Genomic DNA, 55,036 nt, shown 5'->3' with positions numbered 1-55,036 from the left:
TCCAAGGTCTCGCCGCCCAGGTAATGCAGAATGAAGGCCCGGCTGGGCTTTTCCCCGAGGCCGTGCAAGGCGTCGCCGATGCGCTGCAAGGCCTGCAGCGCCACCAGCGCCCGCTCCGGCGAGGGATAGCCCTCCTGTTGCGCCGCGGCCAGCTGCAGCGTGTCCAGGTAGGCCTGCTCCATCTTGCGGCGCCGGGCCTGGTCCACCAGGATGTGCGAAGCCACCGTGGTCAGGTAGGCGCGCGGCTGGCGCGGGGCGATCCGGTTGCTCGAGGCGATGATGCGCGTAAAGGTATCCTGCGCCACGTCCGCCGCGGAATGGGGGCAGCCCAGTTTCTTGCGCAGCCAGGCCAGCAGCCAGCCGTGATGGTCGCTATAGAAGTCGGAGAATTCCTGGGAAGGGTAGCCGGTTCCCGGCATGACGGCGCCTCGGCGATGGTCTACGCCGCATGGGCGAGCCGCGGCCCGCCCATGCGTAACGCTAATAACAACGATTCCCATTCATTCTAACGCGCCGCGCGATCCTTGCCAGCCATTCCTGCATTCCGCCGGGCATGCGTCTTGGGCAGCCGCTCAGTCCGTACCGCCGGCCATGCGCCGGTAGTACACCGGCAGCTGCGTCAGCGCATACCGCACGCATTGCTCCCGCAAGGCGCGCCGGTCACCGTCGAAACGCACGGTTTCGCTGAATATCGCAGGCTGGTCGCCTGCCTGCCTGAACGCCCAGGCCAGGCACTGGGTGCCCGCGGGGATCTCGTCGTCGGTCGAATCGACCACGCCGGTGTTGGCCACCGTCACGTCGGCCCGGGACGCCGCCAGCGCACCCAGGGCCATTTCCCTCGCCACCGCCTCGCTGGTGAGATTGCAGCGCTCGATGGTGTCGCGGCACACGCCCAGCATCTCGATCTTCGCCTCGACGCTGTAAGTGACGAACGCCCGGTCCAGACACGCTCCCGCCCCCGAAACGTCGGCCAGCGCCGACGCGATCAGGCCGGACGTGCACGACTCCGCCGTGGACAGCACCAGGCCCTTGTCCTTCAAGAATGCCAAGACATCTTCTGCCGTCGCTTGCATGTCAGCTTCCCCTTCGGCGCCTTGCCGGAACGGGCAGGATCGTCAGCCAGGCTCGGCATCGTGATCGGTCTTCCAGACGCCGCGAATATTCAAAAGCGCCAAACCTACCTGTAGAGCCACCAGCGCCCATGCCTGGTCGTGGACGCCCCATGCCACCCACAGGACATTGCTCGACAGGAACACCCAGAAACCGGTATTGCGCCGTCCTTTGTGGCGGGAAGCGACAAGCCAGGCCGCCGCCAGCGACGCCGCCATCGCCGGCCATTCCAGCAAATCGATATAGTCCATCGTCAGAGCAGTTCAGCGGATGCCAATGCGGAACTGATGAGCAAGCAATGTACCCGGCCTGGGCGCGCGGGCGGAATCGCGTCGCCGCAGTGGAACCTATCCACCTTGGGGCGCCCGCATCGCGTGGTCCAGGTATCGCCGCACGTCCGGGCGGGCGCCGCTTCCCGGCTGGCGCCGCCAGATCCCCGAATCATGCAGCAGGACCTTCGTCACCGCGGCAATGCCGTTCATCACCCCTTTTTCGATGATGCCGAAATTGCGATGCGCGGCGATGGCGAACTGGACCGGATACACGAACGCCCCGTCCGCCAGCGGCCGGCTTTCCAGGCGCCCGTCGCAGAGTTCGTCGATGATCGCGCCAATCGGCGTGACGGTCGCCAGGCCTTTGTGCAATAGCAGGCGCCTGATCAGCGAAAGCGATTGCACCTGGTGACGCACGTCCAGCTCGACCCCCCGCTTGCGGGCGGTGTCGATCAACAGGCGGCCGACGCCCTCCTCGTACGACAGCGTGGCCAGGAACAGGGGCAGGCGGGCGATCTCTTCGATGCCGACGGTCTCGCCGCCGGCCAATTGCTCGAAGAGCGCGGGCTTGCCCACCAGGCAGAAGGGCTCATAGCCCAGTTGCCACGTACGCGTGGCTGGGCTGTCCGTATCCAGGCCATACGAGACGGCGCAGTCGATGCGCTCTTCCAGCAGGAATTCCTGCAGCCGCGTCATGAATGCCTCGACGATGATGACGTCCAGCCCCGGCGCAGTCTCATGCATGTGGCGCAGCAGATGTTCGCCGACGAGATTGCTGATGCCGGGCGTCAGGCCCACTACCACTTTGCCCGACTTTCCCGTCTGGAACTGGCGCAGTTTCTCGCGGCTCTCGGACACGCTGGAGATGATCTGCGCCGCTTCATTCACGAACACCAGGCCGGCGGCGGTCGGCGTGCATTTTCTGGAATTGCGGTCGAACAGGCGCACGCCCAGGTCTTCTTCCAGCGCGGCCACGGATTGGCTGATTGCCGGCTGCGCCACGCCGAGCGCCCGTGCCGCGGCGGAGAAAGAGCCATAGCGCACGACCGCGCTGAAGTGCTGCAGCTGCACCAGCGTGAATGCCATAAGGTCTCCGTATCACATCCATAAGCCCAACTTCTGGATGGATGACTAGCATACCCCCATCGACCAAGGGGAAACAGCAGCCATGCCCTACCCCGGTCGCACCGGCCATCCATGACCAATTCTGAGAGCTGGACCGGCCTGAACATTTGAGAGGACTGATGAAGACACCGGCTCGATCCTTCCTGTTCGTACCAGGCGACAGCGCGCGCAAACTCGCCAAGGCGGGCTCGGTGCCGGCCGACGCGCTCATCCTCGATCTGGAAGATTCGGTCAGCGCATCCAATGCGCAGGCCGCCCGCGCCAATGCGCGGGCCTACCTGGACGAGCACAGGCCCGGCGGCCGCGCGCAGGAAATATGGATACGCTGCAAGCCTGTCCAGGATCCGGCCTCCCTGGCGGATCTCGCCGCCGTCGTGGCGGGCGCCCCGGACGGCATCCTCGTACCGAAAGTGCGTTCCGGCGGCGACTTGCTGGCGCTCGATCACTACTTGAGCGCCCTGGAGGTCCAGGCAGGTCTGGAAGCAGGCAGGATCCAGGTCTTGCCCACCCTCACGGAAACCCCGCAGTCGATACTGCAGGCCCACACATTCGTCGATGCCGCGCCCAGGCTGGTCGGCTTTTCCTGGGGGCCGATCGACCTGATGGCGGCCCTGGGCGCCAGCACCAACCGCGGCCCCGACGGCGCGTTCGAAACCCTGTATGCCCATGCCCGCGGCGTCTGCCTGCTCGCGGCCGGCTCCTGCGGCGTCAGCCCGATCGACACGATCTGCGGCGAATATCGGGATGCCGCCGTATTGCGCGAGGAATGCGTGCTGGCCCGGCAGGCCGGCTTCACGGGAAAGCTTGCCATCCACCCGGACCAGATCGCCCTCATCAATGAGCTGTTCTCGCCCACTCCCGAAGAAATCGCCGACGCCCGGCGCGTCGTGGACAGCTTCGCGGACGGCGCGCGAGGCGTGGTGGGCCTGGACGGAAAGATGCTGGACATGCCTCATCTTCGGCAGGCCCGCACCCTGCTCGATCGAGCCAATCTTTACGCGCACAAGGGGTGACCATGTCCGTCGACGTCGAAACCACGGATGGAATCTGCACCATCACCATCAACCGCCCGGAAAAGCACAACGCGATGGACGGCGAGCACTACGCGGCGCTATCGCGAGCCTGGGCGCACGTGCGGGACGACCCGCGGATACGCGTGGCGATCATTACCGGCGCCGGCGAGAAAACCTTCTCCGCCGGCGCGGACCTGAAGAACATGGAATCCGTGTTCGACGGAATGGGCGACATGTTCCTGACCCAGAAAGACCAGCTCCTGAATCGTGGGCTGGAAGTCTGGAAACCCGTCATCGCCGCCGTCAACGGCAACTGCTTCGCCGGCGGCATCACGCTGCTGTTCGCGACCGACATCCGCGTCGCGGTCGATACCGCCACCTTCGGCATCACCGAGGTCAAACGCGGGCTGCTGGCGGCCAATGGGGGCACCCAGCGTCCGCTGCGCCAGCTGCCTTACGCGATCGCCATGGAAATGCTGCTGACCGGCGATCCGATCTCGGCCCGGGACGCGCATAAATGGGGTCTGGTCAATGCGGTCGTGCCCAGGGAACAGTTGATGGACAAGGCGCGGGAATACGCGCATCGCATCATTCGCAACGGGCCGCTGGCGGTACAGGCCACCAAGGAACTCGCCGTCAGGAGCCAGGACGTCGACATGGCGACCGGACTGCGCATGGAGCAAGTCATGATCCGGCACCTGCTGGCGACCGATGACGCCAGAGAAGGCCGCGCGGCCTTCGCCGAGAAGCGCGATGCGGTCTTCAAGGGAGCATGAACGCATGGCGGATTGGCTGCGAGGCCTGCGTGTAATCGAGCTGGGACAATTTCTCTCGGCACCCTACGGCGGCATGATCCTGTCCGACCTGGGCGCGGAAGTCATCAAAATCGAAGAGCCCCGTCACGGCGATGCGGCGCGGCGCATGGGCCAGCCCTACGACGGCGGCGATGCGCTGCTGTTCCGGGACCTGAACCGGGGCAAACGCTCCGTGGCCCTGGATTTCAAGTCCGAGGCGGGACGCGAACGACTGCTCGCGCTGGTGGGCACCGCCGATATCGTCATCAGCAATCTGCGTCCGGGCATCGTGGCGCAGCATGGCATAGACGGCCCCGCCCTCACCGCGCGCTATCCGCGGCTGGTCTATTGCGACCTGTCTGCGTTCGGCCGGAGCGGCCCATTGGCGGCCCTGCCCGGCTTCGAACCCCTGGCACAGGCCTACAGCGGCCTGGCCAGCGTCAACGGCACGCCCGACGGCCCGCCGCTGAGGACCGGCCCTTCCATCGTGGACATGGGATCGGGCATGTGGATCGTCATCTCCGCCCTGGCCGCGATACGCAAGCGCGAACAGACCGGCCGCGGCGCGATCGTCGATCTGTCGCTGCTGGATACCGCGCTGGCCTGGATCTCGATGGACGTCAGCGGCTATCTGAACGAAGGCCGCATTCCCGAGCGGCGCGCCAACGGCCATCCCCTGCTCGTTCCCTACGACGCCTTCGCCGCCCAGGACGGGCTGCTGGTCATTGCCGCGGGAAACGACGCCCAATTCGCCCGCCTGGCCGACGTGCTGGGCCACGCCGAATGGGCAAGCGACCCCGCATACGCGAGCAATGCCTCGCGCATGCGCCACAAGCAGGAATTGGCGCTGCGCATATCGGACATCCTGCGCGGGCAGCCGCGCGCCTACTGGATGCGCAGGCTCCAGGCGGCGGGCGTACCCTGCTCCAGCTACAACACCATTCCGGAAGCCATCGCATCGGAGCAGGTCAAGACCAATGCCGTCATCGGCACATCCGCCAAGACCGGCCGCCACCGCGTCGGACTGCCGTTCACCATAGACGGCCTGCGGCCGGGAAGCTTCGACGAAGCACCCGGACTGGGACAAGACAACAGCCTGATCGGTCCTTGACCAGGTACGCCACAACAACAGCCCCACGAGGCATAGGAGACGACTCATGAAACACTTGCTCTGCGCATTGCAAACACTGGCCGTGCTGGCCGTGGCGCCAGCCTCGGCCCAGACCGCCTGGAAGCCCGACCACCCCATCCGCACCATCGTCCCGTTCGCGCCCGGCGCGGCGGCCGACACGACCATCCGCATCGTCAGCGAAGAACTGGCCACGGCGCTCGGCCAGCCCGTCGTGGTGGAAAACCGCGGCGGCGCGGCCGGCGTCATCGGCACGCGCGCCGGCGCGACCGCGGCGCCGGACGGCTACACGCTGATCGGCGGCTCCGATCCCCCGTTCACCATCCTGCCCCACCTGCAGACCGTGCCCTACGATCCGGCCACGGCCTTCGCCCACGTCGCGCTGGTCGCCGACGTGCCGCTCTTCCTGGTCGTCAGGAAAGACCTGGGCGTGTCCAACGTGCGCGAACTGATCGCGCACGCGCAGAAACAACCCGGCTCGCTAACGATCGCATCGTCCGGCAACGGCTCCTCCGGACACCTGGCGGCCGAGCTGTTCAAGATCATGGCCGCGGCGCCCATGCTGCACGTGCCCTACAAAGGCCAGGTAGCCGCCGTGTCGGATGTCGTGGCCGGACGGGTCGACGCGACCTTCAGCTCGCTCGCGCCGGTGCGGCAGCACGTCGAGGCGGGCACCTTGAAGATGCTGGCGGTCTCTACCGCCAAGCGCTTCGCGGCGCTGCCCGACGTGCCCACGGTAAACGAAGCCGGCGTTCCGGGATTCGACATCGCCGTATGGATAGGCTTCTCCGCTCCCGCCGGCACGCCGCCCCAGGCGGTGGCGCGCATCAATCAGGAAATCAACAAGATCCTGCGCACGCCCAAGATCGGCGAAAAGCTCACCGGCATGGGCTACGTGCCGCTGCCAGGCTCTCCGGCGGACATGACCGACCGGCTCGACAACGACTACAAACGCTTCGGCAAACTGGTCAAGGATGCCAGGATAACGGTGGAATAAGAACAAGCCGGGGACTTTCGCGCCGGGCTGGCGCCGGCCGTTCATCGCGGGCAAGTACACTTGGACGGATGAGAAGCCCGACGATACGCCTTGCATGGGTCCCCGCCCACCGCGTCCGGATCGCTCTTGCCGTGCTGATTCTGGGCCTGCCCGTCCTGGCGGCCTCCCCGGCCCACGCCGCATGTGAGCGGCGTACCCCGGCCCAATTGAAGAGCCTGAACAACGCCGAACTGCGCTCGGCCTACTGCGGAGCGCGCGCCCTGCTCAGCAAAGAAGTCGCGGCCACCAAGGAAGCCCTGGCCGCCAACCAGCCCGCGGCCAAGGCCAACATCGCCGCCTGCTACGACACGGTCACCCACATCCTCGCCACGCTGTCCGCGCGCAAGATCGACGTCGATGCCGCTCGCACGCAATGCGATGCCGGCGCGTCGGCGGCCGCGCCCTCCCAGGCTGGCCCGCAAGCCTCGGCCGACAAACCTGCGCCCGCAAAGAAAGCCGGGAAGAAAAAAGCGCCTCCGCGCAAGAAGGCCCCCAGCAAGAAGGCCCCCAAGTAAGCCGCCGGCAGGCTGGCTGGCTTGCGTCCGCCATGGACGCAAGCATCGTCTCGCGCGCATTCGCCGCGATTACCCCTGTCAATAGTGCCATTATTAGAACGTTTCGAGCGTTCCAAGCCTAGAATGACCCGCAGCTCATCCCTTCGAACGGACTTCCGCTCGTGTCGATGCGGCCTTCCTTGTTCTCCAGGGGGACAGGCTCATGCTCGAACTCGCCGAGACGCTTCATTGGAGCGCCGTATTCCAGATCATCCTGATCGACATCCTGCTGGGCGGCGATAACGCCGTCGTCATCGCCCTGGCCTGTCGCAACTTGCCGCACCGGCAGCGACTCACGGGCATCCTGTGGGGCACGGCCGGAGCCATCCTGCTTCGTGTCCTGCTGATCGCCTTCGCGCTGGCGCTGCTGAACGTCCCCTTCCTGAAAATAGCGGGCTGCATGCTGCTGGTGTGGATAGGCATCAAGCTGCTGGCGCAGGGCAAGGACGAACACGGCAACGTCCACGGCGGCACGTCGATCCTGTCCGCCATCCGGACCATCGTCATCGCCGATCTCGCCATGAGCCTGGACAACGTCATCGCCATCGCCGGCGCGGCCGAGAACGCCCACCTGGGACACCAGCTGTACTACGTGATCTTCGGCCTGTGCGTCAGCGTTCCCATCATCGTGTGGGGCAGCACGCTGGTGCTGAAACTGATCGACCGCTTTCCGGTCATCGTCACGCTGGGGGCCGCCATGCTGGGATGGATAGCCGGCGGCATGCTGATGGGGGACGCCTTCGTCCTCGAGCACCTGGGCGAACCGAGCGCGATGCTCGAACTGACCGTGGAAATCGCCGCCGCGCTGTTCGTCGTCGTAGTGGGCAAATGGCTGGTGTTGCACCGGCGGCAACAATTGGCGATCGAGGAGAAATCAGCGCCGATGTAGGTGCGGCGCCGGCGCAGGATATCGCTACAATCGCTGGCGTTCGCATCGGTGATTCCGACAGCAGCGATCGACAGCCCGGCACCGCGGGCAGGGTCGCCTGCGTCAGAAGGATTTAAAAAGCATGACAAGACTCACCGCGGGACTGCTCCTTGCCGGGCTGCTGTCCCTTCTGCCGGCGTCCAATGCTTCTGCACTGGAAAGAAAAGATCTGGTCTTTACCCAGTGGCCGAAGGTCGTCTACCCGCACGCAGCCAAGAGAATGGGCCAGGAGGGCACGGTCATCGTCCATGTCGTGATCTCCTCCAGCGGTGTTCCCGCTTCGGTATCGGTCTGGCAATCGTCGGGATTTCCGCTGCTCGACAAAGCAGCCGTGGACGCAGTCGGCGCGGCCCGGTACCGGCCCTTCCCCGACGACGTCGACCAGCTCGTCGCGACGCACCTGCCGATCCGATTCTCGCTCAACCCACGGGCAGACGAAAGCGATTCGAAGGCCGGGCTCTTCGTTCAGGCATGCCGCGAATTCAACGACGAAATCGACGCCCATCGGACGACGAATCCCGGCGCGTCCATGGAACACACGGTCCGTTTTCAACGGACTCTGAACGAAATGCAGGCGCTCCTCCAAGGCGAGCCCCATCTTTCGGCCACGGCCGGGCTTCAATCCAGGGAAGAGCGCCGCAGAAACTACGCCGCTGCGTTTCCGGGCATCTTCGCCAACGCCGTCGAACGCTGCCGCCAGGATCCCGTCATGACCTATGGCAATGCCATCGTCGCTGCGACGCAGGAAGCGGGATTCCTGGAGACGGACGAGGGCGCCGACGCTGCCCTCAAGGAGCTTTCGGGGCATCGGCAGGCTTCCCCGGCGCTCTAGGCGGAATCCTCTATTTCCGATATCGGAGAAAAGCCGCTGCGTTCAGAAACGCAAAAGGCCGTTGACGATGTTGATCGTCAACGGCCTTCGAATACTGGTGGGCTGTGAGTGGCTCGAACACTCGACCTACGGATTAAGAGTCCGCTGCTCTACCAACTGAGCTAACAGCCCTGCAAAGAAGAAAAATTATAGCGTAATTTTTTGAACCTGTGCAAGTGGCCGCAGCCGCGCCCCGGCGAATGCGCCCATCCGATACATCCGGCCATACGTCCGGGCCGGCACGCTGGGTAGAATCGCCTCGATCCGACTCGCGTTCATGCCTCCCATGCCGACACCTCGCCTATCCACCCGCCTCGCCCTCCTGCTGCTGTGCGCCGCGTCCTGGCTGGGCCTCGCCCGCGCCGCCGAGCCGGCCCCGCAACCGGCCGTCACGCCTGCCCAGGCAGGCCAGGTGCTGGAGATCCTGCGCGACGATGCCCGCCGCAAGGAATTGGAGCAGACGCTCAGCGTAATCGCGCAAGCCAGCGGCGAAAGCGTGCCGGCCGTACCGGAACCCGAGCCTGTGCCCGCACCGGCCAAGCCGGTCGCGCTGGAGAAGGACGGCGTGGTGGCGCTGGCGTTCGGGCAGATGGGCCGCTGGCTCGATTCGATCCAGAGCGAGCTGCGGCTGACGGCCGCCACGTTGCTGCAAGTGCGTTTCGCGGGCGCCTGGTGGCAGCGCTACCTGGGCACGCCGGAGGCGCGCGCCGAAACGCTGTGGGCAATCGGGACGATCGCGCTGATCCTGGCGCTCGCGCTGGCGGCCGAAGCCCTGGTCGCGCGCCTGCTCAAGCGGCCGCGCGTGCTGCTGATCGAGCAGGCCGACCGCCGCCATGCCGAGCGGGGGGTCCAGGCCGCGCCTCCCGAGGCCGGCGCGCCGCAGGCGGCGCCGGGGCGCGACTATCATCTGCGCATCGCCCGCCGCGTACCCTACGCGCTGGCCTATGCCGTGGTGACGCTGGTGCCGCTGCTCGGTTTCCTGGCCACGACGACGGTGCTGGGCGCCCTGTTCGGCGGGCCGGGCGCGGGGTTTTTCCCATTCCTGCTGCCGTTCATCGGCGCCTACGTGGGCACGCGGCTGACGCTGGCCGCGCTGCGGCTGCTGACGACGCCCGCCAGCCCGGGCCTGCGGCTCAGCCGGCTGAGCGAAGAGTCGGCCCGCTATCTGGACGTCTGGCTGCGGCGCATCGTGGTGGTGGCCGCCTTCGGCGTGGCCGCCACCGAGATCGCTTTCCTGCTGGGCGCCGACGCCGACGCGCGCAATGCGCTGTCCAAACTGGTGGGACTGGCCGCGCACGCCATGCTGATCGTCATGGTGATCCAGCGCCGCCATGCCGTGTCGCATTGGATGCGGGGCAGCGAGGACAGCGGGCTGCGGCAGATCCTGGCCGATATATGGGCGCCGGTCGCGATCGCCGTCATCGCTGCGCTATGGGTGGTCTGGGCGCTCGGCGCGGCCAGCGGCTTTGCCTCGCTGCTGCGCTACGTCTGGGCCACCGCGCTGGTGATGCTGGTCGCCTCGGTCGCCTCGCTCGTCCTGCTGGGTGCGCTGGACCGCGCGTTTTCCCACGAGGCCCCCGGGCCGGAGGCCGCGCGCTCCGGGCGCAGCAGCTACCACACGCTGGCCCAGCGCGCCGTGCTGGCGCTGGTCATGGTCGCCACGATCATCGCGCTGCTGCAGGTCTGGGGCCTGCACGCGCTGGAGTGGTTCGCCGCCGGCACCGTGGGGCGCAGGCTGGCCTCGGCCATCGCCACCATCGCGATCGCCTGCATGCTGGCGCTGGGCGCCTGGGAGGCCGCCAACCTGTCCATCAACCGGCGCATGGAGCGCTGGAGCAAAGGGGGCGAAATCGCCCGCGCGACGCGCCTGCGCACGCTGGTGCCCATCCTGCGCACGACGATGTTCATCGTCATCGCGCTGGTGGTGCTGTTCACCGCGCTCAACGAACTGGGCATCAACATCGCCCCGCTGCTGGCCGGGGCCAGCATCATCGGCGTGGCCCTGGGCTTCGGCTCGCAAAAGCTGGTGCAGGATTTCATTACGGGCATCTTCCTGCTGATGGAAGACGCCATGCAAGTGGGCGATTCGGTCACCTTGGCCGGAGTGTCCGGCACGGTGGAATACCTGTCCATCCGCACGGTCCGGCTGCGCGCCGGCGACGGATCCCTGCACGTGGTGCCGTTCAGTTCGGTCAGCACGGTTTCGAACAGCAATCGCGGCATCGGCAACGCTGCCGTGCGCGTCAGCGTGCGCGCGGATTCCGACCTGGACCAGGTGATCGCCACCATCCGCGAAATCGGCGCCGAGATGCGCAAGGATCCCCAGCTCGGCCCGCTGATCCTGGCCGACCTGGACTTGTGGGGCGTGGATCAGGTGGACGGCGCGACGATTACCCTGGCCGGCCAGATCCGCACGCTGGACCGCGGCCGCTGGGCCGTGCAGCGCAGCTTCAACCAGCGCCTCTATCGCCGCTTCCGCGAACGCGGCATACGGATGGCCAATCCGCAGGCCAGTTTCGTCACACGCGTGGATGCGCCCACGGCGGAACGCGAACTGCCCCCCGCCGCTCCGCCCCCGGCTGGCGCCGAGCGGGCATGACGCTTGCCAATACATGGTGCTCAACTTGCGGGAGTATGCGATGACGACAGGATCCAAGAAGCATTCCGACCAGGCTGGGGCGGACAAGAAGGATGAGAACCTGCCCACCTACCAGGAGCAGCTGGACGAAGCCCTGGAAGACAGCTTTCCGGCGAGCGACCCGATTGCGCCCGGCACCGGCGCGCAAACCGGCAAACCCGTCAAGACCGGGAAGGACGACAAGGACTGGGAAGTCAAGCCGGAGCGGCCGAAGAAGTAGTGCGCCGCCCGCTTGCCGCCGCGGGCGCATTGCGCGCCCCGGCCAGGCTTTTGCCCGCAAGCGACAGTAAAAAGGCGGTTAGTCAGCCGGCCGGGATGTCCCGGCTTCGGCTTCGGCTTCGCCCGGCGCCTCAGGCAATAGAGGCAGATGGACGGAAAACCGCACGCCGCCCACCTCGTCCTGGCAGACGCCGACGCGTCCGCCATGTAATTCCGCCAGCAGCCGCACCATCGCCAGCCTCAGGCCCAGGCCCTCGACGCGCGGCGAACGCATGCCCGCAGGCGATCGGAAAGGATCGAACAGATAAGGCAGGACGTCGCCACTGATGCCCTGCCCACTGTCGGCCACTGTCATGCGGGCCTCGCGGCCATCCTGGGCAAGGCTGAGGATCACGGCGGCACCCGGCTCGCTGCACCGGATCGCATTGTCGACCAGATAATCCAGCATTTGCCGCACCCGTTCCGGCGCGGCGCTCACCCACAACTCGCTCGACGGAAGCTCCACCTCCAGCACGACGCTGCGCGCCTGCGCCTGCGTCGCCGCGCGCGCGGCCGCGTCGCGCGCCTGGGCGCCCAGCCCGACCGTTTCCATGGCCAGGCGCATCCGGCCCGTCATGGCATGGCTCGCATCCATCAGCTCATCGAGCAATTGCACTTGTTGCTGGATGCCGGTGCGTATCCCGCCCAGGGCGCGAACCAGCCCCGGGGTCTGCCCGTCGACGCGGCTCTCGAGCACGTGCGCCCAGCTTTGTATGCCGTTGAGCGGCGAGCGCAACTCGTGCGAAAGTCGAGACAGAAAAGCCTCTTGTTGTCTCTCGTCTTCGTTCCTGAGCGGCAGCAAGGTGCCGCTGAACCCTGTCAGTTGCAGATTCGGCTCGACCCCGGGCCGGCCTTGCATCAGCATCGGACAAGCGGTGCCGTCGGCCGCCAGCACCACCGTGCGCAGGTTGAACGGCTCGGCTGCCGCCAGCGCGTTGCCCAGTTCCTCGGCCAATTGCGCACGCCGCGCCTCGGGCACGCAGGCCAGCCACCCCGTTCCCAGCGCCGACTCCACCGGTTGTCCGGTCAGGCGGGTCCAGGCGGAGTTGACGTAATCCCAGTCGCCATCCGGCGTCGCCGACCAGAGTACGCAGGGCGTATCCCGCAGCAGGCGATCCGGCACGGCGCAGGCAAGTTCGGTTGCGCTGATGGCAGCATTCATGGGCAAGCTTTATACAGCATGATGGTCGTTATCCTCGCGCTCGACGGCCGGCTCAACGCGACCATTCGCGGGCCCACTCCCGGGACCACTCCTGGTCTGCAGTTTCCTCTTCCGCTTCCTCGGGCACCTTCAGGAAGAAAGTAGCCAGGAAAGCGCCAAGCGATACGACGAACAGAATGGTCGCGATGTCCGCCGCGCTGCCTGCCAGATCGCTCCAACCCATCACGGCGGTCAGCAGGGGAATGATGAAAAAGATAGTAGCCCAACGCAACATGGCTTTCTCCTGAGGGAAGCCCACCCCTGCTCGCTTCGCGCGCCCCCGGAGGAGGCGGAGCCGGCGGCCTGGCAGAGCCAGATCCGCGTTTTCCCTGGCTTCGGTCCGACGCGCTTCGTGGAAGCGGTCGGGTCGTGCCAGGATCGCTTGGCGTGTGGGTGCGGGTCCTGTGGTTGATGTTCGCGTTGGTACTAAGCAGATTGTGTGCCACGCATGGCGCACACGTTGAAGCGGCCGTGGCGCCAGGTGAAATCGAAGATGGCACCGCCGCGCGTTATAAGAATTGCCATTTGCAGGATGCGGGCATAAGTAAAAACTACATGTAAATATTGCAACGCCTGCTTTCCGTGGACAAGAACTACACTGGGGGCAGTATTTGCGGAGATCGCCATGGATATGTCCGACCTGGCTGCGCTCGTCGCGCGGCGCTATGACGAGGAACTCATTCCCCTGCTGGCCGACTACGTGCGCGTGCCGGCCAAGTCCCCCATGTTCGATGCCAGCTGGGCCGAGCACGGCCATCTGGCCGAGGTGGTGGCGGCGGCGGCGCAGTGGGCCCGGACGCAGGCGGTAAGCGGGCTGAAGGTGGAGATCGTGTCGATAGACGGCCGCACGCCGTGCCTGTATTTCGAGGCGCCCGCCACCCAGGGCCTGGGGGACGACCGCACCATCCTGTTCTACGGCCACCTCGACAAGCAGCCCGAGATGACGGGCTGGCGCGAGGATCTCGGCCCGTGGACGCCCAAGATCGAGGACGGCAAGCTCTATGGCCGCGGCAGCGCCGACGACGGCTATGCCCTGTATGCCGCGCTGACCGTCCTGGCCGCGCTCGATGGCCAGAACGTCCCGCGGCCCCGCTGCGTGGGCCTGATCGAGACCTGCGAGGAAAGCGGCAGCTACGACCTGCCGGCCTACCTGGACCTGCTGGCGCCGCGCATCGGCACGCCTTCGCTGGTGATCGGGCTCGATTCGGGCTGCGGCAACTACGATCAGCTGTGGGTCACGACCTCGCTGCGCGGCCTGACGGGCGGCGTGCTGACGGTCGAGGTGCTGACCGAGGGCGTACATTCGGGCATGGCAAGCGGATTGGTGCCCTCGTCGTTCCGCATCGCCCGGCAACTGCTCAACCGCCTGGACGATCCCGGCAGCGGACGCGTATTGCTGCCCGAGCTGCATGCCGACATCCCGGCCGAGCGCCTGGCCCAGGCCGGAGTGGCCGGCGCCATCCTCGGCGACCAGGTCTGGAAGCAGTTTCCCTGGGTCGGCTGCTCGCACGGCCCGGACGGCCACGCCCATGCCCAGCCCACCACCACCGATCCGGTCGAGGGCCTGCTCAACCGCACCTGGCGGCCCGCGCTCTCGGTAACAGGCGGGGCCGGCCTGCCGGCCATCGACGCCGCCGGCAACGTGCTGCGCCCCAAGACTTCCCTCAAGCTCAGCATGCGCCTGCCGCCCACGGTGGATGCCGAACGCGCCACCCGCGCCATGAAGGCGGCGCTGGAGAGCGATCCGCCCTACCAGGCCAAGGTCAGCTTCCATTCAGAGGGAGGCGCCAGCGGCTGGAACGCGCCGCCCACCGCGCCGTGGCTGGAGCGGGCGCTCGACTCGGCCTCCCGTACGGTTTTCGGACAGGGCGCGGCCTGGATAGGCGAAGGCGGCACCATCCCGTTCATGGGCATGCTGGGCGAGAAATTCCCCGAGGCGCAATTCCTGATAACCGGCGTGCTGGGGCCCAAGTCCAATGCCCACGGCCCCAATGAATTCCTGCACATTCCTTACGTGAAGAAACTCACCGCGGCGGTCGCCCAGGTGATTGCCCAGGTACGTTGAAGGCAGCGGCAGCGTTTCTACCGGGAACGGAACCGGCCGCCGGAGCGCTCACCACGCCTCCTCCAGCGCCTGCACGATATGCTCGAGCACCAGCAGGCGCGCCGCGCGCTTGTCGTCGGTGGCGACCACCACCCACGGCGCGTGGGCCGTGTCGGTACGGGCCAGCATGTCTTGCGCGGCCTGGGCGTAGTCGTCCCATTTGCGGCGGTTGCGCCAGTCGTCCGGCGTCAGCTTGAACTGCTTGAACGGCGAGTCGCGCCGCTCATGGAAGCGCCGCAGCTGTTCGTCGCGCGAAATCGCCAGCCAGAACTTGATCACCACGGCGCCGCCGCGGCGCAATTGCTCCTCGAAATCGTTGATCTCGACATAGGCGCGCTTCCAGGTGGCCGGCGGAATCAACCCGTCGACCCGCTCGACCAGCACCCGGCCGTACCAGGACCGGTCGAAAATGCAGACCCGGCCGTGCAAGGGCAGATGCCGCCAGAAGCGCCACAGATAAGGATGCGCGCGCTCGTCGTCGCTGGGTGCGGAAATCGGCACGATTTCCAGGTCGCGCACGTCCAGCGCGTGGGCCACCCGGCGGATGGCCCCGCCCTTGCCCGCCGCGTCCACACCTTCGAACACCAGAACCAGCGAACGCTTGCGAAACCGTTTGCGGCGCACCTGCGCGGACAGGCGCGCCTGCCAGGCCGCCAGTTGCCGCTCATACACGCCGTCGTCGAGCTTGCGGGCATCCGGGACCGGCTCCAGCGCCGGCGCCTCGCCATGCCCGCTTTGCGCGCCCGGTATGGCAGGCGGCTTGCGCGGCGCCGCGGGCAGCTTGCGCCGCAGGGCTTCCAGCACGGCGCCAGCCGTCTCTATCGTACGCAGCCGCTCGTTGGCGCTGGGCACGACGCGCCAGGGCGCATGCGGCGTATGGGTCGACTCCAGCACGATCTGGCCGGCGGCGCGCAGGCGCTTGAATTTGCGGGGAACCTCCAGATCGGCTTCGGACACGCGCCAGGCCGTGGCGGGATTGGCCAGCTGCGACTGGATGCGGGCGGCCTGGGCCTCGCGCGACAGGTGATACCAGAGCTTGAGAACCTGCACCCGCTCGCCGGCGAGCATGGCCTCGAAGCGGGCGATCTCGGCGGCCATGGCCTCGATGCGGTTCATGTCGGGTTTCTTGCGCGCGGCCTCCAGGAACAGCGGCGCGTACCAGGAGCCGAACACGATCCCGGTCTGCCCCAGCGCCGGTAAAGCATTCCAGTAGCGCCACATGGGCGGCCGCTGCGCCTCGTCGGCCGAGGGGTCGCCGAACGCCAGAGTGCGGATGTGGCGCGGGTCCATCCACTCGTTGAGCTGGTTGATGGCCGAACCCTTGCCCGCGCCGTCCACGCCCGCCACCACGACCAGCAGCGCGCGGTCGCGCTTGCGGAGGAGATCGTATTGACTTTGCAGCAGCGCGATGCGCAAGGCGGGCTCGCGCCGCTTGTATTCGGCGTCGGCCAGGACAGGGTCGAGTTCGGCTTGCTGGAACAAGGCGGCGCTCCGGAAGATGGCACGCGCAAGCTTTACCACAGTCGCCCGAAGGGGCACAAGCCGCGTGTCGGCAGCATCTGCTAACCTGATCGGATGGAACATCCGCCCTGCTGCATCCCGCCGTCCTGTAAACGCTGAACAGGAGATAGCCCACATGAATACCCGCGTCGAAAAAGACACCTTCGGCCCGATCGAAGTCCCCGCCGAGCATCTATGGGGCGCGCAAACCCAGCGCTCGCTGCAATTTTTCTCGATCTCCACCGAGAAGATGCCCGCCCCGCTGGTCGAGGCGCTGGCCCGCGTCAAGCGCGCCGCGGCGCGCGTCAACGCCGGGCTCGGCCTGCTCGACGCCAGGCTGGCGCAGGCCATCGTGTCGGCCGCCGACGAAGTCATCGCGGGCAACTGGCCCGACGAGTTCCCGCTGAGCGTCTGGCAGACCGGCTCGGGCACGCAATCCAACATGAACGTCAACGAGGTGCTGGCCAACCGCGCCTCGGAATTGCTGGGCGGCGAGCGCGGCGAATCGCGGCTCGTCCATCCCAACGACCACGTCAACCGCGGCCAGTCGTCCAACGACATGTTCCCCACCGCCATGCACGTGGCCGCCGCGCTGCAGATCCACAACCGCCTGCTGCCCGCGCTGGCGCAGCTGCGCAGGACGCTGGCGGAGAAGGCCGACGCCTATGCCGACATCGTCAAGATCGGCCGCACCCACCTGCAGGACGCCACCCCGCTGACGCTGGGCCAGGAACTGTCCGGCCATGAAGCGCAGCTGGCGCTGGCCGAGGAACAGATCCGCTACGCCCAGCGCGGCCTGCTGCAGCTGGCCGTGGGCGGCACCGCCGTCGGCACCGGGCTGAACACGCATCCGGAGTTCGGCGCGCGCGTGGCCGCCGAGCTTGCCAAGGAAACCGGGCTGCCGTTCGAATCGGCGGCCAACAAGTTCCAGGCACTGGCCTCGCACGAAGGCATGCTGTTCTCGCACGGCGCGCTCAAGACCCTGGCGGCGGGGCTGATCAAGCTCGCCAACGACGTGCGCTGGCTCGCCAGCGGCCCGCGCTCGGGGCTGGGCGAAATCCGCATTCCCGAAAACGAGCCGGGCAGCTCCATCATGCCGGGCAAGGTCAACCCGACCCAGTCCGAGGCGCTGACCATGCTGGGCGCGCAGGTGCTGGGCAACGACGTGGCCATCAACATCGGCGGCGCCAGCGGCAATTTCGAACTGAACGTCTTCAAGCCGCTGCTGATCCACAACTTCCTGCAATCGGTGCGGCTGCTGGCCGACGGCATGGCGAGCTTCGAGAAGAACTGCGTGGCCGGGCTGGAGCCCAACCACGAGCGCATCGCCGAACTGGTGGACCGCTCGCTGATGCTGGTCACCGCGCTGAACCCGCACATCGGCTACGACAAGGCCGCCCAGATCGCCAAGAAGGCGCACAAGGAAAACCTGTCGCTGAAGGAATCGGCGCTGGCGCTCGGCCACCTGACCGCCGAGCAGTTCGACCAGTGGGTGGTGCCGCGCGACATGACCCACCCCGGCTGAACACCGGCCGCATCGCGCGGCCGGCCTGCCGGTAGCCGGCCGGGCGTCAGCGCTTGCCGCTGACCTCGGCGCCGGCGTTGGGCGCCAGCTTGCGGAAGGCCGTGACCGACAGCATCATGGATATCCCGATCACCAGGTAGCCGTACGTGACGTCCATGTCCTCGAGCGTGCCCGAGCCGCGCAGCGCCATGCTGCACTTGAGCACGAAGGCCGCCAGCGCCACGCCCAGGCTGATCGTCAGTTGCTGGACCGCGCTGGCCAGGCCGGTGGCGCGCGCCATCTGGTCGGAGCGGATGTCCGCGTAAGACAGCGAATTCACCGCGGTCAACTGCAGCGAGCGCGACAGTCCTCCCAGCATCAGCACCACGATGATGACCAGGTGCGGCGTGACAGGCGTGAACAGGATGCACCCCAGGATGCTCAGGCCGCACAGGAAGGCGTTGCCCAGCAGCGTGCGGCGGAATCCGAAGCGCCGGATGATGGGACTGGCGATCATCTTCATCATCAACGCGCCGAGCGCGCCGGCGAAGGTCAGCAGGCCGGCCGCGAACGGCCCCATACCGAATGCGATCTGCAACTGCATGGCGAGCAGGAAGGGCACCGCGCCCACCGCCAGCCGGCACAGGTTGCCGCCCAGCAGCGCGACCGAGAAGGTCGGGATCTTGAGCAGCCGAAAATCGAGGATGGGGTTCGGCGAGCGTTCCGCATGCCTGAGGTATAGATAGCCGCACAGGCAGCCCAGCGCCAGCAGGCCGGCCACCATGCCCGACGACAGCACGCCGTGGCCCACGGCCTCGAAACAAAACACCAGCGTTCCCATGCACACGGCGGTCAGCAGGAAGCCCACCACGTCCAGCGGCTGCGGCACGCGCTCGGAGGCCTCCTCCTTGATGTAGCGCAGCGTCAGGACCACGCCCAGGACGCCTATGGGCAGGTTCATGAAGAAAATCCAGCGCCAGGACGCGTACTCGACCAGGAAACCGCCCACCGCCGGCCCGAAAATAGGCCCCAGCAGCGCCGGCATGCTCAGAAAGGACATGGCCCGGACCAGTTCCGACTTGGGCACCGAGCGCAACAGCACGATGCGCCCGACCGGCACCATCATCGCGCCGGCAAAGCCCTGCAGGATGCGGCCGGCGACGATCTGCCCCAGGGTGTGCGAGACGCCGCACAGCGTCGAACTGAGCGTGAACAGCACGATCGCCGAGGTGAATACCCGGCGCGCGCCGAAGCGGTCAGCCGCCCATCCGCAGATGGGCACGAACACGGCCGCGCTCAGCAGGTAGGCCGTGATGGCGACGTTGAGCTTGACCGGGTCCTCGCCCAGCGAATGCCCCATGGCCGGCAACGCGGTGGTGATCACGGTGGAATCCAGCATCTGCATGAACAGCGCGCAGCCGATGATGAGCGGCACCATCATCGACGAGATGCGCTGCCGGGCGCGTCCGAACAGGGAAAGCTGGCTATCGGTAGTCTGATTGCTGGCGGACATGGGGGTGCCTTTCTTACTCTCCGAGGCGCGACAGGGCGTCCATCGCCTGCTTCAGCGCATCGCGGGAAGACGGGGGGAGCATGCCGATGCGGCTGGCGAGCCAGTCGGTGCGCCGCTTGCGCACATCGGCGATCAGCGTGCGCGCCAGAGGGGTGACGGCCAGGCCGACCCGGCGCTTGTCGGTATGCAGGGTCTGGTCGCGCTGGATGTAGCCGGCCGCTTCCAGTTGCTTGATGTGATGGCTCATGGAAGCCGCGCGCATGTTCTCGCGCGCGGCCAGGTCGCTGACGCCTATGCCCGGCTCCTTGTCGATGGCCGACAGCAGCATGACCATCAGCGGGGAAACGCCGAAACCCTGGGTCTCGCGCCGCAGCATGCGGTTCAGGCGAAGAATGGCCGGCCGCAGCCGCGCGGCCAGTTCTATGGATTCAGGGCTGGAGGAGTCTGGCATGAACGCGGCGAGCCGGCGCCGGGCGGCAGCGGTTCGCGCAAGAAGTTAGTTAGAAGAACTAACTATATAGGAGGGAACGCCATGTTGGCAATCCCCTCGCCCGGACTACATGACGCCCGACGCCCCGCCATCGAGGTTGACGCTGGAGCCGGTGACGTAGCTGGCCGCCTGCGAGGCCAGGAACACGATCACGTTGGCGGCCTCTTCGGCCTCGCCCACCCGGCCCAGCGGAATGCCGCGCGCGAACTCGCGGTACAGGTCGTCGGGATCCTGGCCTTTCCTGGCCGCGGAGCGCTCGTGCTGGCCCGCCTTGATCTTGCCTATGCAGACCGCGTTGACCAGGATGTTGTCGGCCGCGAACTCGCGCGACAAAGCCTTGGTCAGCGCCAGGCCGGCCGCGCGCGACACCGAGGTCGGCATCGACGTGGCGGCCGGCTGCTTGCCGCCTATGGTCGACAGGTTGACGATGCGGCCGCCGCCCTGCTTCTTCATATGGCCGACCGCGATCCGCGAACAACGGATCGCGCCGAACAGCTTGAGCTGCATGTCGGCCTCCCAGTCCGCGTCGCTGACGTTCAGGAAAGGCCCGCGCATGGACGTGCCAGCGTTATTGACCAGGATGTCCAATCGGCCGAAATGCGCCACCAGCGCAGTCATGAAACTTTCGATCTGCGCCGGATCGGACACGTCGGTGGCCTGGGCGAACACGTCGCCGCCCTTGGCGCGCAGGAACTCGGCCGTGCGCTCCAGCTTCTCCGCATTGCGCGCGCAGATCGCCACCCGCGCGCCTTCCTCGATGAACTTGAGCGCGGTGGCCAGGCCGATGCCCGCCGTCGCGCCCGTAATCACCGCCACCTTGCCCTGCAGTCCCAGCTCCATACCGTGCACCTCTCCTGTTGCGTGATGACGTAATGCTTTATGACGTAATCGACCCCACTACATTCCGCCCCCTAGAGGGAACGCGCAAAGCGCGCAGGGGGTGGGCCAATCCTCTCGCCTGCTTTGGCGACGGCATGGAACGACGCCAGCCTGGCCGCGTGGTCGTAGACCGGGGCCGTAATCATCAATTCGTCCGCGCCCGTGCGCTCCGCGAACGCGCGCATGCCCGCTTCCACCTGCGCGGGGTCGCCCACCACCGTGCAGGCCAGCGCCCGCTCGACATGCGCACGCTCCGCGCCCGACCAGATCGCGTCCATGTCGTCCACCGGCGGCGGCAGCTTGCCGGGCGTACCCCGGATCAGGCTGACGAACTGTTGTTGCAGCGAGGTGAACAGGCGGGCAGCTTCTTGCCGCGTCGGCGCGGCGAACACGTTCAAGCCCAGCATGACGTAAGGCTGCTGCAAGGCGGCCGAGGGCTGGAAGCGGGTGCGGTAAAGATCGAGCGCCGCGCTCATGTAGCCCGGCGCAAAGTGCGAGGCGAACGCGAAAGGCAACCCCATCTGCGCCGCCAGCTGGGCGCTGAACAGGCTGGAGCCGAGCAGCCAGAGCGGCACGTCCAGTCCCGCGCCGGGCACGGCCTGGACGGCCTGGCCTGGCCGGGCCGGCTGGAAATAAGCCTGCAGCTCGGCGACGTCCTGCGGGAAACGATCGGCGCTGTCCTGGTCGTGGCGGCGCAGCGCCCGCGCCGTCGCCTGGTCGGAACCCGGCGCCCGCCCGAGGCCGAGGTCGATGCGGCCCGGGTAGAGCGACGCCAGCGTGCCGAACTGCTCGGCGATCACGAGCGGCGAGTGGTTGGGCAGCATGATGCCGCCGGCGCCCACGCGCATGGTGCGCGTGGCGGCGGCGACGTGGGAAATGACCAGCGACGTGGCCGCGCTGGCGATGCCCGGCATGTTGTGGTGCTCGGCCAGCCAGTAGCGGCGATAGCCCCAATCCTCGGCGTGCCGGGCCAGGTCGCGGGTATTGCGCAAGGCGTCGGCGGCGGTGCCGTCCGCGCAGATGGGGGAAAGGTCGAGAATGGACAATGCGGTCATCTTGGCTTCCATTCGGGAACGAAATCCGGAGAGGGCGCATGGTAACCCGGGGCTTTGCGCCATCAGGGGAATACCTTACTCCGTCCAGGCAAATATAGTTGAATACGGCAACTTGTTGGTGTATTGTTTGAACCCGCTCATAGTTGATACTAACAACAATAACGGCGACGGCAACGCCACCTTCATCCCCCAGATATATTCGAGAGAGGAGACTCCATGCTCAAACGCCACGCCCTGCGCGCCAGTGCCCTTGCCCTGGCGCTGGCCGCCATCGCCCCGGCCGTCCATGCCCAATCGGCGGCCGACTATCCCTCCCGGCCGATACGCATCATCGTTCCCTATACGCCGGGCGCCATCAACGACGTGCTGGCGCGCCGCATCGCGCAAAAGCTGTCGGAATCGCTCAAGCAGACCGTCGTGGTCGAGAACAAGCCGGGCGGCGGCACCGTCATCGGCACCGAATACGTCGCGCGCGCCGAGCCCGATGGCTACACGCTGCTGCAGACCGCAGCCTCCCATTCGATCAACCCCAGTCTGGTGGCCAAGCTGCCCTACGATTCCATCAAGAGCTTCAGCTTCATTTCGCTGGTGGGCACCTCCCCCTACGTCATGATCGCCACGCCCAACCTGCCGGCCAACACCATCCCGGAACTGGTCGCGCTGGCCAAGGCCAAGCCCGGCACGATCTCGTACGCATCCACCGGCAACGGCGGCAGCGCCCATCTGATGGGGGAAATGCTCAAGGACATGGCCAAGATCGACCTGATGCACGTGCCGTACAAAGGTCTGGCCCAGGGCCTCAACGATTTGAGCAGCGGCCAGGTGCAGTTGTCGTTCAGCACCTACACGGGCGCCATGGCCTTCCTGAAACCGGGCCGCGTCAAGGCCCTCGCCGTCACCGGCCAGAAGCGCATGGACGTCTTGCCCGACGTGCCGGCCATCGCCGAAACCTACCCCGGCTACGATGCCTCCGGGTGGTGGGGCTACGTCGCGCCGGCCGGCACGCCGCAGCCCATCGTCGACAAGCTGAACCGCGAACTGAACAAGGTCGTCCAGGCGCCCGAATTCCGCGAGCAGTTCAAGTCGGAAGGCGTGCAGATGCTGGGCACCACGCCCGACGAGTTCCGCGCCCACGTCGAACGGGAAATGGACACCTGGGGCAAGCTCGTCAAGAAAGTCGGCATCCGGATGGACTGACGGCTCCATGAAGATCGCCCGCTGGTCGCTGGAGTTCTACCGCCTGCCCTATCTGCGCCAGGTCGTCTGGGCCAACGCCGTCGAAGATTCGGGCCTGTATGCGCTGCTGCGCATCGCATCCGAAGACGGCCACGCCGGCCTGGCGGAGGGCACGGTCAAGGCGACCTGGTCGGGCGTTTCGCCGGCCTCGCTGTGCGCCAGCCTGCAGGATCTCGTCATGCCCGCGGTCGCGGCCATCGACGTGGGCGATCCGCAGGCGGTGCGCGCGGCGCTGGCGCCCATTCCCGAAAACCGCATGGCCAAGGGCATGCTGGAAAGCGCGTGCGCCATGCTGCGCGCCGCGGCGGCGGGCCGGCCGCTGTGGCAGTGCTGGAACGGCAGCCGCGAAGTCGAGGTGTCCTGGACGGTCACCCGCCAACCGCCCGAGGTCATGGCGCGCGAAGCCGCGGAGGTGGCCGAGCGCCACGGCATACGCGCCTTCAAGGTGAAGGGCGGCCAGGGCATGGACACCGACCGGCGCGCGCTGCGCGCCATACGCCGCGTACTGGGCGACGGCGCGCGGCTGAGCGTCGATGCCAACAGCGCTTATGGCCGCGACGAAGCCGCCGCCTACCTGCGCCTGCTGGAAGAAGAAGGCGTGCAAGCCGCCGAGGATCCCTGCGCGCTGCGTCCCGACCGCCATTTCGAAGCCTTGCAGCAAGGCACCCGCCTGCCCATCATCGTCGACAGCGCCTGCACCACTACGGCCGAGGCCGCCCTTTTCCTGGAACGCGGCGCCCGCGCGCTCAGTGCCAAGCCCGGCCGCATCGGCATGGGAGAAGCGCAGGCCATGCAGGCGCTGGCCGTGGCACACGGCGCCCGCATCGCTACCGGCATCTACGCCGAAAGCGCGCTGGGCACGCTGGTCAACCTGCAGCAGGCGGCGGCCGTTCCGGAGGCGGACAGCGCCTTTCCCGCCGAGCAGACGTTCTTCCTGACGCTGGCCGAACAGGTCGTGGCCGGCACGCCCGTCATCAGGCAGGGCCGCGTCGCGCTGCCGGCGTCCGCCGGCTCCGACGACTGGCTGGACCCGGAGCGGCTGGCGCGCTACCGGCTCGCTTGGCCCCGCGTCTGAACAGCTCGCTCTGGTCCTGCAGCCAAGCCCTGAACTCCGTCAGCAAAGCGTCCCCCGCCTTTTCTTCGGGATAGGCGAAATAATAGGCGCCCTCGCTGCGCACGGGCAGATCGGCCAGCACCTTGAGCTTGCCCGAACGCAGTTGATCGCCGATCAGGAAGCGCGGCAGCAGCGCCACGCCCTGCCCCGCGCATGCCGCGCTGATCAGCATGGACTGGACCTCGAAGCGCGGACCGCGCATCACGTTCACGTCGCCCAGCCCGGCCACGCCGCACCAGAGCCGCCAGGCTTCGGGCCGCGTCATCAAGTGCAGCAGGCGGCAGCGCACGATGGCATCCGCATCCAGCGACGCGGCGCCGTCGAGCAGCAGCGGACTGCCCACCGGCAGCAGGACTTCGTCGAACAGGTAGTCGGTGCGTGCGCCGGGCCAATCCGAGGCGCCGAAATACAGCGCGCCGTCGAGCGCGCTTTCGCTGAAGAAAAAACGCGTGCTGCGCGCGCTTACATGGACGGTCGCGCTCGGCCGCTGCGCATAGAAGGTGGACAGGCGCGGCACCAGCCATTGCGCGCCCACCGTCGGCAGGGCCGCCACTTCGAGCACCGCGCCGTCGCCCTCGTGCCCCATGACCTCGAGCGTATCGCGCTCGATGCGCTCGATGGTCTGCACCACGCGCGCGCTGTACATGTGCCCTGCGCGCGTCAGCGAAATGCGCTTCTTGATGCGGTGGAACAGCCGCACGCCCAGTTGTTCTTCCAGCAGCGAGATCTGCCTCGACACGGCGCTCTCGGTCAGCGCCAGCTCGTTGGCCGCGCGGGTGATGCTGAGATGCCGGGCCGCGGCATCGAACGCCGTCAGCGCGGTGATGCTGGGCAGCCTGCGTCGCATGGGGTCGTTCCAAAAACTCAAGATGTGTCCAGAATAAATCGTTTGCTGGCGCAGGGGCAAGACTCCTAGGATGTGCCGACCCGTCCACGACTCAGCACGCCATGACCGCACATCCACCACGCATCCTGATCGCCGGCGCCGGCCCGGTCGGCCTCGTCGCCGCGAACGTCCTCGCCGATGCCGGGATTCCCGTCACGGTATTCGAGGCCGAGCCGGCGCTGCCCCAGACCTTGCGCGCCTCGACGTTCCAGCCGGCCACGCTCGATCTGCTGGCGCGTTTCGATGTTTCGAAATTACTCATCAACATCGGATTGGTCGCGCCGCGCATGCAGTACCGCGACCGCAAAGGCTGGGTCGCCGAATTCGACTTCGGCGCGATCAGCGGCGAGACCGCGCACCCGTTCCGGCTGCAATGCGAACAGTTCAAGCTCAACGCCATCCTGGTCGAGCGCCTGGCGCGCTTTGATCATGCCGAGGTGCGCTTCGGCGCCACGGTCGTCGGGATGGAACAGCAGGCCGACGGCGTCACGCTGGCGGTGCAGCATGCCGACGGCAGCATCTCCGCCGAACACGGCGCCTGGCTGATCGGGGCCGACGGCGGACGCAGCATCGTGCGCGACCTGCTGGGCGTGGTGCTGGACGGCTTCACCTGGGGCGAGCGCTTCCTGGTGGCCAGCACGCCTTTCGATTTCGGCCAGGTCATCCCCGGCCTGGCCGAGGTGAGCTACTTCGCCGACCCGGAAGAATGGTTTTTCCTGCTGCGGGTGCCCGGACTGTGGCGCGTCATGCTGCCGGTCGGCGCCGACGAGCAAGAGGCGGACATCCTGTCCGACGCCAGCATCCAGCGCCGGCTGCAGCGCGTCTACGCCCGGCCCGGCGACTATCTCATCGAGCACCGCACCATCTACTCGGTGCACCAGCGCGTCGCGCCGCGCTACCGCGTGGGCCGCGCTTTCCTGGCGGGCGATGCCGCGCACCTGAACAATCCGCTGGGCGGCATGGGCATGAACGGCGGCATCCACGACGCGTTCAACATCGCCGACAAACTCGCCCGGGTCTGCCTCGGGCAGGCGGACGACGCGCTGCTCGACCGCTACGAGGCCGAGCGGCGTCCGGTGGCGCTCGACTACGTGAACACGATCACCATCGCCAATAAGACCAATCTCGAAACGCGCGACGCAACCAGGCAGAAAGCCTGGCGCGAGGAGATGACACGCACCGCCGCCGACCGGCAGCTGGCCAGGGAATACCTGATGAAGGTCTCCATGATCAGCAGCCTGCGCCAGGCGGAGAGCCAGGCAGCACGGCAGGCCTGACCGGCACCGCTCCGGCTCCTTTCCCCCATGCGGCCCGTGCTGCCTCTTGCCAGGCAGCGCGGGCCGCCGCCCCGAGTCCTCCACCATGCAATTGAATCTGATCACCCGCGCAGAAACCATCACGCGCGACGCCGCCATCGGCCATGCCGTCATCGCCGGCTGGACCGGCCGCGACCGCGCCGCGATGGAAAAACACATCGCCGAACTGGAGGAGCTGGGCGTGCCCCGTCCGGCTTCGACCCCCATGTACTACCGCGTGGCGGCCGCGCGCCTGACCACCGCGCCGGCCATCGAAGTCAGCGGCGAAGACTCCAGCGGCGAAGCCGAATTCGCGGTGCTGCGGCTGGACGGCCGCCTCTGGATAGGCATAGGTTCGGACCATACGGACCGCAAGGTCGAAACCATGGGCGTGGCCATTTCCAAACAGCTCTGCGACAAGCCCATCGGCCGGGACTGGTGGCTGTTCGACGACGTCGCCGCCCATTGGGATGCACTGCGCCTGCGCGCGCACATCGCCGAGAACGGCAGGCGCGTGCTATATCAGGAAGGCCCCGTCACGACCATGCAGGATCCGCGCGAGCTGATCGCCGGCTATGCCGACAACCGGGGCGAACTGCCCGAGGGCGGACTCATGTTCTGCGGCACCCTGGCGGCCCTGGGCGGCATCCGCCCCGCCGCCGAATTCGACGTCGAATTGCACGATCCGGTGCTGGAGCGCACGCTACGCCACGCCTACCGCATCGACACGCTGCCGGTTGCCGGCTGACCCGACAGGAACAGGAGAAAGCACCCCATGCCCGTCACCAAAAAGCACGACGAGTTCCACACCCTAGACATGGACGGCGGCTGGCAATTGCCGGCCGGCTACGACCCCGCATCGGGCGCCATGGAGAAAATCCTGTCCGGCTCGCTGGACGAGCTGAACAAGCAGGGCAGCCGCACCCGCCTGCTGCGCTTCCCGCCCGGCTTCCATACCGGCCAGCCCATCGTCCACGACTACTGGGAAGAAGTCTTCCTGGTTTCCGGCGACCTGACCGTGGGCAACGACGCCGACGGCAACGGCGGCACGCCCTTCTCCGGCTATACCTATGCCGTGCGCCCGCCCGGCGCCTGGCATGGTCCGTTCAAATCCGAAGGCGGATGCCTGCTGCTCGAAATACACTATTACGATCCCGCCTGACCGAGAACCGACGATGCCGCTTCTGCCCCCCCTCGACGCACTGAGCCAGGCCCTGCAAGCCGGCCAGGTCACCAGCCGCGCACTGGTGCAGGACTGCCTGGCGCGCGCCGGGGACCCATCCGGCGAAGGCGCGCGCGTCTATATCTCGCTCGACGCCGAGGCGGCGCTGCGCACCGCCGACGACATCGACCGCGCCCGCGCGCGCGGCGACCGGTCCCGGCCCTACGCCGGCATCCCAATCTCGATCAAAGATCTGTTCGACATCGCCGGCCAGGCGACCACGGCCGGTTCGCGCGTGCTGGCCGGCAATCCGCCCGCCGCACGCGATGCCGCGGCCGTTGCGCGCCTGCGCGCGGCCGGCTTCGTCATCATCGGCCGCTCCAACATGACCGAGTTCGCCTATTCCGGGCTCGGCCTGAATCCGCACTACGGCACGCCGCTCAACCCCTACGACAGGCAGACCGGACGCATCCCCGGCGGCTCGTCCTCGGGCGCGGCGATTTCCGTCACCGACGGCATGGCCGCCATCGGCCTGGGCACGGACACCGGCGGATCGTGCCGCATTCCCGCCGCCCTGACCGGCCTGGCCGGTTTCAAGCCCACCGCCGCGCGCGTGCCCGCCGACGGCGCCTTCCCGCTGTCCACGACGCTCGACAGCATAGGCGGCATCGGCCGGACCGTGGACTGCTGCGCGATCTTCGACGCCGTGCTGGCGGGCGAACCGGTCGATCTCGGCGAACGTCCCGCGCTGGCCGGACTGCGCCTGGCCGTGCCGCAGACCGTCGTGCTCGACGACATGGACACGGCCGTGGCAACCGCCTTCCAGGACGCGCTGCGGCGGCTTTCGCAGGCGGGCGCCGCCCTCGTCGACCTGCCGTTCGCGGAGTTCGGCGAACTGGCGCAAATCAATGCCAAGGGCGGCTACACCGCCGCGCAAGCCTATCCGCTGCACCGGGACATGATGGCGCGGCACGGCGCGCAATACGATCCGCGCGTCAGGACCAGGATAGAAAAGGGTGCACAACTGACGCCCGCCGACCTTGCCGAGCTGAACGAGCGCCGCGCCGGCTGGATCGCGCGCGCCGCGGGCCATTTCGCCGGCGTGGACGCGATCGTCTGCCCGACGGTGCCGGCCATCGCGCCCGCACTGGCCGACCTGACGGACGACGCGGCCTATGCCCGCGCCAATATGCTGATGCTGCGCAATCCCTCGATCATCAATTTCCTGGACGGCTGCGCGATTTCCCTGCCCTGCCATGAACCCGGCAGCGCGCCGGTGGGCCTGATGCTGGCGGCCCCCCGCGGGCAGGACCGCCGGCTGCTCGCCATCGCGCGTGCGGTGGAAGCAGGGCTGGCCGCGCGCTGAGCAACGACGGGCCGCGCCGCCACCCCTACTTGCGGCGCGCGAACTCGAGGTAGTCGGTGTCGAACACCATGCCCCAGCCGGGCGCCGTGGGCAGCGTGTAGTAGCCATCCACGAACGGCCGCTCGGGCTGGTTGGCGACCAGCTTGTAGAAGAACGGATCGCGCCAGGGCAGCATGACTTCGGCATAGCGCCCGTTGCTCACGCCGGCGGACATCATCAGGCCGATCTGCGGCTCCAGGTGCTGCATGGCCGTGACGTTGAACGCCGAGGCCATCATGGCCACGCGGCGCCACTCGGTGGGACCGCCGCCCCAGCTCGCGTCGAAATTGCAGATGTCGATCGCGCCCGCGGTCAGCAGGTCGCGGCAGCCGAAGCGCGACAGCTCGCTCTGGCCGGCCGCGGTCGGCACGCCGCCCACCGCGCGCACCACCGCCATGTCGGCGCGGTCGTTGTCCCACCGGCAGGGTTCCTCGAACCACGCCAGGTTCAAGTCGCGCGTGCGGCGCACGAACTCCAGCGCCTGTTCGCGCGTCCAGCCCTGGTTGGCATCGCAGGCCAGCGTGAACGCATCGCCGCCGGCCTTGCGCACGGCCTCCGCCCGCAGGGCGTCCTCGGCCGGCGTCTTGCCGCCTATCTTCAGTTTCAGCCCATGAATGCCGAAGGCCTTCAGTTCCGCGACTTCGTCGGCCAGCGCTTCCAGGTCTCCGCTCTGGCGGTAATAGCCGCCCAGCGCGACCACCGGCACGCGCTCGCGCGCGCCGCCCCATAGCAGGTGCAGCGGCGCGCCGGCGAGCTTGCCGACGGCATCGTGCATCGCGCTGTCCACGCAGGCCTGGGCGCGCAGCGCCACGCGCCGGTCGCGCAGGAAGGGCTCGGTGGACCGGCGCGCCGCCGCCCACGCGTCGTCGATGGCGGCCACCCGCTGTCCCCGAAGCAGCGGCTCGAGCTCATCGTGGATCAGCCGGATGATGTCCGCCTGCAGTTCGTCGTCGTTGGCGTTGAAGCATTCGCCGACCACGCCGGCATCGGTGTGCACGCGCGTGACGATGGTGCAGCGATGCGTCAGCTTGAGCGTCGAACCGGTCGCCGCGCGTTCGAGCGGCACCTTCAGGGGAATGGTCTCGATACGGGTGATGCGGGCATCGGCCAATGGAGACGCGGTGCCAGTAGCGGAAGAAGTCATGACTGTCCTTTGCCGGGTTCGAGGGTATGGATGCGCTCGCACATGACCCGGAGCGAATTCTGGAAACAGGGGCGAACGCGGCCGGACCACTCGGTGGCGCGCACGGCAAGCCAGGCCGGATGCGTTTTGACGTCGGGCGTGGTCAGTTCATAGCACGCCACCGACCGCGGCAGTCCGCCGGCCGAATGCGCCACCAGCCGGCGCGCGCGCACGTTGCCCTCGACCGCGGCCAGGCCCGGCAGGTGTTCCTGCCGGTACCAGTTGTCCAGTTCGGTCGCGGCATCCGGCCGCAGGTCGGTCTCCACCACGTAGTGATAAGGCGCGGCCTGGCCGCTGGAAGCGCCCGGCAGATCCTGCACGGACGCCAGTTCCAGCACGGCCGGATCCGTGCCCGGCAGGCGCAGGCGCGCCAATTCGGCCAATGCCGCCACGACCGGCGTGCGGTCCTCGGTGCCTTCGGCGAACCAGAAGTACAGGTAAAGCGCCGAACCGTCCAGCGCACGGTTGGCGTCCACGCACGCCAATTGGCCGGGATGCCGCGCCACCGCTTCCGCGGCCAGAAGCTCGATGGCCGCAGTGTCCTGCGGCGCCGGGGTGTACCGCAGCAACAGCGCGGCAATACTCATATCCATTTCCTAGATCTAGGTAAAGTAGGTTTCGGACACAGCGGATGTTCTGACCCAGGGCACAGCGGATCCGGCTTCGCCGGTCCGTTCGTTACGCCCCCTGGGGCCCGGCGCCGGGCCGCCCCGAGGCGGGCCCAGGCCCCCTCGGGGGGCTGCCGCGTAGCGGCTGGGGGCCCACCACTCCGGGCGCGCGTAAGCGCGTAGGGGGGACCAATCAATCGGCTTGAATGCCCAGCCGCTTGATCAACTCCGCCCACTTGGTGGTCTCGCCCGCCATGAACTTGCCGAAGGCTTCCGGTTCCAGGTAGGCGACCGACGCGCTCTCCGCCTCGAGGCGCTTGCGCATGTCGGGTTCGGCCAGGATCTCGCCTATCGTCTTGTTCAGTTTGCCCACGATGGCGGGCGGCGTGCCGGCCGGCGCGAGGATGCCCCACCAGTTATCGCCATCGTAGCCGCTCAGGCCGGCTTCCTCGACCGTCGGCACGTCGGGCACGACCGGCTGCCGCTTGGTCCCGGTCACAGCCAGGGGCCGCAGGCGATTGGCCTTGACGTGCGGCAGTGCCTGCAGCACGGTGCCCACCGAAACCTGGGCATGCCCCGCGGCCACGTCGGCCAGCGCCGCGCCCGCCCCCTTGTAGGGGACGTGCGTCATCGAAATGCCGGCGCGGCTTTCGAACAGTTCGCTGACCAGGTGCTGCGAACTGCCCACGCCCGACGAGACATAGTTGAGCTTGCCCGGATTGGCCTTGGCGTAGGCGATCAGCTCAGGCAGCGTCTTGACCGGCAGGCCTGGATAGACCGAGATCAGCAGCGGCGCCGTCGCCAGCCTGGCGACCGGCGCGAAATCCTTGGCGGGGTCGTAAGGCAGCTTCTTGTACAGCGTCGAGTTGGCCGTGTGCGGCGTGGAGATCAGCAGCAGCGTATAGCCGTCGGGGCGCGACTTGGCCACCAGGTCGGTGCCGATGGTGCCGCCCGCGCCGCCGCGGTTGTCGACGATGAAGGGCTGGCCCAGGCGCTTGGCCAGTTCCTCGCCGATCAGCCGGCCGACGATGTCGTTGCTGCCGCCGGGCGCGAAGGGAATCACCAGGCGAACCGGATGATCGGGATAGGCTTGCGCCTGCGCGGTGCCGCTCGCGGCGCCGGCCAACAGCAGCGCCAACGGCGCCGCGAGTCTGCGGATCGAATGCATGGGGTCTCCTGAAAGGGCTGCGCGGCAGCGGGCTGCATGCAGCGTTTTATCGATGGCCGGCATTGTGCGGACAGGCGATCCATTCATCAATAAAATAACCTCAACATCTGATATCCGATAATTAAATACCATGGATCTGCAGCAGCTCGAATCGTTCGTCCACGTGGCCGAACTCGGTAGCCTGACGCGCGCGGCCTCGGTGCTCGGCGTTTCCCAGCCTACCCTGAGCCGCCACATCCGCCTGCTGGAACAGGATCTGCACACCCACCTGCTGACCCGCACCGGCCGCGGCGTGGAGCCCACCGAATCGGGCAAGTGCCTGCTCTCGTACGGCCTGGCCATCCTGAAGCTGACCCGGCAGGCCCGCACCGACATCCAGGCGCTGCGCGGCCAGCCCACCGGCCGCCTCACGGTCGGCCTGCCGCCGCGGGTGGCCCACGTGCTGACGCCGGAGCTGGTCAAGCAGTTCCGGCGGCGCTATCCGCAAGCCTCGATTTCCGTATCGGAAGGACTCAGCGCCGCGCTGCGCGAAGACCTGATCCTGGGCAAGATAGAAATCGCGCTGCTGTTCGATCCGTCTCCCAGCCCCAAGCTGGAGTACCGCAGCCTCTACCGCGAGGACATGGTGCTGTGCGGGCGGCCGACCGCCGATTTTCCGCTGCCGGCGCATCTGCAGGCGCGCGAGCTGGAGCGCTATCCCGTACTGGCGCCCAGCATTCCCAACGCGATACGCGCGGTCATCGAGGCCAACTGCCGGCCGCACGGCATCAAGCTCAACGTCGTGGCCGAAGTCGACGCCGTCCATACCCTGCTCAAGCTGGCCCAGAGCGGACAGGGTTATGCCATCGTGCCGCGCAGCGCGGCGCCCGCCTCCACCACCCGCGCGGGCAAGCCTTTCCACGTATCGGCCATCGGCGCCCCGCGCATACTCAACGACCTGGTGCTGGCCACCGCGCGCGACCGGCCGCTGTCGCAGCTCGCCCAGGGCACCGTGGCGCTGCTGGCCGAGCAGGACATCGGCCGGCTGCTGGGAACGGGAGCTGCCAGGAACAGTTGAAGCCCGACTGCCGGCCCGTTCTCCGGTAGCATGCCCACCCATGACCTTGCTGACTTTCTTTCTGTTCCTCGTCTGCGTGGCCGTCGCCGCGTATTGCCAGACGCTCACGGGTTTTGCGTTCGCCCTGCTGCTGCTGGGCATGGTCGGCGCGCTGGGGATCATGCCCATCACCGATGCCGCCAACGTGGCCAGCGTCCTGAGCCTCGTCAATGCCTGGGCCTATTGGCGCTACCACCGCATTTCATTCGATTGGGAACTGCTGCGCCCCATTCTCGCCAGCAGCCTGCTCGGCGTGCTGGCGGGAGTGATCGTGCTGGCATGGCTGAGCAACAACGCCATGCACGTGCTGCGCCTGACGCTCGGCGCGGCCATCATCGGATGTTCGCTGCTGCTGCTCGCGCAGCGCGCGCCGCGCCCACGCCCGTCGGGCAAGCCCGCGCTCTGGTTCTACGGCACGCTGTCGGGACTGCTGGGCGGCCTGTTCTCCACCTCCGGCCCGCCCATGGTCTACCACCTGTATCGCGAGCCCATGGACAGGGGCCGCGTCAAGGAATGCCTGTTCATCATGTTCGCCGCCAACGCCGCCCTGCGCCTGGTGCTGGTGGCCGGCAGCGGCGAACTTTCGTGGCGCTCGCTGCTCCTGGCGGTCTCGGCGATCCCGGCGGTGGCCGGGGTGTCCTGGTGGCAGGCCCGGCATCCGCCGCGTTTTTCGCGCCGGGCGGTGGAGTGGCTGGTATGCGGCCTGCTGATCCTGTCCGGGGCGAGCCTGATCTGGGCCACCCTGGCAGGCTGAACGCGGCGGCACTGCCAGTGCCGCGCGCCTCCGCTACTGCGGCTGCACCCCCAATTCGCCGAACAGCTTGCCCTTGGTTTCGTAGTTCTTGCGCGCCTCGGCGGCAAAGGGCTCGCTCCTCATGGGCACCACCGCCGCGCCCTGCTTCTGCGCCGCGGTTTGGTATTCCTCGGTTTGCACCGCCTTCATGCACATGTCCTCGAGCTTGCCGATCACCGGTTTCGGCGTGCCCTTGGGGGCGTAGACGCCCTGGTAGCCAGTGAAGAAGCTGGAGTAGCCCAATTCGACGACCGATGGCACATCCGGCAGCGCGGGATGGCGGCGGTCCCAGAACACCGCCAGCGGACGCACGTCGTTGCGAGACGCGACCGACACCACCGAATTGATGGTGAACTCCAGGTCTCCCGCCAGCAGCCGGAGCAAATTGGGGCCGTCGCCACGGTAGGCGATGTCCTGCACTTGCACACCCGCCTGTTTGGCCAGGGTCAGCATGTTGAGATGAACGTCGGTATACGTGCCGGAATGCCCGTAGTTGAATTTGCCGGGGCTCTTGCGCGCCGCGTCGAGCAGGTCCTCCAGCCGCTTGTACGGCGAGTCTGCGCGAACCGCCAGCACGAAGGCGTTGACGTTCAACTGGCAGACGAAATCGAAGGAGTCGAAGGTATAGGACAAGTCCTTCTGCGTGTAGGGCAGATTGGTCATGACGATAGAGGGCCCGATCATCAACGTATAGCCATCCGGCTGGGCCCGCGCCACCGAAGCGGCGCCGATGGCCCCCGAAGCGCCCTCCCGGTTGATGTAGACGAACTGCTCGCCGCCCTGCTTGCCCATCGCCATGGCGAACACGCGGAACAGCGAGTCGGTCCCGCCGCTGCCGAACGGATAGATCAACTGCACCGGCCGCGTCGGATAGCCGTCCTGCGCGGCTGCCGGTCCGGCCAGAGAAAACAGCACTGCGAACACCCCCGCCCATTTTGCGCTTCTCATGATGCGATCACCCCGATAGTCTTGACTTGCCTTGGACACTGCCTTCGATGGCCGGCCTGGCTAGGCATCCACCCTCTGAACCTTGGTCGACGGCCATATGCGGCCGTACAGATACGTCAGGATCTCGCCGCAGGTAATCGGCCTGTCCCCCGCCACCGAGGTGGCGAACTTGGGCGGCTCGGCCGCCTTGTCGCGGTCCGGGTTGGACAGCAGCGGCGTAATCACCGCGTCGAAGTCCGGCGTGGCGAAGAACGGCATGGAATAGCGCTCCAGCCCATAGCGATTGATCACGCGGTGCGGCGTGGCGGCATACATGCCGTCGGTCCATATCTTCATCATCTCGCCGATATTGATCACGAAGCTGCCGCGCAGCGGCGGCACGGTGATCCAGTCGCCGGCCGGGCTGAGGATCTCCAGGCCGCCGACCTCGTCCTGCGCGAGAAAGGTGAAGGCTCCGGAATCCGTGTGCGGCCGCGTGCCCAGGTGATCGCCGGACTCGGTCGGCTCCTGCGGGGGGTAATGCATGATGCGCAGCTGCATCATCGGACTCTGGAAATACCGGGTAAACGAATCCGGCGGCAGGTCCAGGCCGACCGCGAACATGCGCAGGAACGTCTGCGACAGCACCGACATGTCCCGGAAGTAGGCGAGCATCTCCGTCTTGAGTTCGGGCAGCGACGCCGGCCACTGGTTGGCGCCGTGCAAGGGCTTGCCGGCCAGCACGGCCGGATGGTCGGGCGGCAGTTCGGTGTGGATCTGGAAGGCTTCGTGCAGATTGCCCTTCAGGCTCGGATCCGCGCCCATCATCTTGAACGGCAGATAACCGCGGTATTTGTCGGACAGCGCCAGGCGAATCGCCATCTTCTCTTCCAGCGGCAACGCGAAAAAGCGCTTGGCGACGTCGAACATGGCGTCGATGCGGCTGGCCGGCATGCCGTGGTTCACCACGTAGAAGAAGCCGATGCTGTGGGAGGCCTCGGCGATGCGGTGGGCAATGTCGCGGTACGCCGCCGGATCGCCGGATTGCAGCACCGACAGATCGATGACAGGTACTTCGTGGGCAAAGACTTTCTTGAACTCGGGCAAAGCCATGATCATCCCCAAGCAAATGCGGACATCCCGTCCGCGCCGATTGCACGAATGCAGAAACCCGTGGCGCTAGCCTGCCGCGCCCTGGCGCGCCGCCGCCACTTCCTTGGCCAGCCGCATGCAGGTCATCGCAGCCGGGAAGCCGCAATAGACCGCGGCGTGCAGAAAGACCTCCGCGACCTCCTCCATCGTCACGCCGTTGTTCAGCGCGCCTTCGATGTGCGTCTTCAGTTCAGTGGGGCGATTCTGCGCGGCCAGCATGGAAATCGTCGCCAGGCTGCGATCGCGCAGGCTGAGCTGGCCGCGCGACCAGATGTCTCCCCAGGCGAACTCGGTCAGATACTTCTGCAGGTCCGCGTTCAACTCGCCCTGCGCCGAGGCCACCCGCTGCGCCACCGGCATCTCGCCCAGCACCTGCTTGCGCGTGGCCAGGCCCTTGGTAAAACGTTCGTCCATCGTCACTCTCCAGATACGGGCCGCCTCAAGCCGCGGCCCCGTCCGCCGGCGCCGCCACGCCGGCCAGCGCGCGATCCACCAGGGAAGTGGCCGCATCGAAATCGTAGGTCCGGAACATGTTCTGCTTGACCAGGAACGACGCCCCGCCATAGAACTTCTCGTACTGCTGGTGGCGGCCGGCGAACTCGCTGCCGATCAGGTCCCAGGCCATCTTCAACAACGCCACGCGGTCGCGTGCCGGATAGCCCGGCGAAGCGATGTAGCGCTCCAGGTCGCGCGCCACATCCGGGTGGTCGAAATCGGCCAGCGACGACGGCAGCATGATCATCGAGCCGCCCGACAGCTCGCGCAGCATATCCACCATGCGCGAATTCAACTGGCCTTGCAGCGACATCACCGCGTACAGCGCCGACTTGGCCGGCCAAACCACGCCGTCGCCATCGACGGTCGCCCGGCTTTCCTGGGCGTCGATCATCAACTCGACGATGGTCGCCTGGGCCGCCAGTTCGCCCAGCTGCTGGCGCACCGGCGGCATGGCGTCCACGCCGGTGATCTCGGTTATCCGCTTGGCCAGTCCCAGCAAAAAGCGCAGCTTGGTCGCGTAGCGCACCTGAGCCTGGTAGTTGCCGTACGAATGCGCCGGCGTCTTCCACCACTGGTTCCAGCACACGTCCAGGTTCCGATAGATGAAAACGTGCTCCCAAGGCACGAACACGTCGTCGAGCACCAGCAGCGCGTCGGTCTCGTCGAATCGCGCGGACAAGGGATAGTCGCGTGCATCGCCGCCGTGGGCGAACGATTTTCGGCTGTAGACCTTCAGGCCCGGCGCATTCATCGGGATGACGACACCGAACGCATAGTTCTCATCGCCGGGCTGGAGCGGATGGATACAGCTCACGTATATGTAGTCGGACAACACCGCGCCCGTGGCCAATTGCTGCGCCCCCTTGATCACGATGCCGCCGTCGCGCTCGGCCACGACGCCGGCGTACAAGGTCGGATCGGACTGCTGGTGCGCCGGCTTGCTGCGGTCGATCTGGGGCGGCACGATGGCGTAGGACACATACAGATGCCGGTCCCGGGCGAATTGGAAAAAACGTTCCACGTTCTCTCCATAGCCCGCCCCGGCCGAGGCGAACAGCGCCGGCTTGGCGGCGAACCCGGAAAGAAAACCGGCCACGTGATCGGGCGTGCGCCCCATCAGCCCGCACGTCGCTTCGGCCCAGGCCGCGGACATGCCGCGCGCCGCGCGCAACTCCTCCACCGAGCGGGGGACGCGATAGCAATGCAGCGCACGCCTGCCGGTGCCATCGACCTCGTACGTCATGCTGTCGATGTTGTCGGGGCAAGCCGCGAGATCGTAGAGAGACGCTACGGACTCGACCGCCCCACGGAAAGCCGGGTGCGCGGCCACGTCGCGGACCACCTCCCCGTTGTAGTACACGGTGCGGCCGTCGTCCCGGATGGCGTCGACGTAATCGGCTCCGGTGCGCAGCCCTCCAGGCAGGACGGCAGACCTCGGGACGGGCATGTTCATGCGGCTCTCCGAACAACACGATCGTTCGTGGAAGGAAAAGGAAACGCATCCAGCAGCAAGGGAACGGGCATCCGAGACACGCACGATCGCCCGCACCGGTCCCCGTCGCCAGCTGCGCGCCGCGGTTTCGCCGAACCCTTTACAACATCCTAATTACGACCATATATATCTGTCAACTAGTTTAGTTAACTAATATAAATACGAGAATGAGGGACGCTGATTACAATGCCGGAGCCGCCATGCACGCTGCGGTGCGGCCACGACAGCACAGCCCAAAGGAGACCACGAGGTGGCGGACACCATAGACGCTCAAAGACTGGAGAAACGCCGCCAGGCCACCGTCCGGTCCCGCTCGCGCAAGGACAAGCACGTCTATTTCAAGGGCATCGCCAGCGCTCGCTACCTGCTGCGCAAAGTGTTCCGCATGGTCGAGGAACAAGCCAGGCAGGCGCACATCGACCCGCTTGCGCACCAGGCGCTGATCCAGGTCTACGGAAGCCCCAGCAAGAGCCTGCGCGTCAAGGACATCGCCGACCGGCTCGACATCTCCCAGGCCTTCGCCTCCAGCCTGGTGCGCGCGCTGGTCGACAGCGGCCATGCCGTCCGCAGCCGCGAAGGCGAAGACCGGCGCGAGACCCGGGTCACCGTCACCGACACCGGCATCGCCCTGCTGACGGGCATCGACGCCGCCGTCCAGGCCGATGTCGACGCGTTTACCGGCAGCCTCAGCGAGGAGGAAAAGGAACAGGCTCTGTCCATTCTGCTGTTTTATGCTGGGACGTCTATTGAGTACGCTGGCGATACGGCCTGATGGGGCAGACCCCACTAATAGGGGCACATGGCCGACCGCGCATCTCGCAACCAACGCTCGTCGTGGCTGAACGCGCTGCGTTTGCCGCTACCCGGAGATAGCCGCCCCAAGACCTGGCCGCTGGAGCTCCGATGCCCTTCAAAGCCTGACGCCGGGATGCCTTGACCGGCGTCAGAAGCCCTCCAACTCATCGGCGTCATCAGCGGCGCTCTCTTTGGCGGCAGCGGGACGGTCAGCTCGTGGTTTGTTCCCACGGAATGTTCGCACCCGTTGCGGCAACTGCTCCCGCACCAGCTCCATCCCCAGCCTGTCATTCTCCGTGGCCATCACCTTTACCACGTCCTCGAGATGGCCCAGTACATGCAAGGCACGCAGAAAAGTATGCAGGGCGGTGCCGGGATAGCCGTCTTCCATGCGCCTGAGTGTGCTCAGTGACGTGCCAATACGCTGTGCCAGGTCTTCCTGGCTTAGGCGGCGCACACGGCGCGCAATCGAGATGTCCTGCCCAAGGCGGTGCAACGCGCGCTCTACGGGGCGCGGCAACACAACCCGTGGGCCAGGATTTCTCGGCTCGGAAGATGGCATGTTTGCGCCTGCTCAGATAGGGTTAAAAACAATCATTAGGCGTTCATATTTGAGTACACAGACAAACTGCGATCAACCCGCCAATCCCTGAGTATCAATTCATATATGAACACTTAAGTAAATTCTTAATTCATATCTGAATACAAGACGACATATCAACCCGGGCCGAAACGTTTGTCCGAGCGGTGGGTAGCCGTCATGAACTCACAACGGGTTGCTTCGGCATCAGGCCATGTGGAATTGGACAGGCCGCCACTGGCCTGTTGGCCTTAGCCCTTAATGAACCGATCAGGCTGGAGATTCAATCACTACCGCCCAACGGGACAGAAACGGGGCACACCCGTCCCAACACCGTCGACCACCGCGGTTGGATTCCGTGGTCAGCACCAGTCGGTGAGAGACATCGGGGGGCGTCGTGATAGCTGCCATGGCCTCGATTGCGACTCTACATAGACATGGTAATGCAATTGCATTACCATGTCTCATCTACTCTTGCGAGATCATCATGCCCACAACCCTTGACGTTGAGTCCACCCTTACCGAACGCTACCAGACCACCGTTCCTGAAACGGTAAGACGCGCCCTTGGCCTGAAAAAACGCGACAAGATCCACTACAGCATCCGAGCCAACGGAGAGGTGGTGCTCTCGCGTGCCGAAGATGCCGATGATGAAGACCCCGCGCTTGGAGCATTCCTGGCTTTCCTCGCCCACGACATCGCGTCGCATCCGGAACGCCTAGTGCCCTTATCGAGCGACTTGCGTGCTTCCATGGAAAAGGCATCGCGCGAGGCTGGAAATATCGACTTCGATGCACCGCTGTCCGCAGATGACGAATGACGGCTGAATCGAGCGCCCCCGTTACCGTCAACGGTTGGACCATCTACCTGCATCCGCTCTTTCGTGCGCAACTGGATAGTCTGCAGAAGCAAGTCGAATCCCTGAAACGCAAGGATCCGGACGGATACCATCGACGCAATGCCACGAAGCGCCTGGCTGCCATTGCGCGATTGGCTTTCGAGATCATCCCCCAAGACCCGACGCGAGCGGAATACCGGCAAGGTGGAACGCTGAGAGACCAGCACAAACACTGGTTCCGAGCCAAATTCTTCCAACAGCACCGATTGTTCTTTCGATATCACGCGGCCAGCAAGATCATCGTGATAGCGTGGGTCAATAATGAAGACACAAAACGCGCCTACGAAAGCGACGACGATGCTTATCGTGTATTCAGGAAGATGCTGGATAGAGGGGATCCGCCGGATGATTGGAATGCGCTTGTGCTTGCAGCCAAACGCAGACGGTGATCGGACTAAACAGGAACGACAGCTGTCTGTCATCATCGGCAGCTTTCGATCCTTCTCATTCAGTCGGATACCAGCAATTCTGGCAACCGCCTTCAGACGCGAAGCAGCCGCCCGACAAATTGCAAGGCGAAAGCGACAACTATGATTTTCTCCCGCCATTTGCAGCGGAGCGGAGAAAGGGCGTGTGTCTCATCCCAGCGCCGAGGGGAATAAGCAGTTTAACGGCCTTCGTCGGCAGACTATGCGGATCCGGAGATTCTTTTGGAAGATCAAGAGCTTGATCACTAACTAGCCATCCCTGAAAACCCTGGATGTCAGCGGACTGGAGCGGGTGAAGGGAACAACATCAAGCACCCAACCCATTGATTTATAAAAGGTTACTCCCGTTCGGAGAGCGGGAATGTACCGCATTTTGTACCAGTTCCGCGCACACTGGCAAGCTGCTGCTCCAACAGGCACCATGCGGTTTCCGCTCCATGGAGCCCAGTCTTTGCTCCTTTCGTCTACAGGCAATTTCACTCTATGGAATGGTTTCAGCATATGTTGAAATTGACTTTATAAGTGAAATTTTGGCGATGCTCTTCAAAAAATGTGGTACTTTCAGCGAATGCTGAAAGAGGCCAATTTAATGAAAGAGTCTGAGGCTCGGGCTGGTGAGGCACTGCGCCGTTTGCTTGCAAAGATCCCGATCCTTCAGGTCGAAGGGATCGAAGCCGAGGCTATGTCCGACGATTGGGAGCCGGACCTTATCGCCCGGCTGCTCGTGGACGGGCGGCAGCATCTGCTCATCTGCGAGTACAAGTCGAACGGGCAACCGCGGTACGCCCGGTCCGCGCTGCTGGAACTGCGGAACTACGTTGCGCAGCGAACTCCCGAGGCAACGCCCGTCTTCATCGCCCCCTATATCTCACCTGCGGTAAGGCAACTGTGCGAAGAGAAGGGTGTCAGCTATCTCGACCTGGAAGGAAACGCCCGGATCGCCTTCCGCGGCGTGTTCATCGAACGCATGGTGACGGACAAGCCTGCGGCGGAGCAACGCGAACTCAAGTCGTTGTTCAGGCCGAAGTCGGCCCAGGTTTTGCGCACCATGCTGCGCGAGCCAGGCCGTGCTTGGCGTGTCACCGAGCTGTCAGAAATCTCCGGAGTCAGCCTGGGGCACGTCAGTAATGTGCGCACCGGGTTGATCGATCGAGAATGGGCACGCGCCTCAGATGACGGCCTCGTTCTCTCAGATCCCGACGCACTGGTGGACGCATGGCGGGACAGCTACACAGCACCGCCAGGTGAGCGGCTGCGGTTCTACACGCCTTTGCATGGCAGCGCGTTCGAAGAAGCTGCCCGTAGCGCATTGCGCGCCAAAGACGGTCCCGGGCATGCTGCTTTCGCATCGTTCTCGGCAGCGCAGTGGCTTTCACCCTACGGTCGTACCGGCACGCACTATTTCTTCGCCGACGAAGATGGTCTGCGTGAGCTTCAGGCAACGCTGAAACTCACGCCTGCCGCGAAGGGCGAGAACGTGGTCATCACCGTGCCGAAAGACACGGGATTGTTTGCCGACACCATTGAACCTGCGCCGGGCGCAGTCTGCACAAGCCTGGTTCAAACCTACCTCGACCTCTCCATTGCCGGCGAACGCGGCGCCGAGGCCGCCGACCACCTGCGCAAGGAAAAGCTTACATGGCCCAAATGACACCCCCCCAGGAACCACAATCGGCCGCCGAATATGACGACCGCACGACTGCGGCCGTGAAATCCGTGCTGATCGAGATCGGCCAGATACTTGGTAGCTTCAAAGGCAAGTTCGCCATCATAGGTGGTGCAGTCCCCTGGCTGCTACTGGCCAACGAGGAGATGCCCCACGTCGGCACACTCGATGTAGACATTGGACTTGATGCAGAAGCTCTCGGCGACGGTGAATACGCAACCTTGATCGGTGCGCTTCAGGGTCATGGATATGCCCAGCGCGACGGGCTTCGACGGTTCCAACTGGTTCGTCAGGTTCCCGTGAAGGACGGTGGAGAGGGGATCGACATCGTGGTCGATTTCTTGATGCCGCGCGATGCAGAGATCGTCAAGAACAATCCTCCCCTGATCAGCGACTTTGCCGTACAGCGTGCTGACGGCGCTGACTTGGCGATGCGGTTCTATCAACTGGTGGCGGTGGCGGGCCCGATGCCGAACGGAGGGACCAACCGCGTGGAGATTGCGGTGTGCTCTATCCCTGCACTACTGGCAATGAAAGGCCATGCGTTGGCGGGCCGCTACAAGCAGAAGGATGCCTACGACATCTACTACTGTGTGCGGAACTATCCTGATGGCATTGAGGCTCTGGCGCAGCAATGCCTTCCGCTCCTGGGACACGCAAGCGGCGAACGAGGTTTCCAGCACATCGCCGACAAGTTTGACGCCTTCGAAGGACATGGTCCCACCTGCGTGAGGCGTTTCGTCGAAGACACGCATGCGCTGGGTGATCGCACGCCCGAACAGTGGCAACAGGATGCGTTTGGGCAGATCGATACTCTCCTACGTGCGATGGCGCTGCGAGGTTGAGTTACGGCCCCATGGACTACGCTCAACTTCGCAACTTGTTGGAGTCCCTGGTAACCGGTCTGAAGGATGCTGGCACGCACACTATGCTGCCAACACTCTGCGAAGAGTTGGGCCTGCCCGTGCCTCCCGATGATGGCTCCAAGCGGGAACGAATGACAGCCAGCTTCAATGCGCTTGCGGATACCGAGTTGCCTGCAGTGGCCCGCAAACTGCTGATCCGCCACCCGCCCAATGCCACTACGCGCAACCAGATTCAAGACATCCTCTGGAGCGACAGTGCATGCCCGCCCATTCCGAAGCGGTATCGGCGCGAGATCGCGCGCAGGCTTAATAGCGAAGACTTGTATGGGGATGCTCGGAGGTTCGACGAGTTGCTGGAACGCCTGTGGATCTTGGACGCCGATGACTGGATGCACCTCATAGGCGGCAAGCCCACAGGCCTGCGCGATGAAATCCAGCAGCACGTTCATCGGAACCCAGAGGATTGGCCGGCCGAAACGCTGTTCGACCAGTTAGGCGCTTATGACGCTTCCGACCGGCGCTTCGCGCTGTTCCTGGAGGGGTTGGCTTCCGCCGACGTGCGTCCCGACGAGGCAGCGCAACGCCACTTCGTCGCTTGCGTCAACGAGCCACTGCGCGGTTGCAGCGTCGAACTGCGCGAGACCGACTTGGAAGGCGGTTACCCGGTCTTCTCATTGGTTTCACTGCACGCGGCGACTAGGAGCCGGCCGAAGAATCTCATCTTCGCCTCACCCGACAAGCCCGACCTGCGCTTCCGCGACGCGCTGGACAACGACGTCGAGATTGTCACCAACGCGGACAAGGTACTCGTCTATGACCGCTTCATCGGCAACGACGGACTGCGCTGGAACGATCTGCAGCAGTGGTGGAGCGACACCGAGCAGATCGCCGATGCAACGCAGGCCAAGCTCTCACTGTACAGGCGCCTCAAGGCCAGCTTGCCCCGTAACTCGCCGCCGCAGACCCTACTTTTCGATGCCTTCTTCGAAGGGTTTCGCGGTGCGGTTCCGAACCTGCCTGCGCTACTGCCGGAAGTTTGGCTGCACTGGGACCCACGTACGATCAAGGAGAGAGGGCCGGATGCGCTTTTGCGATTTCGCATGGACTTTCTGCTCCTGCTGCCACAGGGCGTTCGGGTCGTCATCGAGGTCGATGGTAAGCACCACTACGCGGACACCGCAGGCAACGCCGATGTGCAGCGCTATGCGCAGATGGTTAAGGCCGATCGCGAACTGAAGCTCGCAGGCTATGAAGTTTTTCGTTTCGGAGCCGCGGAGCTGCAAGTGCCGACGGCGAAGGCCGACGTGAAGACGTTCTTTGAGGCTCTGTTCAAGCGCTACAGCGTTCTGACGGGCTGACAACCCAAAGGCGAGCATTTGACGGAATCCTAGCTAGCCATAGCATAGTTTCGCTATTGTGGTCGAAATCACAATTTTCTGAACTAAATAGCGAACATGTCACGCAAGCCGTCCTTCGTCTTTCCGCAAGAGTAGCGCCTGCGTTCCGATCTGGATGAGTGGCTGGAGTACAACGCAGTCCTTGATTCCCTCTCTGGAAACGCCCTGGCTGCCACGTCCCTATGGCCTTAACCAGCGCCTTTGGGCGTGCCAACCATCCTTGCCGTGCACAGGAAGCTACCCTCTGCCTGCAAGCGACCAACAGTAGGCGGTCCCAATGTGACGACTTCAGGCTGGCTGCTGACGCTCAGGCCAAACTACTCAATGTCGGCTTTGTCCGAGAGAGGCATTTCGCCTAGATCGTCACATTCGGACGCATCAGTTCAGACTGCCTAGAGATTAGGCTGGTGCTGCATCGAACGCGCCGCATCTGAGCGGCCGACAGCAAGGCTCAGAACGAGGGTAAGTTGGTCGTCATGTCTTCGTCAGGCTCGTCTGGATGATCCACCCCAGGTGCGTCGAGAACCAACAGCGATATGGACATGTCGTATCGGTCCGACAGCACGACCATCTCGCGCAGGGGAAGATTGATGGGCCACACGCCATCGGCGTGCTCCACGCCCAAGCGGTAGTCTGCGGTTGAAGTCGCTTGTGCTGGGTCCACGGCAAGCGAGGCCGAGGGCAGTTCCATACCCTCCCGAAGCGCTCCCAACGCATACTTCTTTGCACTGCTGCTGGCCTTCCACCAGTGCAGCATCCCTTCCCGCCCCATGACGGCGACGGCTGCCTGATCCGTGAATTCCAACCATTTGAGGATGGCGGCCGTGAGAGAGACACCGTAACGGTCAGCACACTCACCCAAAAGATCAAGAGTGATACGGCGCCCACGCACCTGCTGGGTGTAGTCGTCGATCGGCATGAGAAGGTACGACGCAAACTGGTCTGCCTCGCGCTCGATCTTGGCCCTGGTGATCCCTAGTGTCGCGCTCTGGGAGCATTGGAACGCCTCCTGCAGCTTGCGATGCAGGACGTAGTGCCCGAACTCATGAGCGACAGTGAAGTTCGCTCGTCCTGGCAGGTCTTCGTGCGGGTGGTACAGCAGCGCCCAGACCTTCCGCTCCTTCAGCCAGAACAACCCGCCCTCGAATCCTGGCAACTCTCGGGCTTGCAACTCCCCGATCGGCGCATCGGGCGCAACGTTCCTGGACCATTCCTGCGCCAGCGCTCCGGCGTTGATCGGAAACGTCAGGCCGTGGACGGCGCGCCACAGTTTCGCCAGCTTGATCGCCTCGCCCGATGCGGAAAGCCCCACTTTCAAGAGCCAGCCTTCTTGTCCAGAACGCTGAGGATCTCCTGCAACTGCTGCTTCACCCCGGTATCCAGCGATTGGTACTTGCGAAAGAAGGCTTCGTCGGCCACGTCGATCGAGGGCTCGGCGACGTCGTCGTTCATCAGGAACTCGGGCGTCACGCCCAAAACCTTGGCCACCTCATTGATCCGGTCGGCGGACGGGCGGGCCTTTTCCTTGTTCTCCAGTTCCCATACGGATGACTTGGACGCACCGATCTGCTCGGCGAACTGTTCTAGCGTCAAGCCTGCTTTCTTCCGCAATGTGCGGACTTTCTCGCCCAGTGTTGGCATGCTTGTTCGGATTTCCAATAAAAAAAATACTTGACTCCAGAAGTTCGGAAGTCCAGAATTATTATTTTGATATTTCCGAACTTTCCGCGCAACCCCGATTTGGTAACACAGCCAGTGGGGAACAGGGAGGCCGGATGTCGCAATCAACCAACCGATCCTGAAAGGGGACGACTATGAGCAAGACGTTGAAGCCCGGCACGCCGGCACCGAAGTCCGGCCAGTACCAGAACCCGGGCACCGGCAATGAAGTGACCGGCGTGAAAGGCAAGCCGCTGCCGCCGACGCCGCGGCCGGGCCAAGGCTACAAGCTTGTGGACCCCACGAAGCACAAGCGCTGAGCCGGGGCGAGTCCAGGTACAGCAGAAGGCCATCAACAAGAATTTCAAGGAGACCCCGTGATCCGCGAACCTGTGACTCTCCCTCAGCGCCCCCGCATCTCGATGCGGGCATCGGCGCGCTTCTTCCACCTAGTGGACGTCATCGCCCGCGCCAATGAGCCCACGGCCACCCAGTTGTCGGCCTTGGAGCGTTCCTACAACAGCACCGGCGAGTTCCTCTCGGCCTGCCCGGAGTTCCAGGGCGATCTCATCCAAATCCACGCCCACGGTTCCCGGCAGTTGGGCACCGTCGTGCGGCCCCGCGATGGCTCGCGGGAGGGTTTCGACATCGATCTGATCGCACGCCTGGCATCTGGGGCGCGTCACAAGTATGACGGTGAGCACGGACCAGCCTTGCTTCTCGACCGACTGCATCGCGCCTTGTCCCGCTACGCCGATGCGCATGGCCTCCAGCTGCGCCGCTGGGAACGTTGTGCGACGCTGGAATACGCCGAAGGCATGTGTGCCGACATCGCGCCGGTCATTGACTCGCCGTTGTTGGCCGCGCCGTTCGGCGAGACACACGGCCTCATCCCTGACCGCGAACTGCGGCTCTTCGACTCGACGAACCCGCGCGGGTACGCGAAGCATTTCGATATCGCTGCCGCGATCTCGCCAAATTTCACAGACGTGGTGCGCTTCTCGGAGGCGATGGATTCGGTGACGCGCGCGGAAGTGGCGCCGCTGCCTGATGCGCAGGAAGTGTTTGACCGATTACTGTGCCGACTGGTGCAACTGTTGAAGCTGCACCGCAATGTAGCCTTCGGCGTTGCGCAGGGGAGCCAAGACATGGCGCCTTCGTCCGTCTTCCTGACGACGCTGGCCGCGATGGCCTACGCGGTAGAAGCGCCGCAGCCGCACGAGAGTCCCCTGGAGTTGCTGCTCGATATCGTGGAACGGATGCCGCTGCACTTCGAGCGGATTTCCTGCTCCGACAGTTCCGAAAAATGGGTTCTGCCCAACCCGTCCGCCCCCCGAGACAACCTGGCCGGCGGCATGAATTCTTCGGCGCGGCAGGAGGCGTTCTGGGCGTGGCACCGCCGCCTGATCGAGGATCTGAAACGCATCTTGCATGCCATCGAGAATCACCAGGGCATGGATGTCTTGCTCAAGGCGCTGGAGAGCGCATTCGGACCTCGCTGCGCGGGCGCTATCCAGCAGGACCAGACCCAGCGGCGCCAGACTAGTCACGCTGCTGGCCGGGTGACGCTGATCTCGTCGGCGGTAGCCGCACCGGTCAGTGTCGCAGCGCGACCTCATACGTATTTCGGCCACTGATGACGCCTTACCCGGCTCCGCCCATACCGACCTTGGCCCAGCGAGCCATGGAACTGCGCACCTTGCCTCTTGATGGTGCCCGGCTGATGTTTCTGTCAGGTCGCGCCCTGCGCTATCGATTCCATCTAGCACCAAGCGACTTCGGTCGTGTCTACGAATGTGAACTGCGCTTGACACCCGATTCGCGCCCACCAGAAATGTTCGTACTAAGTCCTGACCTGACGACTCTGACCGACGAAGTTGCGCTGCCCCATATCTACCCCAACAACGGCCCCGGCACCAAGCTTTGTCTCTGGTGGCCGAAACAGCGTGAGTGGGTACCGCAGATGAAGCTGGTCGACACCTACATCGCCTGGACTTCGGAGTGGCTGTGGCACTTCGAGAACTGGCTGACCACTGGGGTATGGGCTGGCGGCGGCGAGCATCCGCAGCTACGCAAGAAGCGCTGGGCCTAAGCCAGCGACGACTGAGATCGCATAACGACAGCAACGACGCAAGAAGCAGAGAGCAGCATGAATAAAATCGACCAGAAGCAGGTGGAGACGCGCATGCTCAACTTGCTGCGTGCCAGGACGCTGATCTACCGCAGGGCCAAAAATGTGCAAGCGGTGAGCCTAATCATCTCGCTCGTGTTCCCGATCATCGGCCTGATCGTGTCAGCCTTGCTCCTCCCTTCAAAGCCGTTCATCGCGTTCGCCGCCCTGATGTTCAGCTTCCTGGAGGTTCTGCTTCTCGATCGCTGGCACCGTGCGCAGCTCAAGAATGCAGCCAAGCTGCAAGAGGATTTCGACTGCACGGTGTTGCAGATGGACTGGAACACCTTCCTCGTCGGCAATCGCATTGACCCCGAAGATGTCTTTGCCGATGCATGCAAGAGGCTCAGTGACAAGGATGAGCAACGGCTGATCAACTGGTATCCGCTCGCCGTCAAAGAACTGCCGCTCCATCTAGCAAGGCTGGTGTGCCAGCGCACCAATCTCTGGTACGACAGCGCTTTGCGCAAGCGCTACAGACGCGTTCTCTTGACAGGCTGCGTGGTGCTGATCGCGGCGGCTGGGGTCGTATCACTTGCCATCGATCACACCATGACGACCTTCGTGCTCTCCACGCTGGCCCCGATGACGCCGGTGATGATCTGGGCGCTCAGGGAATGCAACCGGCAGGCCGCGACCATTGAGTTGCTGGACCATCTGAACGATGAGGTCAAGAAGCTCTGGGAGCGCTCCCGCAGCGGTGCAAAGGAACAGGAGATCAGCATGTGGTCGCGCGAACTGCAAGACGCCATCTTCAACCACCGAGCTTCCAGCCCATTGATCTTCGACTGGGTCTACAACCTCTTGCGCAAGCAGATGGAAGAGCGCATGAACGCTGGCGCGGACCACTGGGTGCGTGAACTGCGCGTGTCCGGCAACGTGCACTGAAGGCGGGAAGACGAATGAAACTGGTCCAAGACTTCAACACCTTCCTGAACGATACGGTCAACCTCAACAGCACGCGCTTCGATCAGCTCGAAAGCAGCATCGAAGCCATCAAGACGGCTGTGCGGGGGCTGGACTGGAAGCCATCCATCGTCGGCTTCGCCGCACAAGGGTCATGGGCTCACAAGACCATCATCAAACCGCTGCCTGGAGACCCGTTCGATGCGGATTTGCTGGTTTATGTGAAGCCGGTCGCGGGCTGGGAGGCGAAGGACTATATCAACGAACTGTATGCGGAGATGGGCAAGCTCGGGCTGTACAAGGACAAGATCAGGCGCTACTCGCACTGCATCACTATTGAGTACGCTGGCGAGCGCAAGATCGACGTGGCACCCTGTGTGAGGGAGCGCCTACAAACAGGTATCTGGGAGGTTTGCAATCGCGACACTAATCTCTTCGAAAAGTCGAATCCGCTCGACTACACGGGCTGGCTGATCGAGCGCAACAACATCTGCGGAAACAACAACTTCCGCAAGGCCACGCGGTTGCTGAAGTACCTAAGGGACATCAAGACCAACTTCACCTGTCCTTCGTTCCTGCTGACGACGCTGCTCGGCAAGCATGTGTACGCGACCGACAAAGGAGCTGCAGGTTTCGTGGATGTTCCCACGACGCTCAAGACGCTGATCGATCGGCTCGATGATTGGTTGCAGGCCAACCCGAGCAAGCCAACAGTGCGCAATCCCATGCTGTTCCAGGAGATCCAAAGCACTGCCTGGGACGACACCAAGTATTCGAACTTCCGCTCGAAGATCAATCTGTACCGCGGGTGGATCGATGACGCCTACGACGAGACGGACAGGGAGGAAAGCATCGGGAAGTGGCAGCGTGTCTTCGGTGAGGACTTTGCCGTTCGGGAGGCTGCTGAAAAGGCTGGCAAGGTTAGCGAAGCTGCGCTGTCCGCCGTTCGGGGAAGCCCCGTGTTAGCCGGCGTGGCCGATCTGGTGGCACTGGTGAAGAAGATCGGCCGTGCGGCCCTGCCTAGTGGCTTTGATCGTCTGCCGCACATGCGCCGCCCACGATGGCGATCAACTGAAGGCTCGCGACTGACCGTGAATGTCGGTGCGCAGTTGTGGACATCCCGCTATGGGCAGCTTGTCCGTCCGCTTGCCTCGCTCGCGCCCACGCAGCCTGGATACTGGGTGCGCTTCAACGCCAGCAACAATCTCGGGCTTCCTTTCCCGGAGACCTACAAGGTCGAATGGCGTGTGACGAACACGGATGAGATTGCGCGCCGTGCCAACGCGCTGCGTGGCGACTACTACCGCTCCGACGAACCAGGTATTCGGTGGGAGCAGTTGTCCTATCGGGGGGTCCATATGGTCGAGGCTTTCCTGATCCGCAAGGTCGACGACAGGTTTTTGGGAAAGAGCGACCCGTTCTACGTGGTGATCGAGTAGCAACTGATCGGGGCAATCTTTATTTGAGGCGTTGGGCCACATTGCCACGCGGTGCGTCAATCAAGTGCAATGTCAATGCATGGGAAACCAGTGATCTGATTAGAGCTCAACGGCCTCAACGAATGACCGAAAGGTGGCGGACAAGGTGTGTAGCAGCCTAGGCAGCGAAGGGCTGCAAACGCTGCCTAGCTGCCGTTCATGGCACCAAGTAGGTCTGCTGCATCCTGACCCTCTAGCGGGTTGCTTCGACCATGCTGTGAATACTTCGGGCAGTGGATTGCCTCGGCCTCCTTGGTGGGAGAAATGACTGCCGCAGCGCAAGCTATCTCGAAGTAGGGCGTATGTACCCTTGCTCCGGATGCTGCTTGATTGTGATCGCGTGGCCAAGGAGTCCCCGGTAGCCCCTGCAGATGCACGATCAAATGCCGGCTTGCAATCTCTACTGCACCCAGTGCCGGCAAGTCCAGCCGGTTCGCCCAGTCCTGCATCATCACGCGTCGCTGCTCCACATACTGCGCATGGTTGTAGGTAGCCCTGATGCGATTCGGGTCTGCATGTGACATGCTGAGCATCCACCCATGCCTTTGGATATGTCATTTACACGCTTGCGCTGTTTACGGGTCAACATCATGCGCTGTTTGAGTGACGCCGCAGGGATGATCCATAGCCCTCGCTCCAGATCGAACTGGGCTGGCGTGGCAAGTCACAGTTCGCCCGTGCGTACTCCGGTGAGCAGCAGCAGGCGGACGGCTAACTGCGTCACCTGGCTTCCCTGGTAGGTACGCAAGACTAGCAAGAACGAAGGTATTTCCTCCATTCGCAAAAATGGGTTGTGCCGAACCGGTGGCAAGGGCACGGCGACCACATGCAGATCCCGTGCAGGGTTGTTCTCCATGTCCGGCACGATCACCATGGCATATCCGAACAACTGCCGGAACCAGGTGCGAACCTTCTCGGCCACCGACAACAAACCCTGCTTTTCGATCCGCCCGACCACTTCCAGCAGGTGATGCCGCGTGATCTCGTGAATGGTCATTCGCCGTAGCGGCGGGATGACATCCTTCTTGAACACCCGCCGGATCTGCGCCAGCGTGCTCTGTCGTCCTTCCTCCAGCGCCAGCGCTCGGTAGGCCAGCCACTTTTCGTACACCGTGATAAAGGTGTGCTCACCCGCCAGCCGAGCGGCCTGCTGCTTCTGCTTGCGCGCGATTCTCGGGTTGATGCCCTTGGCAATCAGCGTTCGCGCTTCGTCCCGCATGGCCCGAGCATCACGCAAGCCCAGTTCGGGATACATGCCCAGAGACATCCGCGACTGTTTTCCCAGCCCGTGGTAGCGGAAGTGCCACGCCTTGCTGCCCTTGGGCGAGACGAAGAGCGACAGGCCATCGTAGTCACCCAGGGTGTAGTTCTTGCCCGTTGCCTTCGCGTTGCGAACATGCAGATCAGTGAGCGCTATGCTCCAACTCCAAACTCCCAGATTAGATAGGACAGGAGCCGCGGCTGCTTCAGCGCCGACCTTCAGGTCTCATCAATGCGGTGTGTCGGATACCGCATTGTTGGCCCGAAAAATGTACTTGATTGGGTAAGCTGCGGGCAGGTTTTACTGATTGCCAGCGAAGCCCATACCAAAAATTCCCTGGAATCTCAAGGACTTAGGGAGCTTCCCAAACTCACACATGGGGTGTGGAGAATCACTTGGAGCGGGTGAAGGGAATCGAACCCTCGTATGAAGCTTGGGAAGCTGCCGTTCTACCATTGAACTACACCCGCCTTGGTGCCCGGACTGAACGCCCGGACGAAAGGCACTGCCGCTTGGCGGCAGGAGTGCAATTCTAAGCCCGATTTCGGACGCCCGCAAATGCGCTCAGGCGACCTTTCGCAAGGTGTTCCGCCCCGCTGGCAAAAAGCCGCTGGCGTCGAAACCGGCACGGGCCGAAAATCCGACCGTCGCACAGTTCCTGTACTTTCATGGCCATCAAGCTCACCAATTTGCGCGATTTCGTTGCCACCGTCGAGGAAGGCAGCATCCGCGCCGCGGCGCGTAGGCTGCGGTTGAACCAGTCCGCGCTCACCAAGAGCATCCAGCATCTCGAACGGACGCTCGAGGTCGAGCTTTTCCACCGGCTCCCCCGCGGACTTGAGCTGACCGTCTACGGCAAGGCCTATTACTCGCGGGCGAAAGCCGTCACGATGGATCTTCAGCGCGGCGCGGAAGATATTCGGCATTTGAAGGGCCTGGGCGGAGGGCAAGTCGCCATCGGGGTGTCGGCGACGGCGTCGCTGTTGTTTCTTCCTGCTGCCGTCGAGCAATTCCAGGCCAGGTTTCCGGACACGAAGCTGAGAATCGTCGGCGGCTCGCTGGTGGTCATGTACCCGGAGCTGCGGGACGGGCGCCTGGACTTCGGGATCGGCCCCCGCCCCGCCCAGCCGCTGGACGGGGATTTCACCCTGCAGCCCCTTTTCTGCCAGCCCCACGTGGTGGTGTGCCGTCCCGGCCACCCGCTCGCCCGCTGCACGCGCCTGGAGGACTTGATCGATGCGAGCTGGTTAGTGGGCGGAGCGACGGATCTCGATCTGGCAGCGCCGGTGGAATCGTTTCAATCCGCCAACCTGCCCGCCCCCGCAAAGACGATCCGATGCGAGTACCCGCCGGCATTCCTGAGTCTGCTGATGACCGGCGATCATTTGATGATGCTGCCCAAGGTATGGGTGGATTCGATGCTAGGGCGCCATCATCTGATCGCGGTGCCGGTCAGGGATAGGCTGCAGCACACCGACATCTGCGTGATGCGGCGCAGGGGCCTCGATCCCACGCCTGCCGCCTCTCATTTGCTGACCATTTTCGAGCGGCTGATCGCGTCGCTCCTACCACCGAGCACGCGCCCCTGAGCCGGCAGGGATTCCAGTTATTCATCGGCATGATGCATTTGGCATCTTACCCGGCGCCGCCCCATCTGTTCGAATTCCTCCTGCAACCGCCGCATGGACGCATGTTCCAGCGCGGCGCACGAGGAGGCGAATTTGACTATCGAGCATCAATCTACGCGCTGGCGCCAAGCCGTTACCCACCCATCCGAAGGCAAGCATCCCGGTTTCGGACACCGCGTCGAGGAAGACGAGCGCTTCCATGTCGAGCGCGACGTCGCCGTGGCGATGCGCGACGGGATCAGGCTGTATGTGGACATCATTCGTCCCAAGGGGAATGGACCTTTTCCCGTCATTCTGACGTTCAGCCCTTACGGCAAGCATGGCTTGAAGAAATTCCTGCTTAACGGCGGAAGCGGCGTGCCGGAGGGCTGGGTCTCCAAGTACGCGGTTTGGGAAGGCCCCGATCCCGATTATTTCTGCCGGCACGGCTATGCCGTGGTGAATGCCGACGCGCGCGGATCCTGGTACTCGGAAGGCGACATGACCATATGGAGCGAGCAGGAGGCGCAAGATGGGCACGACCTGATCGAATGGTGCGCGGCGCAGCCATGGAGCACGGGCAAGGTGGGCATGTCCGGCGTTTCCTATCTTTCCATCGTGCAATGGCGCATCGCGGCCACCAATCCGCCCCATCTGGCCGCGTTCAACCCCTGGGAAGGCTGGACCGATTGCTATCGAGAGCGCGCCTATCACGGCGGGATTCCGGAAACCAACATGGTTCGCTGGGCGCAATGGTCGACGAGCTTTTCGTTGACACGTTCAGAAGAATTCGTGGAGATGGCCAAGGAATTTCCGCTGGACAACGCCTACTGGCGATCCAAGAGCGCGAATCTTTCAGCCATCACGGCGCCCGTGTATATCGTCGCCGGTTGGGGCGATCAGGGTCTGCATTTGCGCGGAAGCGTGGAAGGCTATAAGCAGATCGCGTCCGAACACAAATGGCTGGAGATTCACGGACGAAAGAAATGGCAGTACTACTATCAGGAATCCAGTCGTGAGAAGCTGCGCAAGTTCTTCGATCACTTTCTGAAGAACAGCGACGACCAGGTGCTGGGCTGGCCTCGTGTCCTGTACGAGGCCCGCGAGAAATATTATGTGGGCGAGTATCTGCCGGCAGCCGACTGGCCGTTGCCGGACCGGCAGTTGCGGCCGCTATGGCTGGACGCTTCCCGGCGGAAGCTTGGCGATGTCCCGCCAACCGAGGTTGCGACGGCTCCGTACGACTCGGCCAACGGCGAGCTGAGCTTCACGTATACGTTCACCGAGCGGACCGAAGTCACCGGCAATATGAAGCTGCGTATCTGGCTGCAAAGTC

Annotated in this window: 55 protein-coding genes, 2 tRNA genes and 1 pseudogene (2 of these 58 running past the window's edge); 32 read left to right on the top strand and 26 right to left on the bottom strand. The window is 64.9% G+C overall.

The features are described from left to right. From PIGHUM_RS19280 to PIGHUM_RS19265, 4 genes are all read right to left on the bottom strand, one after another. Positions 1–419: the 5' portion of a sigma-70 family RNA polymerase sigma factor gene (locus PIGHUM_RS19280; protein ID WP_124081336.1), read on the bottom strand. Its footprint begins 94 nt before the window's first position; the window shows 419 of its 513 coding nt (coding positions 1–419); its start codon is at positions 417–419; its stop codon lies off the left edge, out of view. 153 nt (positions 420–572) lie between these two features. Next, a complete protein-coding gene (locus PIGHUM_RS19275; protein ID WP_124081335.1) occupies positions 573–1,073 on the bottom strand; it encodes a CinA family protein in 501 nt (166 codons plus the stop codon). 42 nt (positions 1,074–1,115) lie between these two features. Then, positions 1,116–1,361, bottom strand: coding sequence for a hypothetical protein (locus tag PIGHUM_RS19270; RefSeq protein WP_124081334.1), 246 nt, complete (start codon positions 1,359–1,361; stop codon positions 1,116–1,118). A gap of 96 nt (positions 1,362–1,457) precedes the next feature. After that, the gene (locus PIGHUM_RS19265) at positions 1,458–2,468 is read right to left on the bottom strand and encodes a LysR family transcriptional regulator (RefSeq protein WP_124081333.1); all 1,011 of its coding nucleotides are present in this window, start codon (positions 2,466–2,468) and stop codon (positions 1,458–1,460) included. A 158-nt stretch (positions 2,469–2,626) separates the two neighbouring features. Here PIGHUM_RS19265 and PIGHUM_RS19260 point away from each other — a divergent pair, with 158 nt between their 5' ends. From PIGHUM_RS19260 to PIGHUM_RS19230, 7 genes are all read left to right on the top strand, one after another. Further along, entirely contained in the window at positions 2,627–3,520 is an 894-nt protein-coding gene (locus tag PIGHUM_RS19260) for an HpcH/HpaI aldolase/citrate lyase family protein (protein WP_124081332.1), read from the top strand. Positions 3,521–3,522: 2 nt separating this feature from the next. Further along, a complete protein-coding gene (locus PIGHUM_RS19255; RefSeq protein WP_124081331.1) occupies positions 3,523–4,296 on the top strand; it encodes an enoyl-CoA hydratase/isomerase family protein in 774 nt (257 codons plus the stop codon). Between the two features lie 4 nt (positions 4,297–4,300). Then, positions 4,301–5,425: a CaiB/BaiF CoA transferase family protein gene (locus PIGHUM_RS19250; protein WP_124081330.1), complete on the top strand. Its 1,125-nt coding sequence runs from the start codon at positions 4,301–4,303 to the stop codon at positions 5,423–5,425. Between the two features lie 46 nt (positions 5,426–5,471). Beyond that, positions 5,472–6,440, top strand: coding sequence for a Bug family tripartite tricarboxylate transporter substrate binding protein (locus PIGHUM_RS19245; RefSeq protein ID WP_124081329.1), 969 nt, complete (start codon positions 5,472–5,474; stop codon positions 6,438–6,440). Positions 6,441–6,571: 131 nt separating this feature from the next. Beyond that, the gene (locus PIGHUM_RS19240) at positions 6,572–6,994 is read left to right on the top strand and encodes a hypothetical protein (RefSeq protein WP_124081328.1); all 423 of its coding nucleotides are present in this window, start codon (positions 6,572–6,574) and stop codon (positions 6,992–6,994) included. Positions 6,995–7,196: 202 nt separating this feature from the next. After that, a complete protein-coding gene (locus PIGHUM_RS19235; protein WP_124081327.1) occupies positions 7,197–7,922 on the top strand; it encodes a TerC family protein in 726 nt (241 codons plus the stop codon). 121 nt (positions 7,923–8,043) lie between these two features. Continuing rightward, entirely contained in the window at positions 8,044–8,793 is a 750-nt protein-coding gene (locus PIGHUM_RS19230; protein ID WP_124081326.1) for an energy transducer TonB, read from the top strand. Positions 8,794–8,888: 95 nt separating this feature from the next. Here the strand turns inward: PIGHUM_RS19230 and PIGHUM_RS19225 are convergent. Further along, positions 8,889–8,964 (bottom strand) — tRNA-Lys (locus PIGHUM_RS19225). Between the two features lie 154 nt (positions 8,965–9,118). Here PIGHUM_RS19225 and PIGHUM_RS19220 point away from each other — a divergent pair. Further along, positions 9,119–11,431 carry a mechanosensitive ion channel family protein gene (locus PIGHUM_RS19220; protein ID WP_124081325.1) on the top strand — a complete coding sequence of 771 codons (2,313 nt, stop codon included), beginning with the start codon at positions 9,119–9,121 and terminating at the stop codon, positions 11,429–11,431. Positions 11,432–11,471: 40 nt separating this feature from the next. Continuing rightward, positions 11,472–11,690, top strand: a complete 219-nt coding sequence (locus tag PIGHUM_RS19215; RefSeq protein WP_124081324.1) for a hypothetical protein — start codon at positions 11,472–11,474, stop codon at positions 11,688–11,690. A gap of 78 nt (positions 11,691–11,768) precedes the next feature. Here the strand turns inward: PIGHUM_RS19215 and PIGHUM_RS19210 are convergent, their stop codons facing one another. The 3 genes from PIGHUM_RS19210 to PIGHUM_RS19200 all read right to left on the bottom strand — a co-directional run bounded on the left by PIGHUM_RS19210 (position 11,769) and on the right by PIGHUM_RS19200 (position 13,556). Beyond that, entirely contained in the window at positions 11,769–12,890 is a 1,122-nt protein-coding gene (locus tag PIGHUM_RS19210) for a PAS domain-containing sensor histidine kinase (RefSeq protein ID WP_124081323.1), read from the bottom strand. Positions 12,891–12,942: 52 nt separating this feature from the next. Beyond that, the gene (locus PIGHUM_RS24465; RefSeq protein WP_124081322.1) at positions 12,943–13,164 is read right to left on the bottom strand and encodes a DUF1328 domain-containing protein; all 222 of its coding nucleotides are present in this window, start codon (positions 13,162–13,164) and stop codon (positions 12,943–12,945) included. 191 nt (positions 13,165–13,355) lie between these two features. Further along, a complete protein-coding gene (locus PIGHUM_RS19200; protein ID WP_124081321.1) occupies positions 13,356–13,556 on the bottom strand; it encodes a hypothetical protein in 201 nt (66 codons plus the stop codon). Here PIGHUM_RS19200 and PIGHUM_RS19195 point away from each other — a divergent pair. Further along, the gene (locus PIGHUM_RS19195; RefSeq protein ID WP_124081320.1) at positions 13,555–14,994 is read left to right on the top strand and encodes a M20 family metallopeptidase; all 1,440 of its coding nucleotides are present in this window, start codon (positions 13,555–13,557) and stop codon (positions 14,992–14,994) included. The genes PIGHUM_RS19200 and PIGHUM_RS19195 overlap by 2 nt on opposite strands. 48 nt (positions 14,995–15,042) lie before the next feature. Here PIGHUM_RS19195 and pap read toward each other — a convergent pair whose 3' ends face one another. Then, positions 15,043–16,515 (bottom strand): polyphosphate:AMP phosphotransferase, encoded by a 1,473-nt coding sequence (pap, locus tag PIGHUM_RS19190; protein WP_187697811.1) that lies wholly within the window; start codon positions 16,513–16,515, stop codon positions 15,043–15,045. A gap of 154 nt (positions 16,516–16,669) precedes the next feature. On the opposite strand from pap, the gene fumC reads away from it, so the two are divergent. After that, entirely contained in the window at positions 16,670–18,058 is a 1,389-nt protein-coding gene (fumC, locus tag PIGHUM_RS19185; RefSeq protein WP_124081318.1) for a class II fumarate hydratase, read from the top strand. A gap of 46 nt (positions 18,059–18,104) precedes the next feature. Here fumC and PIGHUM_RS19180 read toward each other — a convergent pair whose 3' ends face one another. The 4 genes from PIGHUM_RS19180 to PIGHUM_RS19165 all read right to left on the bottom strand — a co-directional run bounded on the left by PIGHUM_RS19180 (position 18,105) and on the right by PIGHUM_RS19165 (position 21,974). Beyond that, positions 18,105–19,478: a DHA2 family efflux MFS transporter permease subunit gene (locus PIGHUM_RS19180; protein WP_425466742.1), complete on the bottom strand. Its 1,374-nt coding sequence runs from the start codon at positions 19,476–19,478 to the stop codon at positions 18,105–18,107. Positions 19,479–19,563: 85 nt separating this feature from the next. Next, entirely contained in the window at positions 19,564–20,001 is a 438-nt protein-coding gene (locus PIGHUM_RS19175) for a MarR family winged helix-turn-helix transcriptional regulator (protein ID WP_124081317.1), read from the bottom strand. A 105-nt stretch (positions 20,002–20,106) separates the two neighbouring features. After that, entirely contained in the window at positions 20,107–20,880 is a 774-nt protein-coding gene (locus tag PIGHUM_RS19170) for an SDR family NAD(P)-dependent oxidoreductase (RefSeq protein WP_124081316.1), read from the bottom strand. 71 nt (positions 20,881–20,951) lie between these two features. After that, positions 20,952–21,974 carry an LLM class flavin-dependent oxidoreductase gene (locus PIGHUM_RS19165; RefSeq protein WP_124081315.1) on the bottom strand — a complete coding sequence of 341 codons (1,023 nt, stop codon included), beginning with the start codon at positions 21,972–21,974 and terminating at the stop codon, positions 20,952–20,954. A 216-nt stretch (positions 21,975–22,190) separates the two neighbouring features. On the opposite strand from PIGHUM_RS19165, the gene PIGHUM_RS19160 reads away from it, so the two are divergent. Both PIGHUM_RS19160 and PIGHUM_RS19155 read left to right on the top strand, forming a co-directional pair. After that, entirely contained in the window at positions 22,191–23,171 is a 981-nt protein-coding gene (locus PIGHUM_RS19160; RefSeq protein ID WP_124081314.1) for a tripartite tricarboxylate transporter substrate binding protein, read from the top strand. A gap of 7 nt (positions 23,172–23,178) precedes the next feature. Then, a complete protein-coding gene (locus PIGHUM_RS19155; RefSeq protein ID WP_124081313.1) occupies positions 23,179–24,285 on the top strand; it encodes a mandelate racemase/muconate lactonizing enzyme family protein in 1,107 nt (368 codons plus the stop codon). Here the strand turns inward: PIGHUM_RS19155 and PIGHUM_RS19150 are convergent. Continuing rightward, entirely contained in the window at positions 24,185–25,171 is a 987-nt protein-coding gene (locus tag PIGHUM_RS19150) for a LysR substrate-binding domain-containing protein (protein ID WP_124081312.1), read from the bottom strand. The two genes, PIGHUM_RS19155 and PIGHUM_RS19150, sit on opposite strands and share 101 nt — an antisense overlap. Before the next feature lie 101 nt (positions 25,172–25,272). Between PIGHUM_RS19150 and PIGHUM_RS19145 the strand changes: the two genes are divergently transcribed. From PIGHUM_RS19145 to PIGHUM_RS19130, 4 genes are all read left to right on the top strand, one after another. Next, the gene (locus PIGHUM_RS19145; protein ID WP_124081311.1) at positions 25,273–26,487 is read left to right on the top strand and encodes an FAD-dependent oxidoreductase; all 1,215 of its coding nucleotides are present in this window, start codon (positions 25,273–25,275) and stop codon (positions 26,485–26,487) included. 85 nt (positions 26,488–26,572) lie between these two features. Continuing rightward, positions 26,573–27,253, top strand: a complete 681-nt coding sequence (locus PIGHUM_RS19140) for a DUF2848 domain-containing protein (protein WP_124081310.1) — start codon at positions 26,573–26,575, stop codon at positions 27,251–27,253. Between the two features lie 27 nt (positions 27,254–27,280). Next, entirely contained in the window at positions 27,281–27,667 is a 387-nt protein-coding gene (locus PIGHUM_RS19135) for a cupin domain-containing protein (RefSeq protein ID WP_124081309.1), read from the top strand. A gap of 13 nt (positions 27,668–27,680) precedes the next feature. After that, entirely contained in the window at positions 27,681–29,033 is a 1,353-nt protein-coding gene (locus PIGHUM_RS19130) for an amidase (RefSeq protein WP_124081308.1), read from the top strand. A gap of 25 nt (positions 29,034–29,058) precedes the next feature. Here PIGHUM_RS19130 and PIGHUM_RS19125 read toward each other — a convergent pair whose 3' ends face one another. The 3 genes from PIGHUM_RS19125 to PIGHUM_RS19115 form a co-directional block, all read right to left on the bottom strand. After that, positions 29,059–30,216 carry a mandelate racemase/muconate lactonizing enzyme family protein gene (locus tag PIGHUM_RS19125; RefSeq protein WP_124081307.1) on the bottom strand — a complete coding sequence of 386 codons (1,158 nt, stop codon included), beginning with the start codon at positions 30,214–30,216 and terminating at the stop codon, positions 29,059–29,061. Continuing rightward, a complete protein-coding gene (locus tag PIGHUM_RS19120) occupies positions 30,213–30,842 on the bottom strand; it encodes a hypothetical protein (RefSeq protein WP_124081306.1) in 630 nt (209 codons plus the stop codon). Before PIGHUM_RS19120 ends, PIGHUM_RS19125 begins: the two co-directional genes overlap by 4 nt. 214 nt (positions 30,843–31,056) lie before the next feature. Then, positions 31,057–32,031: a tripartite tricarboxylate transporter substrate binding protein gene (locus tag PIGHUM_RS19115; protein WP_124081305.1), complete on the bottom strand. Its 975-nt coding sequence runs from the start codon at positions 32,029–32,031 to the stop codon at positions 31,057–31,059. A gap of 130 nt (positions 32,032–32,161) precedes the next feature. Between PIGHUM_RS19115 and PIGHUM_RS19110 the strand changes: the two genes are divergently transcribed. Both PIGHUM_RS19110 and PIGHUM_RS19105 read left to right on the top strand, forming a co-directional pair. Continuing rightward, on the top strand, positions 32,162–33,088 hold the full coding sequence (locus PIGHUM_RS19110; protein WP_124081304.1) for a LysR family transcriptional regulator: 927 nt from the start codon (positions 32,162–32,164) through the stop codon (positions 33,086–33,088). A gap of 40 nt (positions 33,089–33,128) precedes the next feature. Beyond that, on the top strand, positions 33,129–33,881 hold the full coding sequence (locus tag PIGHUM_RS19105) for a TSUP family transporter (protein ID WP_124081303.1): 753 nt from the start codon (positions 33,129–33,131) through the stop codon (positions 33,879–33,881). A gap of 33 nt (positions 33,882–33,914) precedes the next feature. Here PIGHUM_RS19105 and PIGHUM_RS19100 read toward each other — a convergent pair whose 3' ends face one another. The 4 genes from PIGHUM_RS19100 to PIGHUM_RS19085 form a co-directional block, all read right to left on the bottom strand. Continuing rightward, a complete protein-coding gene (locus PIGHUM_RS19100) occupies positions 33,915–34,868 on the bottom strand; it encodes a Bug family tripartite tricarboxylate transporter substrate binding protein (protein ID WP_124081302.1) in 954 nt (317 codons plus the stop codon). A 60-nt stretch (positions 34,869–34,928) separates the two neighbouring features. Continuing rightward, the gene (locus PIGHUM_RS19095; protein ID WP_160142355.1) at positions 34,929–35,960 is read right to left on the bottom strand and encodes an isopenicillin N synthase family dioxygenase; all 1,032 of its coding nucleotides are present in this window, start codon (positions 35,958–35,960) and stop codon (positions 34,929–34,931) included. Positions 35,961–36,026: 66 nt separating this feature from the next. After that, positions 36,027–36,413: a carboxymuconolactone decarboxylase family protein gene (locus PIGHUM_RS19090; RefSeq protein ID WP_124081300.1), complete on the bottom strand. Its 387-nt coding sequence runs from the start codon at positions 36,411–36,413 to the stop codon at positions 36,027–36,029. 25 nt (positions 36,414–36,438) lie between these two features. Next, positions 36,439–37,950, bottom strand: coding sequence for a 4-hydroxyphenylacetate 3-hydroxylase family protein (locus tag PIGHUM_RS19085; RefSeq protein WP_124081299.1), 1,512 nt, complete (start codon positions 37,948–37,950; stop codon positions 36,439–36,441). Between the two features lie 289 nt (positions 37,951–38,239). On the opposite strand from PIGHUM_RS19085, the gene PIGHUM_RS19080 reads away from it, so the two are divergent. Next, positions 38,240–38,761, top strand: coding sequence for a MarR family winged helix-turn-helix transcriptional regulator (locus PIGHUM_RS19080; RefSeq protein WP_124081298.1), 522 nt, complete (start codon positions 38,240–38,242; stop codon positions 38,759–38,761). Positions 38,762–38,932: 171 nt separating this feature from the next. Here the strand turns inward: PIGHUM_RS19080 and PIGHUM_RS19070 are convergent, their stop codons facing one another. Next, positions 38,933–39,346 carry a helix-turn-helix domain-containing protein gene (locus tag PIGHUM_RS19070; protein WP_124081296.1) on the bottom strand — a complete coding sequence of 138 codons (414 nt, stop codon included), beginning with the start codon at positions 39,344–39,346 and terminating at the stop codon, positions 38,933–38,935. Positions 39,347–39,851: 505 nt separating this feature from the next. On the opposite strand from PIGHUM_RS19070, the gene PIGHUM_RS19065 reads away from it, so the two are divergent. The 5 genes from PIGHUM_RS19065 (at position 39,852) to PIGHUM_RS19045 (ending at position 44,580) form a co-directional block, all read left to right on the top strand. Then, the gene (locus PIGHUM_RS19065) at positions 39,852–40,184 is read left to right on the top strand and encodes a type II toxin-antitoxin system PrlF family antitoxin (protein ID WP_124081295.1); all 333 of its coding nucleotides are present in this window, start codon (positions 39,852–39,854) and stop codon (positions 40,182–40,184) included. Next, the gene (locus PIGHUM_RS19060; protein ID WP_124081294.1) at positions 40,181–40,651 is read left to right on the top strand and encodes a type II toxin-antitoxin system YhaV family toxin; all 471 of its coding nucleotides are present in this window, start codon (positions 40,181–40,183) and stop codon (positions 40,649–40,651) included. The genes PIGHUM_RS19065 and PIGHUM_RS19060 overlap by 4 nt, the downstream gene beginning before the upstream one ends. Positions 40,652–41,258: 607 nt before the next feature. Further along, positions 41,259–42,341, top strand: coding sequence for a type IV toxin-antitoxin system AbiEi family antitoxin (locus PIGHUM_RS19055; RefSeq protein ID WP_124081293.1), 1,083 nt, complete (start codon positions 41,259–41,261; stop codon positions 42,339–42,341). After that, entirely contained in the window at positions 42,329–43,201 is an 873-nt protein-coding gene (locus tag PIGHUM_RS19050; RefSeq protein ID WP_187697810.1) for a hypothetical protein, read from the top strand. The genes PIGHUM_RS19055 and PIGHUM_RS19050 overlap by 13 nt, the downstream gene beginning before the upstream one ends. A gap of 11 nt (positions 43,202–43,212) precedes the next feature. Beyond that, positions 43,213–44,580: an AbiJ-related protein gene (locus PIGHUM_RS19045; protein WP_124081292.1), complete on the top strand. Its 1,368-nt coding sequence runs from the start codon at positions 43,213–43,215 to the stop codon at positions 44,578–44,580. Positions 44,581–45,070: 490 nt separating this feature from the next. On the opposite strand, the gene PIGHUM_RS19040 is transcribed toward PIGHUM_RS19045, so the two are convergent. Both PIGHUM_RS19040 and PIGHUM_RS19035 read right to left on the bottom strand, forming a co-directional pair. Continuing rightward, positions 45,071–45,931, bottom strand: a complete 861-nt coding sequence (locus PIGHUM_RS19040) for an ImmA/IrrE family metallo-endopeptidase (protein ID WP_246013347.1) — start codon at positions 45,929–45,931, stop codon at positions 45,071–45,073. 2 nt (positions 45,932–45,933) lie between these two features. Beyond that, entirely contained in the window at positions 45,934–46,260 is a 327-nt protein-coding gene (locus tag PIGHUM_RS19035) for a helix-turn-helix domain-containing protein (RefSeq protein ID WP_050729724.1), read from the bottom strand. Positions 46,261–46,433: 173 nt separating this feature from the next. Here PIGHUM_RS19035 and PIGHUM_RS24030 point away from each other — a divergent pair, with 173 nt between their 5' ends. The 5 genes from PIGHUM_RS24030 to PIGHUM_RS19015 are packed head-to-tail and all read left to right on the top strand — an operon-like array spanning position 46,434 to position 50,793. Then, positions 46,434–46,598, top strand: coding sequence for a hypothetical protein (locus PIGHUM_RS24030; protein ID WP_171019920.1), 165 nt, complete (start codon positions 46,434–46,436; stop codon positions 46,596–46,598). 57 nt (positions 46,599–46,655) lie between these two features. Beyond that, complete coding sequence (locus PIGHUM_RS19030; RefSeq protein ID WP_124081291.1) at positions 46,656–47,915, top strand: nucleotidyltransferase domain-containing protein; 1,260 nt, start codon at positions 46,656–46,658, stop codon at positions 47,913–47,915. A 47-nt stretch (positions 47,916–47,962) separates the two neighbouring features. Beyond that, positions 47,963–48,370, top strand: a complete 408-nt coding sequence (locus PIGHUM_RS19025) for a type II CBASS E2 protein (protein ID WP_246013340.1) — start codon at positions 47,963–47,965, stop codon at positions 48,368–48,370. 57 nt (positions 48,371–48,427) lie between these two features. Further along, positions 48,428–49,336 (top strand): S-4TM family putative pore-forming effector, encoded by a 909-nt coding sequence (locus PIGHUM_RS19020; protein WP_124081289.1) that lies wholly within the window; start codon positions 48,428–48,430, stop codon positions 49,334–49,336. Positions 49,337–49,350: 14 nt separating this feature from the next. Next, positions 49,351–50,793 carry an SMODS domain-containing nucleotidyltransferase gene (locus PIGHUM_RS19015; protein WP_124081288.1) on the top strand — a complete coding sequence of 481 codons (1,443 nt, stop codon included), beginning with the start codon at positions 49,351–49,353 and terminating at the stop codon, positions 50,791–50,793. A gap of 395 nt (positions 50,794–51,188) precedes the next feature. On the opposite strand, the pseudogene PIGHUM_RS19010 reads toward PIGHUM_RS19015, so the two are convergent. Further along, positions 51,189–52,249: pseudogene (locus PIGHUM_RS19010) on the bottom strand (tyrosine-type recombinase/integrase); the annotation flags it as partial. A 240-nt stretch (positions 52,250–52,489) separates the two neighbouring features. Continuing rightward, positions 52,490–52,563: transfer RNA gene (locus PIGHUM_RS19005), tRNA-Gly, on the bottom strand. Positions 52,564–52,761: 198 nt separating this feature from the next. Here PIGHUM_RS19005 and PIGHUM_RS19000 point away from each other — a divergent pair. Together PIGHUM_RS19000 and PIGHUM_RS18995 are read left to right on the top strand one after the other, a co-directional pair. Then, positions 52,762–53,682, top strand: a complete 921-nt coding sequence (locus tag PIGHUM_RS19000) for a LysR substrate-binding domain-containing protein (protein WP_124081287.1) — start codon at positions 52,762–52,764, stop codon at positions 53,680–53,682. Positions 53,683–53,775: 93 nt separating this feature from the next. Then, positions 53,776–55,036, top strand: partial view of a CocE/NonD family hydrolase gene (locus PIGHUM_RS18995; protein WP_124081286.1) — the 5' portion only. Its footprint extends 449 nt past the window's final position; 1,261 of the gene's 1,710 nt are visible here — the first part of the coding sequence; it begins with the start codon at positions 53,776–53,778; its stop codon lies off the right edge, out of view.

The organism is Pigmentiphaga humi (assembly GCF_900606115.1).
In the GTDB taxonomy this organism is placed as follows: domain Bacteria; phylum Pseudomonadota; class Gammaproteobacteria; order Burkholderiales; family Burkholderiaceae_B; genus Pigmentiphaga; species Pigmentiphaga humi.
Note: the sequence above shows the minus strand (reverse complement) of the source record. Positions and strands in the feature narration are given on the sequence as shown.

Coding starts and splice junctions, on each gene's coding strand:
- PIGHUM_RS19265 (WP_124081333.1), bottom strand. CDS start 2,468: ATGGCATTCACGCTGGTGCAGCTGCAGCACTTCAGCGCGGTCGTGCGC.
- PIGHUM_RS19275 (WP_124081335.1), bottom strand. CDS start 1,073: ATGCAAGCGACGGCAGAAGATGTCTTGGCATTCTTGAAGGACAAGGGC.
- PIGHUM_RS19045 (WP_124081292.1), top strand. CDS start 43,213: ATGGACTACGCTCAACTTCGCAACTTGTTGGAGTCCCTGGTAACCGGT.
- PIGHUM_RS19110 (WP_124081304.1), top strand. CDS start 32,162: ATGGATCTGCAGCAGCTCGAATCGTTCGTCCACGTGGCCGAACTCGGT.
- PIGHUM_RS19085 (WP_124081299.1), bottom strand. CDS start 37,950: ATGAACATGCCCGTCCCGAGGTCTGCCGTCCTGCCTGGAGGGCTGCGC.
- PIGHUM_RS19260 (WP_124081332.1), top strand. CDS start 2,627: ATGAAGACACCGGCTCGATCCTTCCTGTTCGTACCAGGCGACAGCGCG.
- PIGHUM_RS19160 (WP_124081314.1), top strand. CDS start 22,191: ATGCTCAAACGCCACGCCCTGCGCGCCAGTGCCCTTGCCCTGGCGCTG.
- PIGHUM_RS19100 (WP_124081302.1), bottom strand. CDS start 34,868: ATGAGAAGCGCAAAATGGGCGGGGGTGTTCGCAGTGCTGTTTTCTCTG.
- PIGHUM_RS19120 (WP_124081306.1), bottom strand. CDS start 30,842: ATGAGTATTGCCGCGCTGTTGCTGCGGTACACCCCGGCGCCGCAGGAC.
- PIGHUM_RS19025 (WP_246013340.1), top strand. CDS start 47,963: ATGGAACTGCGCACCTTGCCTCTTGATGGTGCCCGGCTGATGTTTCTG.
- PIGHUM_RS19125 (WP_124081307.1), bottom strand. CDS start 30,216: ATGACTTCTTCCGCTACTGGCACCGCGTCTCCATTGGCCGATGCCCGC.
- PIGHUM_RS19270 (WP_124081334.1), bottom strand. CDS start 1,361: ATGGACTATATCGATTTGCTGGAATGGCCGGCGATGGCGGCGTCGCTG.
- PIGHUM_RS24465 (WP_124081322.1), bottom strand. CDS start 13,164: ATGTTGCGTTGGGCTACTATCTTTTTCATCATTCCCCTGCTGACCGCC.
- PIGHUM_RS19015 (WP_124081288.1), top strand. CDS start 49,351: ATGAAACTGGTCCAAGACTTCAACACCTTCCTGAACGATACGGTCAAC.
- PIGHUM_RS19210 (WP_124081323.1), bottom strand. CDS start 12,890: ATGAATGCTGCCATCAGCGCAACCGAACTTGCCTGCGCCGTGCCGGAT.
- PIGHUM_RS19060 (WP_124081294.1), top strand. CDS start 40,181: ATGACGGCTGAATCGAGCGCCCCCGTTACCGTCAACGGTTGGACCATC.
- PIGHUM_RS19155 (WP_124081313.1), top strand. CDS start 23,179: ATGAAGATCGCCCGCTGGTCGCTGGAGTTCTACCGCCTGCCCTATCTG.
- PIGHUM_RS19230 (WP_124081326.1), top strand. CDS start 8,044: ATGACAAGACTCACCGCGGGACTGCTCCTTGCCGGGCTGCTGTCCCTT.
- PIGHUM_RS19090 (WP_124081300.1), bottom strand. CDS start 36,413: ATGGACGAACGTTTTACCAAGGGCCTGGCCACGCGCAAGCAGGTGCTG.
- PIGHUM_RS19220 (WP_124081325.1), top strand. CDS start 9,119: ATGCCGACACCTCGCCTATCCACCCGCCTCGCCCTCCTGCTGCTGTGC.
- PIGHUM_RS19255 (WP_124081331.1), top strand. CDS start 3,523: ATGTCCGTCGACGTCGAAACCACGGATGGAATCTGCACCATCACCATC.
- PIGHUM_RS19175 (WP_124081317.1), bottom strand. CDS start 20,001: ATGCCAGACTCCTCCAGCCCTGAATCCATAGAACTGGCCGCGCGGCTG.
- PIGHUM_RS19020 (WP_124081289.1), top strand. CDS start 48,428: ATGAATAAAATCGACCAGAAGCAGGTGGAGACGCGCATGCTCAACTTG.
- PIGHUM_RS19050 (WP_187697810.1), top strand. CDS start 42,329: ATGGCCCAAATGACACCCCCCCAGGAACCACAATCGGCCGCCGAATAT.
- PIGHUM_RS19180 (WP_425466742.1), bottom strand. CDS start 19,478: ATGATGGTGCCGCTCATCATCGGCTGCGCGCTGTTCATGCAGATGCTG.
- PIGHUM_RS19035 (WP_050729724.1), bottom strand. CDS start 46,260: ATGCCAACACTGGGCGAGAAAGTCCGCACATTGCGGAAGAAAGCAGGC.
- PIGHUM_RS19140 (WP_124081310.1), top strand. CDS start 26,573: ATGCAATTGAATCTGATCACCCGCGCAGAAACCATCACGCGCGACGCC.
- PIGHUM_RS19070 (WP_124081296.1), bottom strand. CDS start 39,346: ATGCCATCTTCCGAGCCGAGAAATCCTGGCCCACGGGTTGTGTTGCCG.
- fumC (WP_124081318.1), top strand. CDS start 16,670: ATGAATACCCGCGTCGAAAAAGACACCTTCGGCCCGATCGAAGTCCCC.
- PIGHUM_RS19135 (WP_124081309.1), top strand. CDS start 27,281: ATGCCCGTCACCAAAAAGCACGACGAGTTCCACACCCTAGACATGGAC.
- PIGHUM_RS19115 (WP_124081305.1), bottom strand. CDS start 32,031: ATGCATTCGATCCGCAGACTCGCGGCGCCGTTGGCGCTGCTGTTGGCC.
- PIGHUM_RS24030 (WP_171019920.1), top strand. CDS start 46,434: ATGAGCAAGACGTTGAAGCCCGGCACGCCGGCACCGAAGTCCGGCCAG.
- PIGHUM_RS19145 (WP_124081311.1), top strand. CDS start 25,273: ATGACCGCACATCCACCACGCATCCTGATCGCCGGCGCCGGCCCGGTC.
- PIGHUM_RS19000 (WP_124081287.1), top strand. CDS start 52,762: ATGGCCATCAAGCTCACCAATTTGCGCGATTTCGTTGCCACCGTCGAG.
- PIGHUM_RS19215 (WP_124081324.1), top strand. CDS start 11,472: ATGACGACAGGATCCAAGAAGCATTCCGACCAGGCTGGGGCGGACAAG.
- PIGHUM_RS19130 (WP_124081308.1), top strand. CDS start 27,681: ATGCCGCTTCTGCCCCCCCTCGACGCACTGAGCCAGGCCCTGCAAGCC.
- PIGHUM_RS19065 (WP_124081295.1), top strand. CDS start 39,852: ATGCCCACAACCCTTGACGTTGAGTCCACCCTTACCGAACGCTACCAG.
- PIGHUM_RS19245 (WP_124081329.1), top strand. CDS start 5,472: ATGAAACACTTGCTCTGCGCATTGCAAACACTGGCCGTGCTGGCCGTG.
- PIGHUM_RS19095 (WP_160142355.1), bottom strand. CDS start 35,960: ATGGCTTTGCCCGAGTTCAAGAAAGTCTTTGCCCACGAAGTACCTGTC.
- PIGHUM_RS19170 (WP_124081316.1), bottom strand. CDS start 20,880: ATGGAGCTGGGACTGCAGGGCAAGGTGGCGGTGATTACGGGCGCGACG.
- PIGHUM_RS19235 (WP_124081327.1), top strand. CDS start 7,197: ATGCTCGAACTCGCCGAGACGCTTCATTGGAGCGCCGTATTCCAGATC.
- PIGHUM_RS19055 (WP_124081293.1), top strand. CDS start 41,259: ATGCTGAAAGAGGCCAATTTAATGAAAGAGTCTGAGGCTCGGGCTGGT.
- PIGHUM_RS19165 (WP_124081315.1), bottom strand. CDS start 21,974: ATGACCGCATTGTCCATTCTCGACCTTTCCCCCATCTGCGCGGACGGC.
- PIGHUM_RS19195 (WP_124081320.1), top strand. CDS start 13,555: ATGGATATGTCCGACCTGGCTGCGCTCGTCGCGCGGCGCTATGACGAG.
- PIGHUM_RS19200 (WP_124081321.1), bottom strand. CDS start 13,556: ATGGCGATCTCCGCAAATACTGCCCCCAGTGTAGTTCTTGTCCACGGA.
- PIGHUM_RS19250 (WP_124081330.1), top strand. CDS start 4,301: ATGGCGGATTGGCTGCGAGGCCTGCGTGTAATCGAGCTGGGACAATTT.
- PIGHUM_RS19150 (WP_124081312.1), bottom strand. CDS start 25,171: ATGCGACGCAGGCTGCCCAGCATCACCGCGCTGACGGCGTTCGATGCC.
- PIGHUM_RS19105 (WP_124081303.1), top strand. CDS start 33,129: ATGACCTTGCTGACTTTCTTTCTGTTCCTCGTCTGCGTGGCCGTCGCC.